Origin of the sequence: Sphingobium limneticum, assembly GCF_008710155.1 — a bacterium.
In the GTDB taxonomy this organism is placed as follows: Bacteria; Pseudomonadota; Alphaproteobacteria; order Sphingomonadales; family Sphingomonadaceae; genus Sphingobium; species Sphingobium limneticum.
In genome coordinates this window covers 1-57,671 of record NZ_VYPZ01000006.1, presented here as the reverse complement: position 1 = coordinate 57,671, position 57,671 = coordinate 1, and the positions used below count along the sequence as shown (strand labels likewise).

The following is a 57,671-nucleotide window of genomic DNA, read 5'->3' as shown; positions in this document are numbered from 1 at the left end:
GGCATTGGGGTCGCGCAGCGCATCGCCGGTCGCCTGCATCATCAGCGCCTCGTCCGCGGTCATGCGGGCGCAGCAGCAGGGGGCGACCAATATCTTGCGGCTGGACGCGCGGGCGAGTTCCAGCATCATCGCGCGCATCAGCACCAGCGGCCGGCGATAGCTGCGGCCGAAGGCGCCCAGCATCGCATTGGCGGCATGGGCATCATTGACGCCCGCCGTCGCCATTCGGCGCATCACGAACAGGAACAGGCGATTGCCATAGCCGCCCGGAATGGGCCGGGGCAGGTCGAGGGGGGAGGTCTCTCCATAAGCCATAGAATCGCGCCTTCTGCGTTGGTCCGAGAAGGCTATCGTACGCTATTGCGAGTTAGTCGCAACTTTAATCAGTCGGGCAACTGATCGTTCAGTCGCAAAATTTCGCCCGCCAGATAGAGCGAGCCGCCGATCAGCAGCTTGGGTGCGGTGTCGCCCGCGAAAGCACATTCGTCGGCGATGGCGCCGATCGCCTGGCTTACATTGGCGTGCGCGGTGCAGGTGATGCCCCATTGGTCGGCGATGGCGGCGAAGCGTTCGGGCGGATGATGGTCATGGCCGGGCACCGGCAGCGCATGGATATGGGCGATCTTGCCCGCGAAGGGAGCGAGGAAAGCGTCCACTTCCTTGTTCGCCAGCATGCCGATGACGAGATGCAGCTTCTGCCCCTCCAGCCGCTCGTCGGTGAAGAAGGTGCCGATCGCTTCGCCTGCGCCGGCATTATGGCCGCCATCGAGCCAGGCGCTCGTTTCTGTTGGCAAGGATTGCAGCAGCGGGCCATGATCGAGCCGTTGCAAACGCGCCGGCCATTGTGCCCAGAGCGGCGCGGCCTTGAGCGCGGCTTCGGACAGGGGCACCGCGTTTTGATGCCGCAACATGGCGAAGGCCAGCGCGGCATTCTGCACCTGATGCGCGCCGGCGAGGCGGGGCAGCGGCGTTTCCAACCGGCCCAGATCGTCGCGATAATGCATTCGGTCGCGATAGACGGCGGCATCCCACCCATCGCCCTGTCCGATCCAGCGGGTGGATGCGTTGGCGACCGCGTCCATGATGACGGGGAAGAGCGATTCGGCGTAGCGCTGCGTCACCAGCGGCGCGCCGGCCTTGGCGATGCCGGCTTTTTCCGCCGCGATCTTTTCCAGCGTGTCGCCCAGAAAGGCCTGATGATCGATGCCGAGTTGCGCAATGCCGCACACGACGGGATCGGCGATGACGTTGGTCGCGTCGAGCCGCCCGCCCAGGCCGACTTCGATGATGCAGGCATCCGCTTCATGCTCAGAGAAGGCGAGGAAGGCGGCGGCGGTCGTGACCTCGAAGAAACTGGCGTTCACGCCTTCGGCGATATCGAGGACCCGTTCCAGATAACGGGCAAGCTGTTCGTCTGAAATCAACTGCCCCGCGATGCGGATACGCTCATTGAAGCGCACCAGATGGGGGGAGGTGAAGACATGGACGCTTTTCCCGTCCGCCTCGATCGCTGCGCGCAGGAAGGCGCAGGTCGATCCCTTGCCATTGGTGCCGGCGACATGAAAAACGGGGGGCAGCGACCGATGCGGATTGCCCAGCCGCTCCAGCAACTGGGTGATGCGTTCCAGACCCAGCACATCCGCGCCGGGGGATAGCGACCAGAGCCGGTCCAGTTGCGCCTGCACTTGTGCATCGTCCGAAACGGCGTGGTCGGCCATCTGCCTCAATCCCCCTGCGATATTTTTATATCGTCATTGCGAGCGAAGCGAAGCAATCCAATTGGCGCACCGTTGGATTGCTTCGCTTCGCTCGCAATGATTAACTAGTCCTTCAGGCTGCCGCGCGCGGGCTGAGATAGCCGATCACGCGGGCCAGCGCATCACGCAATTCGCTGCGATGCACGACCATGTCGATCATGCCATGGTCCAGCAGATATTCGGCGCGCTGGAATCCTTCGGGCAGCTTTTCGCGGATCGTGCTTTCGATCACGCGCTGGCCGGCGAAGCCGATCAGGGCATTGGGTTCCGAAATCTGGATGTCGCCCAGCATGGCATAGCTGGCGGTGACGCCGCCTGTGGTCGGATCGGTCAGCACGACGATATAGGGCAGGCCGGCCGCGTGCAGCTTCTGGATCGCCACGGTCGCGCGCGGCATCTGCATCAGGGACAATATGCCTTCCTGCATGCGCGCGCCACCGGCGGCGGTGAAGATGACATAAGGGCATTTATGGGCGATCGCGTCGTTGACGCCCTGGATGAAGGCCGCGCCCACGCCCATGCCCATGGAGCCGCCCATGAAGGCGAAATTCTGCACGCCCATGACCAGCGGTACGTCGTCGATCGCGCCGCGCGCGTTGATCAGCGCGTCCTGATCCCCGGTCGCGGCGCGGGCGGCCTTGATCCGATCGGGATAGCGCTTGGAATCGCGAAACTTGAGCGGATCTTCCGGCACATGCGGCGTCGGCAGCAGGATGAAACCGGCATCGAGGATCTGCTCGAACCGTTCCGACGGACCGATGCGGCCATGATGGTCGCAGCGCGGACAGACGGAGAGATTCTCTTCCCACTCCTTGATGAAGATCATCTCCTTGCAGGAGGGGCATTTGTGCCACAGCGTTTCGGCGGTGGTTTCCTTCTTGGTGAAGGGCAAAGCGTTACGAACGCGGTTGATCCAGCTCATGCGGCGGTCTCCCGAATAGAAAGGGCGTCGCGCAATTTGGCGACGAAATCCTGGACGAAGGGTGCGGCGGCGTCGCCATGCGACCCGATGATATCGACGATGGCGGAGCCGACGACCACGCCATCGGCAATACGACCGATGGCGGCGGCCTGTTCCGGCCCGCGCACGCCAAAGCCGACGGCGACCGGCAGGTCGGTGGCGGCCTTCAACTTGGCGACGGCGATTTCGATCGACGCCTGGGCCGCCGACTGCTTGCCGGTGACGCCTGCGACGGACACATAATAAAGGAAGCCGCTGGCACCGTTCAGCACGGCCGGCAGGCGCGCCGCGTCGCTGGTCGGCGTGGCGAGACGAACGAGGTGGACGCCGGCCGCGCGAAGGGCAGGGCCGATTTCGGCATCTTCCTCCGGCGGAATGTCGACGCAGATGACGCCATCGACGCCGGCCGCCTTGCACTGGTCGGCGAACCAGTCGGCGCCGCGGATCAACATCGGATTGGCATAGCCCATCAGGACGATCGGCGTGTCGGCGTGGCGGGCGCGGAAATCGGCGGCGAGGGCGAAGATATCCTTCGTCTTCGTGCCGGAACCCAGGCTGCGCAGGTTCGCCAGTTCGATCGCCGGGCCGTCGGCCATCGGATCGGTGAAGGGCATGCCCAGTTCGATGATATCCGCGCCGCCCGCGACCAATGCGTCGAGAATGGCGGGCGTCGATGCGACGTCAGGGTCGCCGGCAGTCACGAAGGTGATGAGCGCAGCACGGCCCTGCGCCTTGCAGGCGGCGAAGCGGGCGGAGAGACGGTCGGTCATGCTCACATCTCCACTCCCAGGGCGTCGGCGACGGTGAAGATATCCTTGTCCCCCCGGCCCGACAGATTGACCACGATGATCTGATCCGCGTCCAGCGTGGGGGCGACCTGCTCGGCGGCGGCGACGGCATGGGCGGATTCGAGCGCGGGGATGATGCCTTCCAGACGGGAGAGAGTCTGGAAGCTTTCCAGCGCCTCGTCATCCTTGATCGGCATATATTTCACCCGGCCGATTTCGTGCAGCCAGCTATGTTCCGGGCCGATGCCGGGATAGTCGAGGCCGGCCGAAATGCTGTGCGCTTCGGTGATCTGGCCGTCCTCGTCCTGAAGCAGGTACGTGCGGTTGCCGTGCAGGATGCCCGACTTGCCACCGGCGAGCGAGGCGGCATGCTTCTTGTCCAGCCCTTCGCCGGCCGCTTCCACGCCGATCATCGCAACGTCCGGATCGTCCAGGAAGGGATGGAACAGGCCGATGGCGTTGGAGCCGCCGCCGACCGGAGCGATCAGCAGGTCGGGCAGGCGGCCTTCGGCCTCCATGATCTGCGCGCGGGTTTCCTTGCCGATGATCGACTGGAAATCGCGGACCAGTTCAGGATAGGGGTGCGGCCCCGCAGCGGTGCCGATGATGTAGAAGGTGTCATGCACGTTCGACACCCAGTAACGCAGCGCGTCGTTCATCGAATCTTTGAGCGTCGAAGACCCCGAATGAACCGGGATGACCTCTGCGCCCAGCAGCTTCATGCGAAAGACGTTGGGCTTCTGCCGCTCGACATCCTTCGCGCCCATGAAGATCTTGCATTCCATGCCGAACAGGGCGGCGACGGTCGCGGTCGCAACGCCATGCTGGCCCGCGCCGGTTTCGGCGATGACCTTCTTCTTGCCCATGCGGCGGGCGAGCAGCGCCTGGCCGATGCAATTGTTGATCTTGTGCGCGCCGGTGTGGTTCAGCTCTTCGCGTTTGAGGTAGATTTTGGCGCCCTTGCCAGCAGGCGCTTTGGCGCGCAGCGCTTCGGTCAGCCGTTCCGCGTAATAAAGCGGGTTGGGGCGGCCTACATAGGAGCGCAGCAGTTCGGCAAATTCGGCGTCGAACGCCGGATCGGCCTTCGCCTCCTTATAGACCTTCTCCAGCTCCAGGATCAGCGGCATCAACGTTTCGGCGACATAGCGGCCACCAAAAGCGCCGAAATGGCCGTTGGCATCGGGCTGGCTGCGCAGGCTGTTGGGCAGGGTTACGGTATCGGTCATGACTATCTTTCCAAGGACAATATGGGGCGTTCGCTTTCGGTTTGGGAAGCGATCAGCGCCATCGTCCTTCGATGCGCATGGCAGGGATGTTCAGCATCAACATGGCTGAACCGCTTTGCAGAAGGCCATGATCTTGTCCACACTCTTGATGCCCGGCGCGCTTTCCACGCCCGACGAAACATCGACCAGAGGCGCGCCGCTGATACGAATGGCCTCGGCCACATTGTCGATGCCAAGGCCGCCGGACAGGCCCCATGGGGCGGCGATCGGCGCACCCTGCAACAAGGTCCAGTCGAAGCGCAGGCCCATGCCGCCGGGCAGTGCCGCGCCATCAGGGGTCTTGGCGTCGAACAGCAGCAGGTCGGCGGCACCGCCATAGGCATTGGCCGCGTCGATATCGGCGCGGGTCTTGACCGAAATCGCCTTCCACACCGGCAGGCCGAAGCGCGAACGGATCGCGGCTGCGCGTTCGGGCGTTTCCTTGCCATGCAACTGGAAGGCGCTGAGCGCGCCGGTGGCGACCAGTTCGGCCAGTATCTCGTCGGTCGGATCGACCACGACGGCGATGCGCTGGACATGCACGGGGATGGCGGCGGACAGTGCGCGGATCTGATCCGGCGCGACATGGCGCGGGCTTTTGGCGAAATGGACGAAGCCGACATGGCTCGCCCCGGCCTGTATGGCGGCGCCGACGGTTTCGGGCGTCGACAGACCACAAATCTTGATCGCGAGTCGGGACATGGGGAGCCTTTAAACCGTCAGGGCAGGGAAGTCACATGCCGCTCAAAGGCGGCTGGCCCGGCTGGGTAAGGTCCATGTCGTGCAGGGCGAGCCACTGGTCGGCATGGGTGATGCAGGCCTCCCCCAGGAAGCGGTCGAGCGTGGCGACGATGTCCGCGTCGCTCATCGTCGCGGGATCGAGCGGGGGGTGCCAGTGGAGCGCGAAATGCGGGCCATTGGTACGGACGAGATAGAAGGGCAGGAATTTGGCGCCGACTTTCCGGGCGAGCCGCAGGGCGATGGACAGATTGCCCGACGGTTCGATCGGGCGGCCGAAGGTCGGGAACCAGACCTGCCGGTCGCGCCGCTCGTCCGCCAATATATAGAGGGTGGCGCGATCCTTCTGCGTCAGATGCTTGAGTACGCCGCGCGCCGCGCCTTCGCCGCCGATCGCTTCGCCCATGTAGCTGGACCGGGCTTTCTTGAGCTGAGCCGCGATCTTGGGGTCGTCGGGGGCTTCATAGACGCCAAGGCCGGGCCGGTCAGTCGACCATTTGATATGGGCGGCGAGCAGATCCCAATTGCCCAAGTGCGCGGTGAAGGCGACCATCGGGCCGGGACCATCCAGAACGGCCTGATAGGCGGCCTTGTCCACCACCGTCACATGGGCGTCGTTCACCAGCCGGTCGATATTGGCCAGTTCCGCCATGGTGCGGCCGATATTGACCCAGCGGCGGGTCAATATTGCCTCTCGCTCCGCTTCCGGCAGGTCGGGGCGCAGAATGGTGAGGTTGGCGCGGGCGCGGGCGTCGCGCAGCTTCATGTTTCGGCGCGCGATGGTGGCGGAGAGCCATCCGCCGAGCCAGCTTGCGGTCGGTGCAGGCAGGCGGCGCATCAGGAAGAAGAGAAAGGGGTTGGAGAGCATCGTCCAAGCGTCATACAGCAGCAGATGCAGCGGTAAAGGGGCACAGGCGACAGTGATGTTTTGGGTTTGGATCGGCCTTCAGGCGCTGACCGTGCTGGGCGTCGTCAATTATTGGCGCAACCTGCCGACCGACCGCAGGCAGGAGGCCCCCGCCGGCGCGGTCGTAATCCTGAGCGTCCGCGACGATTGGGATGGCGGGCCGGACCTGATCGCCCGATTGAAGGCGCAGGAGGCCCCGTTTCGCCTGCTGATCGCGACATCGGGACAATGTCCGGCGGCGGATGCTCTGGCGGCGCGGGAAGGCGATTGGGTGCAGGTCGTTGCGGCGGGCACAGCCAGCGATGAGGGGCAAAAGATCCACAAGCTGCGTGCGGCTTTGCGGGCGTTGCGGCCGGGCGACACATGGCTGGTTTTCATCGACGCCGACATAGTGCCGCCGAAGCGGCTGGTCGGTCGGCTGCTCTTTCCGCTGGTGCGGGGCAAGGCGGATATCGCCACGGGTTATCGCATGCTGCTGCCGGCGGGGGGCGGCATTACGGGGTTGGTCGGCGCGGTGGAGATGCAACTGGCGACCCTGCCGCGATCGGCCAATGCGACCATGCCCTGGGGCGGCGCTATGGCGTTGTCGCGGGCAGTGGCCGAGCGGTTGGACCTGGACGGGGCGTTGGCGGGGCGGTTGTCCGACGACATGGCGATCGGCCTGGCCGGATGGCGGGCCAAGCTGCGGTTGCGGCCGGTGCGCGACCTACTCGTGGCCAGTCCGCTGGATGGGGATATGGCGTCGCTCTGGACCTTTGGCGTGCGGCAATATCGGCATATCGTCACCAACAGTCGGGGCATGTGGATGGTCGCGATGCTGGGCGTGGCGCTCCAGTCGAGCGGCTGGCTCTGGGCGATCGGCTGGGGCGGGTGGAGCGCCGTCGCGATCGGTTATGGCGCGGCCTGGAGCCGGGCGCTGGTGCGGCATCGGATCGCGCGATCGGTGCTGGAACCGGCGCAGGTGCGATGCGTCATGCGGTCGCTGCGTTGGGATATGGTCGCGCCGTTCGTGGTGAGTTGGGCGCATTTGGCGGGGCAGGTGCAGGCCGCTACGTCCAACCGCATCCGCTGGGGCGGCTGGGATTATCGGGTCAAGCGGGGCAAAGTGGTGGATATGGTGCGCAGCGCTTAACTTCGCACATTTCCCGCTCATGTTGAAATTTCGGTGCGGGGATAGGCGACTTTATGTCGCCGGCGCCTGCTTTTGTGTGCGTCCTTATCGGTAAGGTACGGCGCGTTCCCCGGCGAAGGCCGGGGTCCAGTTGCACGCTCTGAACTGGACCCCGGCCTTCGCCGGGGAACGTGGATAATCCGGGGAACGTGGATAATATATCATCAGCTGGCTCGGTAGGACAGCAGAGCCGAGAGGGCAGGTTTTAGAACCCGGCCGGGAATAGATGTGCGCCATCATCGCCGATGCGCAGCACGACCTTGCCGGCGACTGCGCTGATCGGCAGGTCGCCATAGAGGTGGGGGAAGAGCGCGCCGCCGCGCGACACTTCCCATTTTATCGCCTCGCCGAAGGGGGCGAGGTCGATCATCAGCATGACCAGCCGATCCTGACCCGCGAAATGCTTGGCGACCGTTTCGGCCGCCTGAGCGCGGGTAGACATATGGATATAACCGTCGGCGAGGTCGATCGGTGCGCCCTTGAACACACCATCGGCCTTGAACTGGTTATATTGATCGGCCGTCAGCACCTTGTAGGCGAAGAGGTCGCTCACGCTTCCCCCATGCCCGAACCTGCTTCCGAACCTGCTTCAGGGGCTTCGACTTCTTCTGCTTCCTCGATCTTCGCGGCGCTGACGACATGCTCATTGTCGGCGACGTTGAACAGGCGGACGCCGGCCGAATTGCGGCTGATGACGCGCAGGCTGTCGAGGCCCATGCGGATCAGTTTCGCCTGATCGGTGACGAGCATCAGCTGGTTCGCCTGCGTGGCGGAGAAGCTGGCGACGACACGGCCGTTGCGGGCGATATTGTCGATATTGGTGATGCCCTGACCACCACGGCCGGTGCGGCGATAGTCATAGGCCGACGACAATTTGCCATAGCCATTGGTGCAGACGGTCAGGATGAACTGTTCCGCCGCCGCAAATTGTGCGGCGCGCTCGGCTGGCAGGGTCGATTCGGCGTCATTATCCTTCCACGGCGCGGCGCGCAGATAGGCGTCGCGTTCGTCCGGTGTCGCGTCGAAGCCCTTGAGGATCGACAGCGAGATCACCTCGTCATCGGCCTTGAGCGTCATGCCGCGCACGCCGGTCGAGGTGCGGCTCTGGAATTCACGCACGTCGGTGGCGGCAAAGCGGATTGCCTTGCCCTGACGGGTGGCGAGCAGGACGTCGTCCTCTTCGGTCAGCAGGGCGACGCCGATCAGGCGATCGTCGCTACCTTCGTCGAAGCGCATCGCCAGTTTCCCGTTGCTGGGAATATTGGCGAAGGCGTCCATGCTGTTGCGGCGCACGGTGCCGTTCGCGGTCGCGAACATGACGTGCAATTCCTTCCAGCTGTCCTCATCTTCGGGCAGCGGCAGGACGGTGCGGATGGTTTCGCCCGGACCTAGTGGCAGCAGGTTGACCATGGGACGGCCACGGGTGGCCGGGCCACCTTCGGGCAGGCGCCACACCTTCATGCGGTAGACCTTGCCGGCGGTCGAGAAGAACAGCACCGGTGTATGGGTCGACGTCACGAACATTTCGGTGACGGCGTCTTCATCCTTGGTCGCCATGCCCGAACGACCCTTGCCGCCGCGCGCCTGGGCGCGAAAGCTTTCGAGCGGGGTGCGCTTGATATAGCCCTGCACGGTGACGGTGACGACCATCTCCTCGCGCTCGATCAGGTCTTCGTCCTCGATGCCGTCGGCGGCAGCGGTGATTTCCGACAGGCGCGGGGTCGCAAATTCGCGTTCGACCGCTTCCAGTTCCTCGCGCATCACCGCGTAGAGCTTCACCCGGTCGCCCAGGATAGCGAGATATTCGGCGATGGCTTCGGCCAGTTCGGCCAGTTCCTTGCCGATTTCATCGCGGCCCAGCGCCGTCAGGCGATGCAGGCGCAGGTCGAGGATGGCGCGGACCTGAATGTCCGACAGCTTGTAGACGTCGCCATGGACGTCCGTCTCGATCGCTTCGACCAGGCGCAGATAGGGCGCGATCTCACCGATCGGCCATTCGCGCGCCAGCAGCTTTTCGCGGGCTTCGGCCGGGCTGGTCGAGCCACGGATGATCTTGACCATTTCGTCGAGGTTGCTGACCGCGACGACAAGGCCGAGCAAGATATGCGCCCGGTCGCGCGCCTTGTTCAGTTCGAACTTGGTGCGGCGGGTGATGACCTCTTCGCGGAACTTGACGAAGGCCTCGATAATCTCGCGCAGGCCCAGCAATTCCGGGCGGCCGCCGCGGATCGCGAGCATGTTGGCCGGGAAGCTCGACTGCGCCGGGGTGTTGCGCCACAGCTGGTTCAGCACGACGTCCGGCGTGGCGTCGCGCTTCAGGTCCATGACGATGCGCACGCCTTCGCGGCTCGATTCGTCGCGAATGTCGCTGATGCCCTCGATCCGCTTGTCCTTGGCGGCTTCGGCGATCTTTTCGACGAGGCCGTTCTTGCCGACCTGATAGGGGATCGCGGTCAGGACGATCGACTGGCGATCGCCGCGTCCTTCCTCCACCACATGGCGTGAGCGCATCATGATGGAACCGCGGCCGGTGTGATAGGCGCTGCGCGCGCCCGACTGGCCCAGGATCAGCGGGGCAGTCGGGAAATCGGGGCCGGGGACGATCTGGATCAGTTCGTCGGTCGTGATGTCGGGATTGTCGATATAGGCCAGGCAGGCGCGCAGCACTTCGCCGAGGTTATGCGGCGGGATATTGGTCGCCATGCCGACCGCGATGCCGCCCGCGCCATTGACCAGCAGGTTGGGGAAGCGCGCGGGCAAAACCTGCGGCTCGCTTTCGGAGGCATCATAGTTGGGCGTGAAATCGACGGTGTCCTTGTCGAGATCGTCCAGCAGTGCGGTCGCGACCTTCGCCAGGCGCGCTTCGGTATAGCGCATGGCGGCTGGCGGATCGGGGTCCATCGATCCGAAATTGCCCTGACCGTCGATCAGCGGCACGCGCATCGACCAATCCTGGGTCATGCGGGCCAACGCATCGTAGATCGAGCTGTCGCCATGGGGGTGATATTTACCCATGACTTCACCGACCAGACGGGCGGACTTGCGATAGGGGCGGTTGTAGACGAAGCCCGATTCCTGGGCGGAGAAGAGAATGCGGCGATGGACCGGCTTCAACCCGTCGCGCACGTCCGGCAGGGCGCGGGCGACGATGACGGACATGGCGTAATCGAGATAGCTGGCCTTCATCTCGTCGACGATGGAGATGGGGCTGATGTCCGAAGGGTCGGCGAGGACAGTCTCGTCGGTCAATGCGATTCTCTTTTTCAGGAAGGATTCTGTTGCCCGATCCCTAGCCGAGCGAAACAAATCTGTCACCCCTCGCGCAGGATCGCGCGCCCGCATGTGCATGCAGGGCGCCATGATGTGCCGATATGATCGCAAGTGGAACGAAAAGGGCGCATAACTGTTGCAAAACTGGACGATATAGGCTTGTTCAATGCCCATTCACGCGCCGCCCCCTAATCGGCGCTTAACCCGCGAAAAGTCGCCTGTTGTCCCCCATCAGGCGCGCAGAGGAGATGAGGATCATGCGTTTTGTTACCCCGGTGGCGCTCGCGCTGGCTTTGGCGCTGACGAGCGGTGCCGTTTCGGCGCCTGCCTTTGCCGCGAAGAAGGAAGAGAAGAAGGCCGGGCCGAAGCTCAACGTTTCGCCCGACGTCATCAAGGCGCTGCAGACCGCGCAGAAGGCTGCCGAAGCGCAGGATTTCGCCGGCGCCAAGGCGGCGCTGGCCGAAGCGGACAGCAAGGCAACGTCGAATGACGACAAATATCAGATCGGCGCGATCAAGCTGAATACGTCGATCACGTCAAAGGATTCGGCGCTGCAAGGCGAAGCGCTGACCCAGATGCTGGACAGCGGCCTGACCCCGCCCGAACAGGCCGGTCAGTTCAACGCGATCGCGGCCGACCAGGCGATGGCCGCGAAAAATTACGACCTGGCCATTCAGCGCGGCGAAGCGGCGCTGGCCGCCGGTTACAAGGCCGAAGCGGTGCAGCCGACGCTGGCCCAGGCCTATTTCGGCAAGGCCGGCACCGGTAACGGTTCGGTCGAGCCGGCGCGTGGCTTCAACCAGAAGGGCCTTGCCGCGCTGAAGGCTGCTGCCGTGGCGTCCAAGGCTGCTGGTCAGCCGGTGCCGGCACAATGGTATCAGATCGGCGTCAGCCGTGCCGAAGCGGCCAAGCTGCCGGACGTCACCGAATGGGCGACCCTGGCCTATCAGGCGGAACCCAGCGGCCAGAATCTGCGCACGCTCGTGCGCCTGTTCCAGCGCGCCAACCCCAATATCTCCAACCGCGAAAATCTGGACGTGCTGCGCGTGCTTGGCGCGTCGGACGGTCTGGTGATCGCGGCCGACTATACCGAATATGCCGAAATGGCGTCGAAGACCGGTATCTACGGCGAAGTGAAGTCGGTGATCGACAAGGGCCGGTCGAAGGGCGTGCTGAACGCCAGCTCCGCCAGCGACATCTACCAGGCCGCCGCGTCGAAGATCGCAGGCGACAAGAGCTCGCTGGGTTCGGCGGAAGCCGATTCGCAGAAGGGCGCCAACGGCAAGATCGCCGCGGCAACCGCCGACGCCTATCTGGGCTATGGTGACTATGCCAAGGCGGTGAAGCTGTTCGAACTGGCCAAGCAGAAGGGCGGCGTCGATGCCGACGAGGTCAATACCCGCCTTGGCATCGCCAAGACGCTGAGCGGCGACAATGCCGGCGCCAAGGCTTCGTTCGAAGCGGTGCAGGCCGGGTCGCGCAAGCAGGTCGCCAATTTGTGGCTGGCCTATCTGAGCACCAAGGGCGCCTGATATTTCTTAGCGGAGGCGCCATGGCCCTTTGGAGCCATGGCGCCTCCGCTTTCCTGTTTCGACACTGATATATTATTTGGGGGAGGCCGGGTCGGCCATGCGTAACGATATCCTTATTTCCCGCCTGCCGATGGCGGCGCTGATGGCTGCGACCCTGATGGTCGCGACCCCCGCCATGGCGAAGAAGCAGCCGGTGGTGAGCGGTCCGCCGATTACCATGTCCGACGCTTTCCGTACCAATGTGCAGGCGGCCGAGGCCGCGCTCAAGGCGCGGGACGTGGCGACCGCCGGCACGCGGATTTCCGCACTCAGCCCGACCAATGATTTCGAATCCTATGTTGCGGCCGGTTTGCGTTTCCAGCTGGCGGCACAGCGTAACGACGTGCAGGCGAAGCGCATCGCGCTGACCGACATGTTCAAGACGACGTCGGTGCCACACACCGACGCCCCCCGGTTGCGCTATGTCGCGGGCTATCTGTCCTACATGGTCGGCAATTATGACGATGCGACCGCGCAGCTCGATTATGCCAAGACGCTGGGTTATGACGGCGTCGATGCGACCATGTTGCGCGCCGACATCGCCCTGCGCCGTAACAAGCCCAAGGAAGCGCGCCCCTTCGTGCAGGCGGCGATCGCCCAGCAGAAGGCGAGCGGGCAGGCCGTGCCGCTGGCGTGGATCGATCGCGCCATCTCCATGGCCTATCAGGCGGGCGACTGGACCGAGGTTGGGCAGCTTTATCGCGATCGATTGAACCAGCAGGACGGCAATCAGCAATGGCGCTCCGCACTGGTCAATTATCAGGCGGCGGCCGAACTGGAGCCGCAATTGCAGCTGGACCTCTACCGCTTGCAGGCGGCCAATGGCGCGATGGCGAGTGAGCGCGATTACCAGAATTATGCGCAGGCAGCCGAGAAGTCAGGCTATTATGCCGAGGCCAAGGCGATCATCGAGGCCGGGCGCAGCGCCGGCAAGCTGACGCCGACGCAGAGCGTGACCAGCCAGTTGCTCAAGAGCGTGACGCCCAAGGCGGTGAAGGAAATAGGCGCCCTGCCTGCGCAAGCGAAGAAGGCGGCGACATCCAGCAATGGCAAGGACGCGCTGGCAGTAGCGGACAGCTATTTCTCGCTTAGCCAGTTCCCGCAGGCGGTCGAACAATATCGGCTGGCGCTGAGCAAGGGCGGCGTCGATGCCGGCCGCACCAATGCCCGTCTGGGCGTGGCGCTGGCGCGGTCGGGCGACCTGGCCAATGCGCAAACGACATTGGCGCAGGTGACCGGCAACTGGACCGCGATTGCGGGCTTCTGGACGCTGTGGGCCGAGCATCAGAACCGCAAGGCGGGCTGACGGGCGGACTGGTCAGGTTCGTTTGGATTTCGGCGGCGTTGCCTTGATCCGTTCGCTTCGAGCTTCTCGTTTCTCGGCTAGGCTTGAAACGAACGGAGAATGGTGGTCGGTCCGACCGTCTGTTCAGACGGGCAGGGGAACGCCGGGCAGGTTCTTGGACGTGCGGATGGTCAGCGACGTCTTGACGCTGACCACATTGGGCGCAGGCGTCAGTTTCGACGTTAGAAATTGCTGGAAGCTTTGCAGGTCCGGCGCGACCACCTTCAGGATGAAGTCGATTTCGCCGTTCAGCATGTGACATTCGCGCACTTCGGGCAGCGATGCGACATGGTCCTGAAAGGCTTTCAGATCGGCTTCCGCCTGGCTTTTCAGGCTGACCATGGCGAAGACGGTGATCGTGTAGCCCAGCATCGCCGGGTCGACGACGGCATGATAGGATTTGATCGCACCGGCTTCCTCCAGCGCGCGGACGCGGCGCAGGCAGGGCGGTGCAGTCAGGCCGACCTTGCGGGCCAATTCCACATTGGTCATCCTGCCATCCTGTTGCAGTTCGCCCAGGATCTGCATGTCGATGTCGTCGATATTGGGGCCGGCCATTATTTCGCTTATTTCCTGTCCTGTTTATGCACCCCATCATAATAATGTTTCAGAGCAATGCAATTGTCCCACTATGCGACGATCGCTTTCGTTCGCGGGATGGGGGCCTTTTCCTTTTTCGCCTAAGCGCCTATCGGTGGTGGGCGTAGCGTCGGCGCAAGGCGCGCTGCCAGCTTGTAACCCGTTTGATTTTGGGGAATTTCGTGCGTTTCAACGATCTCTTGCAGACAGTTCTGGCAGCGGACGACCGCGGCGGGCTGGGCGCGGTGACGTTGTGGCGCCAATGCGTCGATCTGTTGGCGCAGCGCGACCGGGCCGACCGGGTGCTGATGGACGCGGCGGAACGGGACGCTTTGCTGGACCGGCTGACCGCCTTGCGGCCGCAACTGACTGAAACGCAACGAATCGCCACGGTCGTGGAATTGGGCGGCCGGTTGCGTTCGCCCAGCCTGATGGCCTTCTTCGCCAATGACCGGCCGTCGATCGCGGCTGCTGCCGCTGCGCGTGCGCAATTGCCAGATACGGCCTGGGTCGACCTGCTGTCGCATCTGACGCCGACGGCGCGGGGCGTGCTGCGGGGGCGGCGCGATATCGGGGCGGCTACGCGGCAGGGGTTGGAAGCATTTGGCGCGCATGATCTGGTGCTGTCCACCGAGCGGCGCGACATGGTCGGCGATCCGGACATGATCCTGAGCGCCGAGATGGAGGCGGGTCTGCAGCCAGTGCCTGGGCCAGCGCCATTTGATCCACCGGTACCTGCGGCCGCTTCCAACGTCACGCCGCTGCGTGCCCAGTTGGGGGAAGAGGGGCAGATCCGCAATCTGGTCGATCGGATCGCCCGATTCACCAGCAATCGCAAGACGCCCGAAGCCGCCAATTCCGACATAAGCGCCACCTCGTCGCCGCGCCATTTCGCGTTCGAGACGGACGCCGAAGGGGTGATCCTGTGGATCGACCAAGGGCCGCGTGCGGCGCTGATCGGGCTGGATCTGGGCGATGTCGCGCTGGAGGGGGATAGCGGCCCCGACGCGCATGTCGCCGGCGCCTTCGCACGGCGCAGCGCTTTTCAGAATGGCCGATTCACTATCGTCGGCGGCGCTATGTCGGGCGAATGGCGCCTATCGGCCACGCCCTTCTTCGATAACCGTTCCGGCCGCTTCCAGGGCTATCGGGGGCAGGCGCGCCGTCCCTTCCTGCATGAGGTGGCGAGCGAGCCACGGCCCGCCGCCATGGCGATCGCCGGCCTGTCGGCGGATTCGCTGCGGCAGTTGGTGCATGAACTGCGCACGCCGCTAAACGCGATCCTGGGCTTTGCCGAGATTATCGAGCAGGAATTGTTCGGCGCGGCCGGCGTCGCCTATCGCGACATGGCCGGCAAGATTGCAGTCGATGCCCGGCATCTGCTGGCGGCATTCGACGATCTGGATCTGGCCGCCCGCGTGTCGCGCGGCGACGGGGCGACCATGCCGCAACTGATCGATCCCGCATTGCTGGTCACGCAGGTCGCGACCCGTTTCCGCGATCAGGGCGCGCCGGAAATCGACATCGCCATCGCGCCCGGCCTGCCGCAGGTGCGGATCGATCCGGTGCAGGGTGAGCGTATGGTGCAGCATCTGCTGCGAACCGTCCTGTCCGTGACGCCGCAGGCCGAGACGGTCACTGGCGCCTGCTGGTTCCAGCCCGATGGCGGGGCAGGGCGGGTGGCCTTCGCCATTGACCGGCCGACCACGCTGGTCGGGATGGAGGAAACGCAACTGCTCGATCCGGGCTATGACGGCACGGGAGACTGGGTTGACGGGCCGCTGCTGGGGCTTGGCTTTTCGCTGCGCCTCATTCGCGGGCTGGCGGCGACCAGCGGCGGGGGACTTGCGATCGAACCGGGGCGCCTGCTGCTCACCATTCCTGCCGTTGCGGCGGCGAGCGGGATGGCCGACCACGGTTGATCGGGAAACCCTATCGCAACCATTGGACGATAGGGATGTGGCATGACTGTTCCCCATCATGATGGCAATCTGCTCCAGCCACCGCTGGCGCAGGATATGATCGCCCTCGATCCGGCTTTCGGCACACGCTTCATGCTGTTCGTCGATACCGAGGAGGAGTTTGACTGGGATGCGCCGTTCAGCCGGGCGGGGCACGGCGTGACCGCGCTGGCCGGCATGGCGCGCGGCCAGGCCTATTTCGCCGCCGCCGGGGTCAGGCCTATCTATGTCACCGATTATCCGGTGATCGACGATGATGCCGCCGCCGCGATGATGGCGCAATGGGCCAGCGACGGCGCGGCCGATATCGGCGCGCACCTCCACCCCTGGGTCAACCCCCCGCATGTGGAGGCGGTCAATGCCGCCAACAGCTATGTCGGTTTTCTGCCCGAGGCGGTGGAGCGTGCCAAGCTGGAGGCGCTGTGCGTGCGTATCGAACAGCGGTTCGGTCGTCGCCCGATCGCCTATCGCGCGGGTCGCTACGGCGTCGGTCCCAACAGCGCGCGCCTGCTGGAGGAAGCGGGGTTTCGGCTGGACAGTTCGGTCCGCAGCCGCTTCGACTATAGCCATCAGCATGGCCCGAATTTTCATGGCCTGCCGCAATTGCCCTATTGGGCGGGGCCGGGCCGATCGCTGATCGAATTGCCGCTTTCGACCGCCTTTGCCGGCCTGCTGCGTGGCGGCGGTGAGCGGCTTTATCGCGCGGCGCAGGCGATGGGGCCGCTGGCGGGGGCATTGTCGCGCGCGCGAATGCTGAGCCGCATCCCGCTGACGCCCGAAGGCGTGCCGCTTCATGAGGCGATCGCCGCGATCGATGCCTTGATCGAGGAGGGCGTGCCGGTCCTCAACTTCAGTTTCCATTCGCCGACGCTGGAGCCGGGGCACACCCCTTATGTCCGTAACGAAGGCGACCGGACGGCCTTTTATGCTTGGTGGGATGGGGTGTTGGCACATCTGGCGCGTCGGGGCGTGGCCGCCGCGACGCTGGATCAATTCATTGCCGCGGTTCCCATGCACGCACGGGCTTGCCAAGCGGCTTAATGCTGCCTATCGGCAGCGCAAGTGGGGCCTGTAGCTCAATTGGTTAGAGCTGTCCGCTCATAACGGATAGGTTGCGGGTTCAAGTCCTGCCGGGCCCACCAAATATACTTTTCAAGACAGCTCAAATAAAGTAAAATATCCTTGTTAGACAGGGGTTTATTGGGTGTCTTTCAGATCAGAACGGGTCATTTCAGACCAGTATAGTTCAGTGATTCTGTGGGCATATTTGCGGGCATGGCGGGCCGATTTGAGGGCATAATCTCATGTCGCTTACCATCATCGAAATTAAAAATGCCAAGCCTCAAGCAACCGACTATCGGCTTGCTGATTCTCAAGGCCTGTTTCTCCACGTCACTCCAGCCGGAGGAAAAGTCTGGCGATACAGATATAGAGTAGGGCCAAGGGAGAAGACGCTCACCCTTGGCAAATATCCTGAGCTGGGCCTCGTTGCCGCGCGGGAGGCGCACCGTGAGGCGCGCAAGCTCGTCCTGGAAGGCAAAGATCCAGCGCTGGAGAAGCAGAAAGCCAAAGTCTCGCGCATCGAGGCTGCCACAATGACATTCAAGAAAGTGGCGGAGGAGTGGCTCGCTGACCAGGAGCCGATATGGTCGCTCTCAAATGCAAAGCGCGTTCGCAACAGGTTTGAACGTGATCTGTATCCGCAGTTCGGCAATCTCCCGATCGGCCAGATCGAAAGCACGGCCATTTTGCGGACGCTGCGGAAGATCGAGGGGAGGGGATCGATCGAGACCGCCAAGCGTGTTCGCGGCTACATCAAGAGCGTTTTCAAAAGAGCAAAGGGAGAGCGACTTGTCGATCAAGCAATCATGCTCGAAATCGACGAGATAAGGGATTCGCTCAAGCCTGCGCGTCGGGGATCGAAACAGCCCGCCCTTATCGAAGTCGGTGAACTGCTCGAATTTCAGAATGTCGTAGATCGTTCCACCTCAAGTCTGGTCGTCAAGCTGGCCTCCCGGCTTCTGGCCCTGACCCTCGTAAGGATAGGCGTGCTGCGTACCGCGCTCTGGAGCGAGTTCGAAGGCATAGACTGGGATAAGCCCGACTCTATCCCGAACGCACCTATCTGGCGTATCCCCTCGAGTCGTATGAAGCTGGATGTCGAGGATAAAGGCAATGCTGCCTTTGGCCATGACGTGCCGCTGCCGCATCAGGCGGTCGAGGTTCTCCGAGCACTCTATCCGCTTACGGGCCGGTTCGAACTGCTGTTTCCGAGCACCAAATCATGGCGCGAGCCTATATCCGATGCGGCCTTGAGTAGCGTTTACAAGCGTATGGGCGGCGGCCGCTACAAGAACGTGATGGTGCCTCATGGTTGGAGATCGTCATTCTCGACCATCATGAACGAACGGGCAGCCGAGCTCGAACGGGACGGTGACCGGATGGTGATCGACATGGTTCTCGCACATGTGCCGCCCGGCGTTTCGGCCTCGGAATGGTCCTACAATCGATCCCGATACCGCAAACCCCGGGGGGCACTCATTCAGATATGGGCGGATTTGACGACGCGCGGCCTTCTCCCGGCTGATGAGTTGGTCACCCGCTATCTGAGCGGTAGCCTCGCGGATCGGCAATGAACTCGTCGATGTCGCTCTCGTACCAGCCTACTGCCCGTAGACCAATTTGAAGCCGGCGCGGAAAGCATCCAGCCATTTCGAGTCGATAGATTGCGGACACGGACATCCCGGTCTTTGCCGATACCTCCGGTTTTCTAAGGAGGCGATCGGTTCTGCGATCCTTCCTGGCTCTGGCTTGGGTATCAGCCAAACCAGAGAGAGGGGGCTGATTTTCGAACGAATCTGATTTCATGGCCAACCTTCATTCAGAAGGTCTGCCCGCCGATCGGAACTATGCCGCAACAGCGTCCGATCGGCAATGGCACCCGCGACATCCTCGACTTCTGATATGTCCATGTCCGGACCATTGAACATCGAAAGCTATGACGGCTCATACGTGCCCGATCTCATGCTATCGACAGTGGCGAACCGGTAGGTCACTCCCGGTTATCGAACAAACACAAGAGCCATCCCCAGTCTAAAAAATAACTGTCCGCTAAGCATCAATGTATCGAGACGGTCGATAAGGCGTGAGCACGGTGGCATCCCGGCCTTGGACGATTTCCTGCGCGGCATAGCGCCCCAGGATCGGCGCCAGCGTGATACCGCTATGGGTGACGATGACATAGGCGCCCTTCACGCCGGGTACCGGGCCTGCAATCGGCCGATTATCGAGCGGATAGGGACGGAATCCTAGCAATATCCTTACAGGCTGAGCGCCAGCAATGGCGGGCATATATTCAGCAGTCCTGGCGATCAGCATCTCGCCATGATGCTGCGCCAGCATGGCGTCCGGGAAGGGCATCTGGTGCTGCAATATCTCTGCATGCTGTGGCAGACGGGGCGGGCCGCTGGTGAAGCTGGTAAGGTAGCGTCCGTCGGCATATTGCTTGAACTCCAGAATGCTGGACGCTTCATAGACCAGCTTGGTCGTGACCGGTCGCGGCGCCGTATGTACGACTAGGCCGGGCTTATGGGCCAACTCCAGCTTGCGATCCATGAGCGCCATGATGCGGGGCGTATCGGTGCCGGTCACGCTGACCAGATGATCCAGGTCGAAGTCGCCCCTGGTCGTGGTAACGCCCTTGATCGCGCCGCCCTCGATCCGGATCGCCGTCACTTCGCAGGGGTAGAGGATGCGTGCGCCATATCGTTTGGCGGCGGCCAGATAGCGCTGGGTCGCGAAGACGGGATCGACATGGCCGTCACGCGCGGTCTGAAAGGCGAAGGCCACGTCCTTGCCGGGCCATATTCCGGGGCTGGCCCTGCTGATGTCCGCTTCGCTCAATATGCGGGGCTTGTCGCTCGTGGTTTCCAGTAGCGCAGCCTTCTCGCGCAGCGCATCATTCTTGTTGGCATAGGCCCAACTGATCGATCCGCCCCAGATGGCCTTCATGCCATAGGCCCGGTCATCCTGCGCCCAGGCATTCATGCTTTCGAGCCGCAGCTTCATATAATGGTCGTCATTCACGACCGGATTGATCCAGGCGACCGACTTTTCAGTGGCACCGGCAGCCGGCCGGGATTTTTCGAACAGGATGACATCGGCCCCGGCCCTGGCGAGGTGGGTCGCAACCGATGCACCGATGATGCCGCCGCCGATCACGCCGATACGCTGTCGCCGTGTCGGGCGGGCATGAGCAGGGATGATGGGCAGGGTAGCAAGGGCTGCAAATCCGCCGAGAACCGATCGGCGCTGAAACGTCATGCTGCTGTCTCTCCGTTGGATGATTGGCTGTAAGGATCAGGTGACGAAAATTGAACGACAAGGCTTGCGTCACGGCTAGGGCTGCGCCAGTAGCACGAGATGAGATAACGTTACAAGTTGTGGGGTGCGATCTTGTCTTTTACGTCCAAGCTGATCCCGGCGCTGCTCGCGTCCGGGATGATGGCCATGCCTGCCTTTGCTCAGGAAGCCGTCTCCATTCCGTCCGCCCAGGCTGAAGGCGGGCAGGATATCATCATTACCGGCAGCCGCTTTGGCGGGCGTACCGCAACGCAGTCGGCCACGCCCGTCGATGCGGTCAGCCGCGAACAGTTGCAGCAGAGTGGCCGTGTCGACCTGATCCAGCAGCTCAAGGTCACCGTACCAAGTTTCAACACACCCCGTCCTCTTGGCTCGGGCGTGGGCGACTATCTGACGCCGCCGTCGCTGCGGGGATTGGGACCGGGTGAGGTGCTGCTGCTGATCAACGGCAAGCGCCGGCACACATCGGCGGATCTCAATGCGAGTAACGGCGTCGGTCGTGGGGATATCTCCGTCGATTTCAACGCCATCCCGTCCTTCGCCCTGTCACGGGCGGAGGTGCTGCGCGATGGTGCGTCGGCGCAATATGGGTCGGACGCCATTTCCGGCGTGATCAATCTGATGCTCGACCAGTCGGTTGGTACGCGTGCGCAGGTGACGGGCGGCATGACGACGCAAGGCGATGGCGAATTTTGGGAAGCGAGCGTTTCATCGGGCATTGCCGTCGGCGAAACCGGCGTCTTTCGGCTGACCGCATCCGTTCAGCAGCGGGAGGGGACCAATCGTGCGCTACCCGACACCAGGCAACAATATTTTGGGACCAATGCGGCGGGGAACCCCATCGCGATCTCCGGCAATTACGGGTCCGGCACTGGCCTGACCCCATCCAACGGCACGCTGGACCCGCGGGAGGCAACATTTGATCGTGACGTGTTCCGCTTCGGCGATCAGCCCAATATCAACAAGCAGATCTTCTATAACTTCGTCGCGCCTGCGTCCGAGGGTGTCGAGGTCTATTCCTTCGGCGGATATAGCCGCCTTGATGGCGACATCGAATATTTCTTCCGTCGGCCAGGGCAGGACGAAACGCTGCGCGCTTATTATCCCGATGGCTATCGCCCGCGGCTGGATTCGCGGATCGAGAATTTCTCGCTGGCTATGGGGATCAGGGGCGATGATCTCGCCGGCTTTGGCTGGGATCTTTCGACCGTCTATGGCGTCAATTCGCAAGACCTGACCTATGAGAATAGCGTCAACGTGTCGATGGGAACCAGTTCGCCCACGCGCTTCTACCGTCTGGGTGCCGATTTCTATCAGTGCACCAGCAACCTGGACCTGACGCGCGAGATTCCGCTAGGTGACGATGCCCCGCTCAAGCTGGCCATGGGACTGGAGTTTCGGGAGGAGACCTATCGGCTCTTTTCCGGCGACGCGGCGGGCTATCTGGATGGCGGTGTGCCGATCCTCGACGGGCCCAATGCAGGAAAGCCCGCCATCGTCGGCGCCCAGCCCGGTCCCAGCAATGGTGCCGACGACCGGGCCTCGCTCAACCGGCAAAGCTATGCCGTCTATATCGATGCGGAAAAGCGGCTGTTTGATCGCCTGTTGCTGCAGGGGGCGGTTCGGCACGAACATTATTCGGATTTCGGCAACACGACCAATTACAAGATTGCCGGGCGGCTGGACCTGATTGCCGGGCTGGCAGCGCGGGCGTCCTTCAACACGGCGTTTCGTGCCCCGGCCCTGGCGCAATCGGGCTACAACGCCTCCAACACGCTGATCCTCAACGGCCAGCAGGCAATCGTTCGGGTGGCGGCGGTCGACAGTGCTGCCGCGCGCCTCGCCGGAGCAAGCGATCTGAAGCCGGAAAAATCGCGTAACCTCTCGGCGGGGCTGGTCTATGACGGCGGATCGTTGACGGCCACGCTGGACGCTTATCGCATCAAACTGCGCGACCGCATCGCCATATCCTCCACCTTCCAGGACAGCCGTCTGACCAGCTATCTGGCGGCCAACGGACAGGGTAATTTCAGCGCGATCTCCTACCTCACCAACGCGGTCGACACCACGACCAAGGGGATCGATCTGATCGTCAGCTATCGGCATCGTTTCGCCGACGGCAGCAATTTGCGCGCCATATTGGCAGGCAATTACAACAAGACCGAATTTGATCGCATCGCCGGCACGCCAGCCCCGCTGGCAGCCCTCGGAATCACGACACCGCTGTTCGACCTGACCCAGCAATTGCGCTTTTCCGACAGTCTGCCGCGCAGCAAGGTCAGTCTGGACATCACTTACGCGCGCGGGCCGCTGTCGCTGTCGGTCACCAATACACGCTATGGCGAAGTATCCACGGTGGCGCTGACCAACAAGACGCCGGCGCAGATCGCCGCACTGGTGCCGGGCTATGATGTCACGCTGGTTCCCGTGTCGGCGACCAGTGCCAATTCCGATATCATCCAGAAATTCGGTGCGAAGATCGTGACCGATGTCGAACTTGCATGGCAGGCAAACCCGACCCTGCGTCTGAGCGTCGGCGCGCAGAATCTGTTCGATGTCTATCCGGACAGGAATATCGCATCGACCGTTGCCAGCGTGGCGGCTGGAACCAATGGCGCGGACAGCGCCGGCAGCCAGCCCTATAATGCGATATCCCCCTTTGGCTTTAACGGCCGAACAGTCTTCGTCCGGGCGGGGCTGGAATTCTAGGCAGGAGAGCGGCGCGGGGGCGGGCATTCAGCGCCGCGCGCCGACATCGCATTCCCATCATCTGGTTCGGGCGACAAGGGCCTTGCCTTTGCCCTGCGGCCCTGCTGAATGGGACAATATATCATTGTTGCTGCAGACATGATTATGCGCAAGCATGTCCTGCATGCACCCTGTTCATTCAGGTCGGACGGCTGTCGTGTCCGGCTTCCAATTTCGGGAATATCGTCATGATCGCACATCGTTCGGCCGCCGCTACTGCTCTGGCCGGGAAGCTACGACCGTTGCTGCTGGCGGGGGCGGCCATGCTGATGACTGCGGCGCAGGCGCCCGATCGGGTGACGCCGATGACGCCGGACGTGATCGATCATTATGAGCAGACATTGCCATCCGCCGACTTTGTCCGCCGCGAAGTGATGATCCCGATGCGCGACGGGACCAAGCTCTACACCATCATCATGATGAAGAAGGGGGTGAAGAACGGCCCGATCCTGCTGTCGCGCAGTCCCTATGACGCCCATGGATCGGCGCACCGTGTCGCCAGCCAGCGCATCGTCGACAATCTGGATGTGATGGACACCGAATTTGCCGAGGACGGCTATGTCATCGTCCATCAGGATATTCGCGGCATGCACCGGTCGGAAGGCCAGTATATCATGAACCGGCCGATCGTCGGGCCGCTGAACGACACCGGCATCGACGAATCCACCGACGCCTGGGACACGATCGATTGGCTGGTGAAGAATGTGCCGGAATCCAATGGCAAGGTCGGCATCATCGGCTCATCCTATCTGGGCTTCACCACGCTGATGGCGGAAATCAACCCGCATCCGGCGCTCAAGGCCGCCGTCCCCGAAAGCCCGATGGTCGATGGCTGGATGGGCGACGACTGGTTCCACAATGGCGCCTTCCGCATGAGTTCGCTCGATTATGCGGTGGGGCAGGCGTTCAACAAGGGTGATGGCGGCGGCGAGTTCGCGCTGGGCGAGGGCGACCATTATAGCCGTTATCTCGAAGCCGGGTCGGCTGGCGACTTTGCCCGGAAGCTGGGCATCGAGAAGGTGCCAGGCGTCCGCAAATTCCTGGAGAACCCGGCCTATACCGATTTCTGGTCGTTGCAGGCGGTCGACAAATGGCTGGCCGAACGGCCGCTGACGGTGCCGACCATGCTGGAACTGGGGCAGTGGGACCAGGAAGACAGCTATGGCGCCCCGGCGGTCTATCGCGTGCTGGAACCCAAGGACAAGAATAACGACATGGTCAGCCTGGTGATCGGGCCATGGCGCCATTCGGGTGCGAACCATGGCGGCTGGAGCCTGGGCGCGCTGGACTTTGCCGGCGACACGGCGAAGGAGTGGCGGGTCAAATGGATGAAGCCCTTCTTCGACCATTATCTCAAGGGGGCGCCCGCCCCCCGGACCCCGCCGGTGCTGACCTATGCCACCGGCATCAATGAATGGCAGACCTCGCCGCGCTGGCCGATGGGGACGCAGACGCCGCTCTATCTGGCGGCCGACGGCAAGGCCGGTTTTGCCAAGCCCGCGCAGGCCGGTCATGACGATTATGTCAGCGATCCCGCCCATCCGGTCCCCTTCCTGCCGCGCCCGATCGACATGGGCGATGCGACCCAGTGGAAGCCCTGGCTGGTCCATGACCAGCGTTTCGTGTCGGATCGTCCCGATGTGGCCGTGTGGCAGACCGGGCCGCTCGACAAGCCGGTCCACATCATGGGGGCGCCACAGGTGGACCTGTTCGCCGCGACCAGCGGCACCGACAGCGATTGGGTAGTGAAGCTGATCGACGTCTATCCCAATGACGTGCCCGAACCCGCCGATCAGGGCGGCAAGCCGTCCATGGCGGGCTATGAACTGCCGATCGGGATCGAGATTTTCCGCGGCCGCTATCGCGAGGATTTCGCCAAGCCTGTCGCGATCAAGCCGGGCAAGGTCGAACGCTATAGCTGGGCGCTGCCGAACGTGAACCATGTCTTCCTGCCCGGACACCGGATCATGGTGCAGGTGCAGTCGAGCCTGTTCCCGCTCTATGACCGCAACCCGCAAAGCTTCGTCGACAACATCATGTTCGCCAAGCCCGGCGACTACAAGAAGGCGACGCAGAGCATCTGGCATGGCGGCGCATCGGCCAGTTCGGTGATGCTGCCGATCGTTCCCTGATCGACGGGCACAGTCGGGCACAGCATTAGATCAGACAAGAAAAAGGGGTAGCAATGAACGGAATGAAGCGTGGACAGGCGATCCTGTCGGCCATGGGCGCACTGGCGCTGATGGGGGCGGGGGCGCCCGAAGGCTATCAGCCGCTGGAGACATTCGCGCCATTCGACATGGGACAGGCTGTCAATGATTATCGCGGGCCGGCCGGGCTGCCGGGACCGCGCCATTGGCAGAACCGGGCCGACTATGCGATCCACGCCACGCTCGACACGGCAAGCAAGACGATCAGGGCCAGCGTCCAGATCAGCTATCGCAACAACAGCCCGGACAGTCTGGATGCGCTGTGGCTGCAACTGGACCAGAATCTCTATCGCCCGGACTCCCGTGGCCAGCGCTCCTTTGGCGCGGGTGGTCGGCGCGGGCGATCGGGGGCGACCGATGGCATGCCGCTGGAGACGGTGACGGTATCGATCAATGGCGCCAAGCCGATCGCGGTGACGCCGCTGATCAGCGATACGCGGGCCAGGCTGCCGCTCGCCACGCCGCTCGCCGCCGGGCAGAGCGCGGTCATCACCATCCAATATCATTATACCGTGCCGGGCCTGTTCGGCGGTCGCACCGCATGGGGACCGGCGCGCGATGGCGAAATCTATGACGTCGCCCAATGGTATCCGCGCATGGCGGTCTATGATGACATCAGGGGATGGGACACCGCACCCTATCTCGCCCAGGAATTCTACCTGGAATATGGCGATTTCGACTATTGGCTGACGGTTCCGGCCAATATGCTGGTCGCCGGGTCTGGCGAACTGGTCAATCCGTCGGAAGTGCTGACCGCCACGCAGATGGCGCGGCTGAACGAGGCGCGGACAAGCGACGCGACGGTGATGATCCGCGCGCCCGGCGAGATTACCGATCCCGCGACCCGGCCCAAGCGCGATGGCATGCTGACTTGGCATTTCCGCATGAAGGATACGCGCGATGTGGCCTGGAGCGCATCGCCGGTGTTCGCCTGGGATGCGGCGCGCATCAATTTGCCCGGTGGCCAGACGTCGCTCGCTATGTCCTTCTACCCGGCTGAAAGCCAGGGGAATGACCGTTGGGGCCGGTCGACCGAATATATGAAGGACGCGGTCGAGCGCTTCTCCAAGCGCTGGTATCCCTATCCTTGGCCCGCCGCGATCAACATTGCCGGTCCCGCCACCGGCATGGAATATCCCGGCATCGTGTTCGACGGCATCGACGACAAGGGCAAGGAGCTGTTCTGGATCAGCGCGCACGAGATCGGGCACAGCTGGTTTCCGATGATCGTCGGCTTCGATGAACGGCGCGACGCCTGGATGGATGAAGGCTTCAACACCTTCATCGACATCTATGAATCGGACGATTTCAACCATGGCGAATATGCGCCCAAGCGGGATTCGGAATTCGCGCCGGGCGGTGGCAATCCGGTGGACGAAATCCTGCCGATCCTGGCCGATCCTGCCGCGCCGCCGATCCTGAGCCGGTCGGACACGGTGATTGAGAAATATCGCCATCCCGTGACCTATTTCAAATCGGCGCTGGGTCTCAAATTGCTGCGCGAGGAGATATTGGGGCCGGATCGCTTCGATCCTGCCTTTCGTCGCTTCATTGCCGAATGGGCCTTCAGGCATCCCAAGCCTGCGGACTTCTTCCGCGCGATGGAAAGCGGCGCGGGCGAGGATCTGAGCTGGTGGTGGCGCGGCTGGTACGCCAACAACTGGCAGCTCGATCTGGCGGTGACGAAGATCGCCTATGTCGAGGATGATCCGGCCAAGGGCGCGATCCTTTCGATCGAGACGCGTGACAAGTTGCTCATGCCAACCAGCCTGCGCGTAACCTATGCTGACGGGCATCATATCGACCTGGCCGTGCCGGTGGAAACATGGATCCGTCAGGGCAGCCAGACGCTGCGTATTCCTGCGGGCAGGATCGTGAAGGCAGAGATTGATCCTGACCACCGCATCCCTGATCGGGATCGCAGCAATAATGCGATTATGCCCTGATCGGACGATGATGGACGGGCGGGCCGACCTATATGTCGCGCCCGCCTTTTTGACGGCGACGGATCAGCCGTAGCATCCCGAGCAGAAAGCGCCGACCGGCGGCTGCAAATCAACCTGCGTAAGCGCCTCTTCGCCTGACATGGCGCATGACGGGCCTGTCATTCAAGCCCCCGGTTGCGCAGCAGCGCGTCGGCTGTCGGCATTCGGCCGCGGAAGGCGGTGTAGCTTTCGGCCGGGTCGCGACTATTGCCCCGCTCCAGCACTTCATGCCGCAATTTTGCCGCCAGCGCCGGATCGAAGATGTTGTCCGCTTCCTTAAACGCAGCGAAGCCATCGGCGTCCAGCACTTCAGCCCAGGTATAGGCATAATAGCCGGCCGAGTAGCCGCCGTCGAAAATATGACTGAAATGGGCGAGGCGATGGCGCATCCCGATCGCTTCGGGCACGCCCAGCGACCCGAGCTGCTCTGCCTCCCAGGCGCGCGCGTCGAAGTTGGCGGGCAGGCTGCCCATCATGTGCAACCGCATGTCGAGGATTGCGGATGAAAGCTGCTGCACGGTCAGATAGCCCTGGTTGAAGCCGCGGGCATTGACCATCGCCTGCACCATGGCTTCGGGGATCGGTTCACCGGCGGCATTGCGGGCATGTTTGCGCAGCACGTCCGGCTCGATGATCCAATGTTCATAGACCTGGCTCGGAAATTCCACGAAGTCGCGCGATACTGCGGTGCCCGATAGGCTGGGATAGCGCACCTTGCTGAGCAGTCCATGCAGGCCATGGCCGAATTCGTGGAACAGCGTCCTGGCTTCATCGATGGAGATCAGCGCGGGCTGACCCGGTGCGGGCATGGGGATATTCTGATTATTTTCGACGATCGGCAGGTCGCCGAACAGGCTGTTCTGTTCACGCAGGCTGTTCATCCACGCGCCGGGGCGCTTGGTTGGCCGGGCAAACCAGTCGGCATAGAATAGCCCGATCTTGCGGCCATCGGCTTCGCGCATTTCCCATACGCGCACGCCCCTGGCATAGACGGGGATGTCGGTCCGCTCATGCGCGGTCACGCCATAGAGGCGCTTTGTCGTGTCGAACAGGGCGTCGACCATCGCGTCGAGCGGCATATATTGCTTGAGGGCCGCCTCATCGAGGGCGAAGCGCTGCTTGCGGACCTGTTCGGCATAATAGCGCCAGTCCCAAGGGGCGAGCTTGGTGATGCCGTCCTTGGCGGCGAGGGCGCTCAGGTCCCGCTGTTCCTCCAGCGCGCGGGCCAGTGCCGGGCGATAGACCTGCATCAGCAGGTTCATCGCGGCGTCGGGCGTACCTGCCATCGAATCTTCCAGCACGAAGGCGGCATGGCTTGGCGCACCCATCAGCTTTGCCCGTTCGATCCGCAGCGTCAGCAACTGCGCGATGATCGCGTTGGTATCGTTGGCATTGCCGTTGTCACCCCGCATGGTGAAGGCGCGCCAGACTTTCTCCCGCGCGGCGCGGTTGGGCGCGGCGGTCAGGAAAGGTTCGGCTGCCGAACGGGTCGCCGGGATCAGGTAGCTGCCGTTCCGGCCCGCCGCACTGGCGGCAGTCGCCGCTGCGCTGCGCTGGTCTTCGGGTAGCCCAGCCACTTCAGCTGCGGTGAGGAATGTGTCACTCGCCTTCTGGTCGGCGAGCAGCTTCTGGCCGAACTGGACGCCCAGATTTGCCATCTCCTCATTGATGGCGGCGACACGCTGACGGGCGGCCGGGCTGAGCGCTGCGCCCGCGCGCACGAAGCGCTTGTGGGTTTCCTCCAGCAGACGGGCCTGTTCCGGCGCCAGCTTCAGCGTGGCGCGGGATTTCCACACGGCGTCGACCCGCGCGAACAATGTTTGATCGAGGAAGATCTCGTTCGACAGGCGTGTCAGCTTCGGCGTGACATTGGCTTCGATCGTCTGGATTTCAGGCGTCGCATCGGCCGACGCGACATTGAAGAAGGCGTTGGCGATGCGGCCGAGCGGCCGGCCGGCCCCTTCCATCGCCTCGATCGTGTTGGCAAAGTCGGGTGGCGCCGGATTGTCGGCGATCCGGCGATAGTCGGCATGTGCGGACGCCAGCGCCGTATCGAAGGCCGGTTCATAATGGTCCGGGCGGATCAGGTCATAAGGCGGCACGCCATCGGGGGTGGTCCAGTCGCGCAGCAGCGGATTTGCGCTCTGGCTACTGGCCGTGTCGGTTGCGGGCGCGGCGAGGGAAGGAGACATCGCGATCATGGATGCCGATATCATAAGAGCAAATATACCGGGTTGCACGTTGGAAATCCTGTCAATGATGATGCGGAGTGGAAGGCCCGACACTGGCGTGACGCAATGCCCGCCAGTTGAGCGCATGGCCGATGGCCAGCAATATGGCGCCCGGTACGGTCAGGCTGGTTTCCATCCATCCGGTCGGCGCGACCAGGGCTCCGAGTGCGAGCAGGATAAGGCCAGGCAGAGCCACGAGCGTCGGTCGTAGCCAATGGTGGCGACGATAACCCGATGCGAGCGCCAGCCCGCTGGTCGGGACCGCGAAGACAAGCGCCCAGACATGGAAGCTTTCCGGGACCGCCAGGAAGGCAGCCAGCGTGGGCAACAGGATGATCAGCAGCGGCAGGACGAGGCAATGGACCAAGCACAGCCCTGACGCGCCAATGGCCAGGCCGTCGAACAATTGTTGCCGTGCGGGGATAATCATCATGCGTCTCCATCGGGCGCTGGACAGGCGCCGCTCAACTGGATATCGAGATGATATACCGTATCATAACAGTCAAGGGTAGAATATGGCTTCCGCTGATAATCGACTTCCCGTCACAGTGCTGTCCGGCTTCCTGGGCGCAGGCAAGACGACCACGCTCAATCATATCCTCGCCAATCGCGAAGGGCGGCGAGTCGCGGTGATCGTCAACGACATGTCGGAGGTGAATATCGACGCCGACCTCGTGCGGGGCGGCGATGCGGCACTGGCGCGTAGCGAGGAGACGCTGGTCGAGATGACCAATGGCTGCATCTGCTGCACCCTGCGCGACGATCTGCTCAAGGAAGTGCGCGCGTTGGCGGAGGCGGGCCGGTTCGACAGTCTGGTGATCGAGAGCACCGGCATTTCCGAGCCTCTGCCGGTCGCGACGACCTTCTCGTTCCGGGATGAGGCGGGCGAGAGCTTGGGCGATGTCGCGCGGCTCGATACGATGGTGACGCTGGTCGATGCGCTCAACCTGCTCCGCGATTATTCGAGCCAGGATTTTCTGGCCGATCGCGGTGAAAGCCTGGGCGAGGATGATAATCGCAGTCTGGTCGGCCTGCTGGTCGAGCAGATCGAATTTGCCGATGTCGTCGTCATCAACAAGGCGAGCGCGGTGTCGCCGGAGCAGCTGGCGATCGTGAAGAAACTGGTCGCCTCGCTCAACGCCGACGCCCGCATCATCACCTGCGACCAGGGCAAGGTGCCGCTCGACGCGATGCTCGACACCGGCTTGTTCGACGAGGAAAAGGCGGCGCAGCATCCGCTCTGGGCCAAGGAGCTTTACGGCTATGCGAGCCATCAGCCGGAGACCGAAGAATACGGCATTGAAAGCTTCGTCTATCGGGCACGCCAGCCCTTTGATCCAGCAAAGCTTCATGCCTTCCTGACCGACGGCGGCCTGGACGGAGTGGTGCGCGCCAAGGGGCATTTCTGGCTGGCGACGCGGCCCGACTGGGTTGGCGAACTGGCGGTCGCGGGCGCGCAGACCATGACGGCGCGGATGGGGCGCTGGTGGGCGTCGATCCCGAAAAATCACTGGCCCGATGATGACCGGTTCGAAAATTTCGTCGCCGGGCATTGGGATGAGCATTGGGGTGACCGGCGGCAGGAACTGGTGTTCATCGGCATCGGCATGGATGAGGCCCGCATCCGTCGCCGGCTCGACGCGGCACTGCTGCCTGTCAGTCGCTTCACCCCGGACATGTGGATCGGATTGCGCGATCCCTTCCCCAGTTGGGAGCCGCAGATGGAGGCGGCGGAATGAGCGTGCTGGTCGCCTGCGACAGAGGCGCAGTGATCGACAGCGATCCCAATGTGCTTGCCCGCATCTGGGAGTCAGAGGTCCATCTGTCGCTGTGGCAGCGGCCAATGCCGGACGATCTGGTGGCGCTGCCATCGCTGGAATGGGGTGCGATCGATGACATAGACGAGGTGGTCGCCGCCGATGGCCTGGCCGATGCGTTGCCAGTTCTGATCGAGGACGCCGGCTATGGCAGGCTGAACCAGGCGCTGTCGCAGGAGATTAGCATGCTCGCCGCGCGCTTTGCCGCAATCATGGATTGTGCGCGCATGCGGTTGCGGTTGGAGGTGATCGAAACGGATGCCTGTCGCCGTTTTCATGCCGACAATGTCGCAGCGCGACTGCTGATGCCGTTGGTGGGGCCGGGCACCCAATGGATTCATGCCGGTACCGAAGGCCCGATCGCGCAACTGTGTCCGGGGGAGGTCGGCCTGTTCAAGGGGCGACTATGGGCGGAGGAGCCGCGCATCCTGCATCGTTCGCCGCCGGTCGCTGCCAGCGGCGAGACCCGTCTGCTCTTCGCGCTCAATCCTGCGTTGGAAAGCGCTCCTGCATGAAGTCTCCCTTCCGCATTGCGGATCAGGATCGGGCGGCTCTGTCGATTGCGTTGATCCTCGCCTGCCTATGGCCGATGTCGCCTGCGCTGGCGCAGCAGGCGGTGGATGGGGAAGCCGGGGGCGAGGCAATCGTGGTGACGGCGCGGGCCGAGGGGCGGATCGGGCGCGATCTCTCCGCCAGCGTCGGCGCCATTTCCGGCGAGGATATTCGCGCCCGGCCGCTATTGCGCACGAGCGAACTGGCCGAAGCGGTGCCGGGTCTGATCGCCGTACAGCATTCGGGCGGAGGCAAGGCGGCGCAATATTATATTCGCGGCTATAATCTCGACCATGGCACGGATTTCAGTATCTCGCTCGACGGCGTGCCGATGAACCTCCCCACTCACGCGCATGGGCAGGGTTATCTCGATCTCAACGGCCTGATCCCGGAAACGATCGACCGGATTGATTATCGTAAGGGTCCCTATGCTGCGCAGGACGGCGATTTCTCGCTGATCGCGGCAGCCTCCATGCGGACGCTGGACCGGGTGGACCGGCCGTTCGTGACGGTCGAAGCGGGCAGCTATGATTATCGCCGGATCGCGGCGGTGGGATCGGTTGCGCTGGGGCCGGGCGACCTGCTGGTCGCGGGCGATTTTTCCGCCAATAACGGGCCGTGGCAATTGCCGGAAAGGCTGCGCCATTATGCCGGCTTCGTCAAATATAGCACCGACACGGATTGGGGCATGCTGCGCGCCAGCCTGTCGCTTTATGACGCCAGCTGGCAACCGACCGAACAGATCCCCGTTCGCGCCATCGGCGTTGAGGTGGCGGACCGGTTCGGCACCCTCGATCCCTATCTGCGTGGCGAAACCCGGCGCGAGATTGCGACACTGGGTCTTGAGAATGAGGATTTTTCGGTCAGCCTCTATGCCCAGCATTATCATTTCGACCTGCTTTCCAACTTCACCTTCTTCCTTGACGATCCTGTTCATGGCGATGAACTGGAGCAGGCGGAGGATCGCTGGACCTTCGGCCTGCGGCTGCAAAGACGGGTCGCGCTGGGCGATCGTTGGCAACTGACGCTTGGTACGGATGCGCGTAGCGACCGGATCGACGATCTGGCGCTCTACCATAGTGAGGCCGGGCAGCGGATCGGCACGACCAGCCTCGCCAATGTGCGCGAGAGCGCGATTGCCGGCTATGCCGAACTGCGCTGGCGACCGGTCGATCGGCTGACCCTGTCGGGCGGCGGCCGGGTCGATCATTATCATTTTCGCATCGACGGGCGGGATGGGGTGACGCCAGACAGGCGGAAGGGGGCTTCGATCGCCACGCCCAAGTTCAGCGCGGCCTGGACCGTCATTCCCCATGTCGAACTCTATGCCAATTATGGGCAGGGCTTTCATTCCAATGATGCGCGCGGCGTATTGGCAACATCGGACGCGGTACCTGCCCTGTCACGCGGTACGGCCTATGAAGTCGGGGGACGGATCGAGCGCGGACCGGGCATCCTGACGCTGACCCATTGGTGGACCCGTTCGGCTGGTGAACTGGTCTATTCCGGGGATGATGGCACGGTCGAGCCTTCCGGGCCAAGCCGTCGTCGCGGCTGGGAGGCGACGCTGTTCCTGCGTCCGCTTTCCTGGCTGTCGCTCGATGCCATCTACGCGACCAACCATGCCCGTTTCGTTGATGCGCCAGGCGCGGATCGCATTCCCAACGCGCTGGAATCGGCCGGATCGCTGGGGCTGACCGCGACCGGCCAGAATGGATGGGAAGGGGCGATGCGCCTGCGCTATGTCGGTCCGCGCCCTCTGGTCGAGGACAATAGCGCGCGCGGGCCGGCGACGACTGTCGTCAGTCTACGGCTGGCGAAACATTTCGCCCGTTTCGAGGTCGCGGCCGATCTGCTCAACCTGTTTGATACGCATCGGGCGGACGCCGACTATTATTATGCGTCGCGCTTGCCCGGTGAGCCAGACCGTTCAATTCGACCCTGACGATCTTTCCGAATATGCTGGCATGCTCTTCGACTTCGCTATGGATCATCCTGATCTCATGCGGCTCGTCCTGTGGAATGGCCTAGAGCAGACCAGAAAATGGCCTTTGGAAGAGGCTCTGAGTCTCCCGAGTCAAGTGCGACGCATACGAGCAGCGCAGAATGCGGGCCATGTTGGAACCGATTATCCGGCAGACTTTCTCCTAACCCTCATCATAACTTTGGCATCTGCGTGGACTGCCGCCAATCCGTTTGGGACATCCATAACACCCGACGCGGAAAGCAGGCGTCCCCGATTGAGGAAGGCAATTATGCGAGCGGTAGGGGCGCTAAGTTGTCCGCCTGGAGGCAGGGTTGCAAGTATTAATCGGAAGACAGAGGGGTCGAAAAAAAATGTTTGAAATTACTGGCGCTTGACGTCGTAATGGAGGGACTTGAAGAGGCCTGTGAAGATCGAAAATTCACCAGTTTGATTGTGGCAAATCCATTAAATAGCCGGAACTGCGTTGAGGTATGTGTTTGCAATTCCGATGAAATTGCTACGTAAATATAAGAAAATTTGCAACTGAGATTCTCTTTTAGTGGCTGTTCAATGTCATGGATATCTTCTACATCACGTCAATTACAATCGGGTTATCTTACAAACTAAATTTGCTGGCGTCTGAATGCGGTGCGATCGTTGAATATTTCAAGGTGCTGTACCCACTTTTTTCGATCCGCGCTTGTCCGTCGTTTTAGAGCAAAACACGAAGCGTGATGGGAGGAGATAAAGGGGGGTGGGTTAGCTGTAGGTAAGAAATTAGTTTTCAATTTTTTCGTATCGGATAAAAATGTGCATTCAATCGAAGGTGAATTGAAATGCCTATTTATGAACCAGAAATAAAATGCGATGATAATCTTTGCCGATTGAGAGTTGGTGACTGGCTGTGGCGCTCTTTATATGCTCGGCTTTGGTGGAGTGCGGTTCCCATATATTGGGCAGCGATGGCCGCATCCTCCCGGGTGGAATTGTTTTCGGCGTTCTTTAGTTCCGCCTTCGCAGGGTTTGTGAATGTATTTTTCTTCCCACCTCTTGTAGCGCTAATCTTGTCGTATGGCTTTTTGAAAGCATGGCTGTCGACAGCGGAATTCGACCCGGATATTGCCTCAGCTGAGCATGCTGAAGAATTTTTTGCCCGGCGTCGCAAGCGCTATGGGCCTTCTGGTATGCTGCGTGAATTCGATCCGTTAGACCCGGCGTCAGGCTCTAACTGGATTGGCAGTCCGTTGAACCCGTCAAATCCATTTTATATCATTCGCCACCGCCACCCTTCTTGAATGACGGGTCGCCGTCAAAGGCGCCTTTCTTCAGGTCGGTCGAAAACCTGCCGCTGTTGAGCAACGAGCTTTGTTCGAGCGAGGTGACAGGGGCAGTCAGATCGACAGTCCCCCGCCCACTGTCTGCGTCGCCCAGATAGCTGTTACGCAGTCCATTTGGTCCGAGGATTTCCATCGCAAGCCTACCGGAGAATGCCTCAGCGGGATTTGTTGTCCGCGCTGCCCAGCGCTCCGCATTCGCAAGAGCTTGGCGGACGTCGAAGTTTACGATGTTGAGCTGAGCACTCACGATTTCACTGGTTGATCCTGCCTCTTGGCTTGACACACCCAATGATCCACCAGTGTGACCGAACGCGGCTCCGTGCTGCTTAGATTTGTCGGTCCGACCTGATCCCGCGCCCGTTCCACCTGATACTTCTCCGCTCACCGATATCTGAAACGAATTTTGATCCTGCGCAGTGCGGGCGATTGCGCGTTCCCACCCTGTTTGCGACATGACCGCCTGAATGTCCCGCTGCAGCGTATCTGCCACCTGGGGTCTGAGGCGCCAGTTGCCCTTGCGGTCCATTTCGAACCCACCCCGCAGCCAGTTTGCCATCGCAGTCTTGCCGTCAGCGCCGCCGCCCATGAAGTGCTCGATCGTGTCCGGTCCAGCCTGCTTACCGGCCTCGAACCGCGTGCTGGTGTCGTTGCGCGCCGATTTCTCGAATCCGGCGCTGCTGGAGACGAGTAGATCGTTATGGGCAAGGCTGAAGCGGGCATGGCCGCCATTGGCTATAGCGCCGAGTTGGCTTTCGTTTAGGAGGCCAGCCTTCCACATCTGGGCCGCCGTGGTGGGTGTCAGGTTGAGGCTGAAGTCGCCATTCTGGTCCATCGCGATCTGCCGCGTGGTCATGTCGATGCCATTTGTCTTGAGGAGCGATTGCATGCGCGACAGGCGCTCCTTCTCGACGATGCTGGTCATCCTGGCATTGCGCGCGCGGTCTGCCACTCCTTCGCCGCCGCCCTCCGCCATATCGAGCTGGTTTCCCACGCCATCGCTCAGAGTTCGTATGAAGCTATCCAGCCGGGCGGCCTCGCGCGTCGACATCCCGGCTGCCGCCGCACCTTGCGCAAAGCCAAAATTCTCGGACTGCCTTTGCTGCTCGCCGATCTGCGCCGCGCTGCGGGTCCCGTGATGACCTACCTCACGCTGCGCATCGAGCTTGCCTGACCTTTCGGCAAAATCGTAGCCAGCGGCCTCTCGCGTGCGGCCGTAGACGCTCGTACTCTCCCGGGCTGCCTCTGCGGTTGCCCCGTCGGCGATCCCGACCTCGCTTGCCGCCCGATAGGTCTCTAGGGCATGCATGACCTGCGCCTCACTACGGCCAGTAGCGCGGGAGAGTTGAGAGATGGCGGTAGAGCGCGCTTCGCCGGAGAGGGCGTTGATGAAGGAGATGCGGCGGTTCATCTCATCGACTGGCAGGCCAAGCATTCGGGCAGCGAACCGCTGTCCCTCATTTCCGCCAGTCCGCCGGGCCTGTTCGGTGGCGACATTGCCGCGCTCGACCACTGCAATCTGATCGCCCGCATAGTCTCGGCGGCCTTCCATCGCGCCCACCTGCGTCTGCGCGGCGGTAAGTTCGTTCCGGAGCATCTCATCTTGAGAGAAGCTGTTGGCTATAAGCTTGGCAAAGGTCGGATCGGCCTGGGCTTCGGCAATCAGCCCGCTCGACTTGAGCGCAGCATCTTGCGGAGAATAGCCCGCGCGCTCGAAATGCCGGGTCGCTCCCTGCATCATCATGTCATAGGCGCGGGTGTCGCCAAAAGCGCGCCATTGAACAAAGTTCTGGGTGAAGGCGGCGAATGCCTTCTCGCCGCCCTGGCCCGCGCCAAAATAGCCCGTGCCAAGTTTTCGGAGGGCGTCCTTCTCGGCAAAGCTGTGGATGGCGCCGGTCGCGGCGGCCGCCTGCACAGCGCTCTCGACCGATGGGTCGGAAAGATCACGGCCAGCAAGCGCTGGCGCGAGACCGCCCAATTCGCGGGCGGCATCGATCCCGCCGAGACCCAGCGCGGCCTGACCGGGCATGCCGGAATGCGCGCCCTCGACCGCGCTGGCAGCGCCGAAGCTGCGCGTGGCGCCAAAGCTGGACCGCTCGCCAAAATCGCCGAACGAGCCTGCGGCGGCGCGGCGCGCGCTGGTGCCGGTGGCGGACGCCTGGGCTTCAAGTGCCGATGCATAGCCTTCCGATGTCGATACGGTCGCTGCTGCCGATGATGCCTGCGCCGTGACGCCAAGCGATCCACCGGTGAAGGAGGAAAAGACATTGCCCGAGAAGCGGAAGACCGTGAACACGAAAGCGCCTGCAAGGCCCGCACCTGCCGTGCGGAAGCTGCCGAAGATGGCGAGCGCTTTCATGGCGGACGAGGGCGCCAGCATCCAGGCGTTGGCGGCCAGATGATTAGCCCGCATCTCGGCGAGCGTCGCTGTCGCCCGGCCAAGAGTGAGCTGATAGATGCCGGCATCGATCACGCCCCATAGCGCCACGAACACGAAGAGGCCGAGCGCAAAGCTTGCAGCCCGCAGGTTGATCGGCGTCAGGATGAAGAGAAGCGCCACCGGCACCATGAAAAGCATGATCCCGAAAACGACGGCGCGGATCGTCGGGAACCATTCGTTGGCCGTCGACATGGTCGCCAACCCGCTCGATACCACGGCCCGGTTCGCCATCACACGCGAGGCGGTTGCGGGACTATCTTCGAAGAGGACATCGCCTACGCTGTTGCCAAGCAGGATGTTGGTAAGGAACGCCTGGGCGGTGAGCGGCGTACCCATCATCATGTCGCCCATCTGGCCAAGATTGCCCCGACAGCGGGCGAGCTGGTCGGGCTTCGCGATGTCATAGCCGGTCCGGGCGCAGACCTGCGCTGAATAGCTTTCGAAGATATTGGGATCAGACAGTCGATCGGCAATATGGGGCCAGGCCTCCTCGCAGCTGACCGTCGTCCCGCCCTTGTCCGAAGCTGTAAAGACCGTGCTGAAGGTCGACGGGCCTGCCATCGCTGCAAAGGCGGTCGGTAGGTCGCTACTGGCCCGGAAGAGTTGGTCATCGTCGACGCCATAGGCCGGAGACACGCGCGCGACCGGATAGCATTGGCGGACATAATCCTTGACCGTTGCATCGAGAAAGCTGTCGGTCATCGGGCCGCGCGGCGAGACTGCGTTCAAAAACAGGTCGAAGGCGTGGCCGCCCGCGCCAAATTCGAGCTTCGCATGGGGATCGAGCGTATTGTCGTCGATCGTCTCGGCAAGTGCCCGTTCCATCATGTTGGTGACGCCTGCCACCAGCACGATGAGATTGGGAACGTCTCCCACTGGCTGATAGGCGTTGCGGACACGGTCATAGATATGGACCGTGCCGGTGGTGGCAATGAGGCCGACGAAGAGACCGATTCCGACCAGCATCTGGATGCCGAAGGCGACAAGCCCCATGCCCGTGCCGCGTACCATGGCGAGGACAGCGCCCAGCGCCATGCCGACGACCGCCACGATCAGCACCAGTGTCTCATAGCGCGGATCGGCGAAGATCATGGAAACGAGGCGGAAGGCATCGACGGTTTCGGCAAAGCCGTCATAGCTATGAAAGCTGGCTTCCAGCGCGAGCGCCGGCTCAGCGATGGCAAGGCTGGTGAGGATCGCAACGAGGCGAACGACAAGGCGCATGGGAAGGGCTCCCTCTTAGCGATTGCGGTTGGTGGCGGTGCCGGCGGCGTCGCGGGCATCGCGGTCGCGCTGGCGAATGAGGCCTGCATAGTTGGTCGAAAGGTTCGCCGATCCCAGCGCCGCGATATAGGATTGGCGCATCTGCGCGCGCTGCCGCAGCACTTCTTCGCGCAGATCGCCAAGTTGCTCGATCCCTTTGGTGAGGATCCGCGTCTGGCAGATATTGGCGTTGCTGCTGTCTGCCGCGCCTGCCGCATTGGTGCCGCGCTCGGCGTTGGTCAGCGCAAAGTCGATGCTGCGGGTGAGGTCATTCAGCATCTGATAGGCAAGGGTCAGCGCCACCAGTTCGTCTGTATCGGCGATGACGCTATCCACCACATCCTGCCGGACGCCCCATTCGAGCATCCGGTAGACGGGGAGGGTCCGGACATTGGCCACGAACTGCCGCTCCTCGGCGGTCAGCGCCGCGCGCGTGCGGATTTTCTCGGCAATGGCCGTCATCCGCTCGCGGGTAAGGGTGAGCGCGCCTTTGCTGCCGTCGCGGGTGCAGTCGGCGCTGGTTGCGGGGATATTGAGCGCGCGTCGCATGACCCGGCCGCTCAGGAAGTCGTCGGAGGATTCGCTATCCTGCCCGGCACAGGCCGGAATGGCGGAGAAGAGCGGCACCTTGTCGGTCGCGTCCCAGCGCATATAGACGTCGCCCACCCGCGCCCGCATGACGCCTGCCCAGTCGGCGGCACCCACCCGGCCGGCGGCGTGAGAGAGAAGCGATCCCGTCCGGAATATCTCGGTCACCTCGGCCGGGCAGTTGGCGAGCGCATCGCGCAAATCCTCGGTCGGATTATTGCCGTTCGACTGGATCTTCTCCCGGCTCTGCTGATAGCTTTTGGCGTAGCCTTCCTTGACCGACTTGTAGCCTGTCATTTCCTCGATGATGCCGGACATATTGTCGTCGCCCTTGGCGATCTGGACCATGCGGTTGGCAAGTCGACAGTCATTGACCTGAATGCTATTCAGATAATTGGTGGCTGCCTCCATCTTCGAAATGATATTCCCCATCTTCTCGTCGAGCGTTTCGAGCAGATATTGGAAGGCGACGGCGGGTGCTGCCTGCAGGATGCTTTCGAGCTTCTCGACGAGATAGTCGGGATCAAGGAAGGACATGCCGCCAAGGAACATGTCGATGCCACCGCAGCCTGCCTTCACCTTGGGCAGCGTCAGGCTCATCAGATAGTCATTATGAACGTCGATCCGTCCCGACATGCCACCAGCGGTTACATAGCCGCGCGTCTGGTCCTCAAAACTGCCGGGGCTTGTGTAGGTGACATTGTCGAACCAGTGCTCAGCCCAGCTCTGCGCCTGCGCGGGAGCGGGCGTCATGCCGCAGCTGGTGGCGCAGAGCGTGAGAAAGGCGACAAGCCGGCGGAAGATCGCTTTTGCCTTCAGGCGCGTCAGGCAGACGGAAAGGGCGTGGCGCATGGCGGCCTCCGATGGGGTGAGGGGGTGGGATCGGCTGCGCCCGCCATTGCTTAGCCTTTCCGTCGAGAGGTGGATGGGAGGGACGCGGACAGGCCGACGATCCCTGTGAATTTGGACATGGCGCGTACCCCTACGCCCACGCGCACGCCCGTCTGCATCTTGGCCGCGAGATAGAGGTTGCGGCTGATATTGGCTGAATGATCGGTGCCGATCGCCACCGGTATGATGCGATTGGGATCGGCCAATGGCCGGACCCAGGCCACCGGATGCCCGACCCAGGGGATACCGAGGCGTCCCGAACGGATCATGGCCTCCTGCTCTGAAATGGTCCGGACGGCCCAGCTATATCGGGCCTTGATGGCGCCAAGCTTGGACCAGAGATCACCGCAGGGCAGGCAGCCCGGCGCTGTGCTCATCTCGATCACATAGGCCGAACCCTGGCCTCGCAAAGTCGCGTCAAAATCCGGCGGATAGGCGCTGGTGCGCGGAACGCGATCGAGCCAGGCTTTCATCGCCTGCTCGGTGCTGACCGGATGGACGGCAGCGCGTGCGGCGTCGGCGCGGGTCGGAGGTCCGGCTGCGATCACTGGACCGGCGCCGACAGCCGTCGCAGTGACCAATATGATGAAGATCGACTTCACGGTTGCCGGCTCGGGTTCACAGCCGGGTCGCTGGCTGCGACAGGTCCATTAGCCAGAGCGTCGAAAAAGCCATTTTCCTCGCCGGCACCGGTCAGGAACTGTTCGGGCCGAATGTCGCCCGAAAGCAGCTTCACCGCCTGATAGGCGGTCTGGATGAGATTGGGATAGGCCTCCACGCCATTGGCGATCACCATGCGCTGCGCCGAACCCCGGCGGATCACCATGGTCGTGGGCGTCACATCGACGCCAAAGCGGCTGGAGAGCTCAGGCTTGCGATCGAGATCCTGGCTGCTCACTTGCCAGCCCATTTCCTCTTGGAAGCGCTGGAGGATCGGCCACTGGAGACGGCAATAGCCGCAGCTCGCACGCGAGAACATGATGAGCGCAAACTCGCTGCCTTTGGATCGGAGATAAGCGCGGCGCGTGGCGTCCTTCTGCGCACCCATGGCGTCGCGCGCGTCGCCCACCACCGGATAGGCGGAGCGGGCACTGAGCTCCGGATGGGTCAGCATGGCGAGCTGCGTGACGCCGGCAAAGGCGCGGGCCTTGCGCCGCGCAAAGTCCTGGAGCCGCCAGAAATCGGCGACCGCATCGACGGTCAGGACCGTGGCGGCATAATCGCGCTGCTCGCTGATGAGTTTCGCGATACGGGGCGGGCTCCATTTGGCGAGCTCGATCATGGGCGGGATAACTGGCGCAGGCGGCAGCTGATCCTCGTCCGCTTTGCTGGCGTCTGCTGGTTTGGGCGCATACCACCAATAGCCGAGCTTGGGGCCACCGTCGGGTTCCGCGGCCGGCGATGACGTGGACGCCGCAAAAGCAATCGCGGATAAGGCGAGGCCCCACCTCACAGCACCCGCTCCATGCGGGTGAGGCGTTCGATCCGCACCGGGCCGAAGTAGCGGCTGTCAAAACCCTCTGGATGGTCCGATCCGACATAGATGAAGCCCGCCGGAAGGACATGATCGCCCCAGCGCAGATGGTCGAGGCGCTGGCCGCCCCGGCCCATGGGACGGCTGATACCCAGCAGGGTGTTGCCGCAATAATAGCTGCTGTTTGTGACCCTGCCATCGAACACTGAATGGCGCTCAACCTCGCGCAGGCGTTCGCCGGCCATGCACATGGCCCTTTTGGTGACGCTGATGGGGTGGGGACCGACAATGGGATGGGTGAGCTCGAACATGACAAGGTCGCCCTTGTGGATGGTTCCCGGCGCGGCGCGCACTGCGAAGGCATCGATCGACGGGCTCATGACGATCGTGACGGCCGGGATCGCCTGCCAGGTGATCGTCGCCAGCGGCAGGGTGATGCCAAGGGCGAGCCAGAAGCGGGCGGGCCGCGCCTTCTGGTCGCCCACCGCGCCGCCCAGCGCCAGGGCGGCCTCGCGTGGGAGAAGTTTAGCCCAGAGGAAAAGCCGATTAGCGGCCAGCCAGACGAGCCGAAGCATCGCGCACCTCCTCTTTGCCGCCCAATCGGCCATATTCATCGAGCAGGCCTGAAAGCGCAGCGTCTCCCAGGACGAGATGGGCGGCACGCGGCGCATTCTCGTCCTCCCGCTCACAATAGGGCTGGGTCGGATCGCCCGGAACCATGGCCAGGGCCGGCACGCGAACGATGCCGTGCTGGCGAAACAGGATCGGATCGATCACCACCTGGACATTGCGCATCGTACAGGCCGGGCCTTCGCAGCCAGGATCGAGCCGCAACATCCGCGCCGTAAGCTCTGCCATTGGACCCATCCTTGTGAGACCGCCGGGTACGCCGCGAAAGGCGATGACCCCACCGACCCGCTCAAGCTGCCCGGCATAGGTGCGCAAGGTCTCGAGCGGCATCGATGAGGACGCGAACAGCACGGGCACCCAGGCTTTGGCTGGCGCATTGGCGGAGGCGGGCCGGGGTGTTGAAGCGCCATCTGGTGGCGCCAGACCCAGCGCCTGATGGAGCCTGGCGCTCATGGCCTCCTGCTCTGCGGCGAGCGCTTTTGCTGCCCGTGCCTGTGCCGCGCGTGCCTGCTCAGCCAATTTCGGATCGGCCTTGCGCTTGACCATAGCGTCGAAGGCGCGCCGTTTTAGAGCAGGATCGGGGGGAGGAATCTCGGCTGGCCCCTGTGGCGTCGCTGGAGCGCCAGCTGTTCTGGCTTTGACCAGACGTTCCATGGCCGAGCTTTGCCCGGTTGCTCGCTCGGCCCCCCACGCCTCTCCATGCGTTGATGAGAGGAGCGCCAGCGCCAGGATGAACGGCGCAATCGGGGCGTCAGGGATTGACGGTGCGCAGATAGGCATCGACCTTCTCCTCCATGTCTATTTGAATGTCGGACTGGGCGCGCGCCTCGATCTCCGCATAATATTCTGAGAGATCCATCCGGCTGAAATCGAGCGCCTGAAATTCTTCTGCGGTAAAGCCGCGGCAGTAAGGCTGCTTGGGCGTGCCCCAGCCCATGGCGTTGAAGGCGCTGAGCTGCGGGCGGCCCTGCTCCTGGATGATGCGGCCGAGTTTGGTGTTGAAGCAGCAATGGCCGCGCGCCTTCTGGATGCAGACGCCAAGGATGGATGAGGAGCAGTAGCTGCCGACCTCATGGCACATGCCCGATCCACGCAGCATGCCGGTTTCCATATCCTGTTGGTCGCAGCCGGCGAGCAGCACCTCCATCATGAAGTTGATGGCAAGGCTGATCGCGATCGAGGTGGGATCAAGACCGATGATGATGGCGTTGGCGCCCGCGCTTGCTGCCTGGCCCGCCGTGGCACCGGCCTTGAAGGCGAGATAGGCGGCCTTGGCGCCCGTGAACACGCCCTTGGCGATCGCGATCTTGGTGGTGATCGAGCTGATCGAGCCGCCCATGCCGTCCTTTACGATCCTGTCCCTGTCCTTGCAGCAATTCTGGAAGGTGACGCTCGCGCCGGGCGGTCGGCAGCGGAGCGCCCGGCCACCAAATATCTCGATGGCGCCAAGACAGTTGCCGTCTGCGTCGACCGGGCCGTCATTGTCCGGGCCGGCATCATCGACCAGCACTTCATCCTCGACCGGATTGAGCGCTGTGTCGATGCAGGCGACGGGCGAGCAGGTCGGCGTGCCGCCGGCCGCAGGCACAAGGCATTGATGTTGGCTCCCAAGCGGGCAACTATAGGCGCCGGCGGCGTCGGCCACGCAAAGCGTCTGCTGGATCGGGCATTGGGTGGCTCCATCCGCCATGGCGGTGCAGCTGGCCATTTCGCCTTCATCAGCCGCATCGCCATTGCCGTTAAGGTCTGCAGCGCAGAGTTGGGTCGCCCATGCTGACGCTGGGATGGTGATCGCTATGAGCGCTGCGCTCAGCAATATGAGGAAGCTGCCCTGTCTCATGGCGTCCCCGCAGTGCAGGCAAGGTCAGAGCCGGCGAGGCGGACGGTCTGCATCATGACGGCGGCTTCGGGAAAATCGTCAAGGCAGCCGCAGGCGGTGACCAGTTCCTCCCCTTCGCCCAGCGGACAGACATTGTCGGCGGTGCAGCTATGATAGAAGCTGTTCCAGCCAGCTGGATCATTTTGGGCAGCGCCAACCGCGCCTGAAACGGCGACGTCGCTATTCACCTTGGGTGCGCGCGTCTTGCAGACAGGCTCGCAGGCAGGCACCGAACCGCGATCGGGCAGCGAAAACTCCCGCGTCGAGGTTGAGATCGTCCCGTCGCTCGACGCGGTTCGATCGGCGAGCAGCGTTTCGGTGGAATGGTCGATGATATAAGCGCTGCGTGTGAGATCGGGCTCAGCGAGCGCCGCGCTGTCAGTGACACACGCATAACGGCGCCTGCGTTCGAAAAAATCCCGCGTGAACTGGTAGCTGCATTGTCCAGCCCCGAAGCGCCGTGTTTGCGCCAGGGGCTTTAGCCCTGTGTTGACGCCATTGCGGAAGGTCTCGACGCCGTCGACCTCTTCCAGGATGAGCCTGCAGTCCTGATCCTGTGCATAGGGCGAGCAAAGATCGACGAGCCGTTCATCGACACTGCAGCTATCGTCGATTTCCGCCTCGATTTCGGCAAGCGCGCCGCCTTCATCGGCCACCGCGACCCGCATGCGGATTTCATGGGCGCCAGGGGTCATGAACGGTAGAAGATCGGTGCCGGGCGTGCGCGTGAAGATGCGTCCCTGCTCGCAATTGCCGGGCGGCAATCCTGCTCCGGTCCAGCTTTGAGGACCCGAAGCGACCAGCGTGCCGTCCACGGTGATTTGCGCCCAGTCGTCGGCATAATAGCGGACAAGGCGGACGCCGCGCAGGCGATCGCGATCACCGACGGTGAGCGTCATCTGGAATTCAAAGATTGAGCAGCGGCCGCCCGTCAGGCTCTTTTCGCCGGGTGACCCCATCTGGAACCGCGCAACGGTTGGACTCACAGCGAGGGTTGATCGACCGCCCGATCGCGCAATGACGGCATCGAAGTTCGGATCGCTAATATTGATCTCGCGCGCGATGGTGCAGGCCCGGGTTTCCTGCGCCTTGCCGCTTGCCGACGGTGAACCGGCCAGTGTCTGGAAGACGCTGCTTCCCTGCGCGGTGGCCGATGCATCCCCCGCTATGGCGGTTGGATTAGCGAGATAGGTTGTTGCCGACACTGAGGGGCTGCTGGTGCACGCCGTCGTCTGCGCGCCGATATAACGGATGACCGGGCCTTCGATACTTGTCTGCGCCACCCCAATCCGGGGATCGGCCGTGGTAAGCGCGCCGATAACGCCGCCGCCCAGATCCTTGAGGACGGAGTTGAGATTACCCAGCACGAGATTGCTGCCGCAGCTCGCATTGATGCAGTAGCAGGCGGAGAGGTCGGTCAGCGGCACCTGGGCGAGCTTGAGGTCTCCAGCGGACGAGACATCCCATTTGAAGGGGGTGCAGTTGTTCCAGCTTCCAGGATCGCAGGAGAGGACACCGTTCGCGCAGATGCCCGATACTGGAATGGGCAGGGTGAGATTTTGATCGAAGCTGCCGTCGAGATTGCTGTCGCGCGCTACACTCAACTGGATGATGTCACCAGTCGAACCGGGCTGCACAAGCACCTCCAGCATCGTCGCGCTTTTCTGGCAGGCAAGGTTGGTGGTGAATTGCCGATTGCTGTCGACGGTGCTGATGGCCTCGCCAGCCAGGCCCGGATTGACGTAACTATTCGTGATCGTGTCGCTGTCACCAGACTTTGCCCGTGATGCCGCCGCTGCGGCGCGTGCACGCGCTTCCATATCCTGCGCGCGAGAGAGTTGCGGCGCGAGAGCCAGGCTGCCGACAGCCAGGATGAGGGTCTTGCCCCTCACAGGGTGCCTCCCGGAGAAATGGGTACTGCGGCGACCAGGCGAAAGCTGTCACCGCTTGCCCTGATGAGAAAGCAGGCGCGGCCATATATGGTTGTCAGCACGGCCGATATCGGATCGGGCGCTAGAGAGGGGGGACACCCGATCCGAGCAGGGGTTTCACCGACCGTGCTAACCTTTCCCTCACATGGCGCCGATCTGGCGGTCACCGGGCATGCGAGGGAAATGGGGAGTGGAGCGACGCTGTGGGGGGACGGCGCCGCTCCGCCCTCGCACCGATCAAATGTGCCAGAATGGCTGTGGCGGGCAGACCATCTGTAATGCCTGTCGATCGGTGCGGGGGATGAGGGAAGTGACATGCTCACGGGGTGGATACTCCCGCGCAGCAGATCACTTTTTCAAAGGACATGAACTGGGCGTTGTCCTTGCCGGGCGCATGTTTGCCGCTCGACCAGAGCGCGCCCGGACGCCCGATATTGACGCATTTGCCGCCCTTTACCGGCTCCATGATCTGGAGCTTGTAGCGGCTCTTGGTCCAGATCGGCTGAGCCTTGAAGGAGCAGCCATCAGCCGAACTGATGGTAAGCGCGCCAAGGCGTCCCATCATGAAGGTGCCGCGTGCGGCAAGGCCCGCCCAGGCCTCGACGCTGTCGCCAAAATGGATGTCACCTGCGACAGGGTAGGTGGCGCCCCAGCTTCCCATGCACCAGAAGAGGGGATCGAGCACCTTGCCCGCTGCCGCCGCGGCGCTGTCGGCCATGCAGGCGAGGCCAGCGGCGGGATTGCCGAATAGAATGCCCTCGGGCTGGATGATCGCGCCCAAGGTTCCGGACTGCCAGGTCGGCAGTATTTCGGTGATCATCGCGACGTCGAACCCGTCGTCCTCGATGCAGGGGAGGTCAGTGAACATGTCGAGCATCTTCCAGACCGGCGAGATGTAATAATGCATCTGCGCGAACATTTTCTGGCTGTTGGTGCCATCGGCGATGGAGGACTGGCTGCCCTGAAGCTTCCCACCGGTCGGCAGGAGATCTGCGCCGAGCGCCATCATGCAGCCGGGTTCGGTGACCACGTCGATCATGCGGTTGGGCGACCAGAAGCTCACTTTGACGCCAAACCAGAAGGTGGCGCCCTTGCGGCAGGCGCATAACGGCTTGGACGCGGACTGGGCGTCCAGCTCCTTGTCCAGCTTGTCGAAGCTTCCGACCCGGACGCCGCCGATCGTGATCGGGAAGATGCAGTTCCAGCGCACTTTGGTGAGCGGATTGAAGATGGTGCCGGTTTCGCATTTGGATGCCTGCGCCGGTGTGCTGCCGGAACCGATGGTGAGGGCGATGGTCAGGGCGGCGGCGCGCAGGAGGGGCTTGCGGTTCATGGCCGGGCACTCCGGTCAGCGGGACGCTTGGGCGCATATTCGTGCAAAACCAGCTTCTTTCCCTCTTGCGCGACGATGACCGGCGCGACGGTAAGACCGAGCCTTTCCTTGATGCGCTCCTCCAGAATGAAGAGCGGGCGGCCTGTGCGCTCGGAGAGATCCAGGGCATCGCCAGCGGTCAGAAGGATGAAATCGGTGAAGCGCGCGGCCTTGAGCGCCCAGGCAAGATCGCGTGGGTGGACGATGACGAGGCGCTGGGGCAGCGAGACATAGTCGAGGGGATTGAAGGTGAAGCCCTTGGGATAGAGGATGCGGCCGTCAGGCAGTCGGATATCCTCATCGACCGTGTAGAAGGGAATGAGGCTCCGTGTCCGATCGGCCGGTGTGACCCCAAGCGAAGCGGCCTTGAGCGCTGACCAGTTGGCGCGCAGGCCGAACTTCGCTGCCATATCGGGTGCATTGGCGACCCGCGCCTCGATCTCGCTCATCGCGTCGGGTTCGGTGATCGGCCAGGTCCGGCCAATGGTCGAGGTTGCGCCCTGCGCCTGCTGGCAGGCGAGACAAGCCAAGAGGGCGCCAAGCAGCGCGTGGCGGGCACGATCGGGGAAAAGGGTTTCAGCGACCATGGCGCTTCGCCCACCATGGCTTGCCCTGATCCTGCCTTTCCCCGCGCACGCCGACGATCAGCGCGCTAAAGCCGAGCAGGCCCGACATGCCCTGGAAGATACGCATGGATATCGGCAATGGGTCCGATGCCTGGCACACCAGGACGGTCTGGACGAGCAGCAGCAGGTGCGTGCCGACCAACAGGCGGATCGGACCATGCGCCGGAGTAGAAGAGAGGATGCCGGTCATTTGCCGCGCCTCCACCGGGTGAAGTGGTCGAGACCGCGATCGAAGGCGCCGGTGAGGCCGATCAGCAGTAGGCCGCTCGCAAAGCAGCCGGCTGACACCATGACTGCGGCGCGCAGGACCATGACCGCAGGCTGATGCAGAGCGAGCCCCGCACAAAGGACGAGCGCGCCCATCATCAGCGTTTCGATCGTTACGAGCCGGAAGCGCCAGAACAGGGCCTGATGCTGGGCTAGGCTGACGGCTCGCGCCTCGATGAGTGCTTCGATCGTTGGATCAAGATCAAGGTCAAGCTGGGAAGCCGTCGGCTTGGCTGGCGGGGGCGTGGCGGGAGGATGTCGCATCATGAGATCTCCTGCGAGGAAATGGATCTGGGCGAGCCCAGCAGCTGCGCGGGGTCGATGCCGGCCAGATCGCAGACGGCTTCGAGCGGCGAGAGGCCGGCGCGCAGGCGCGCTTCGAAGGCGGCCACTTCCTGGGGGGCCGAGGTGTTGATCCAGTAGGAAAAGGGATCCACGACCAGGCGGGCGATGCCGAGGCCGAGCGGGGAGTCGATGAAAACCTCGGAATAATGCGGCTTGTTGTTCCGGACCGATTTCAGGAGATCGAGAACGAAGCCCGAATAATCGAGGATCTTGTTCTCGACAGCCCGTTCATAGGTCGATCCCTGGAGCAGGAAGCGGGTGGCGGCATTTTCGAGGATCACCTGTCCCGTGCCGCCGAAGAGCAGCAGGTCGTTCATCGACTGAAGGACGACCCCGAAGCTCCCCTGATATTTGCGCGCGCGGCGATACCCCTGGCCGAACACCTCGGCGAGGCGGGATAAATCCTGGCCATCGGTCCGGGTCATGAACTGGGCGGCTTCATCGCACAGAACGAAGCGTGGCCGGTCGCGCGCGGAGAGATAGAGCTCCTGGCTCACCGCATTCACCACCACCATGACGATGACGTTGAAGAGGTCCGGCATGGCTTTTAGCCGTTCGAGCTCCAGCACGACAAACTCATCGGAAGAGATGTCGAAGGTCGAGGGGCCGTTGAAGAAATGGCCATAGGCACCCGAACTGCCGAAATCGCGCAGGTTGAAGGCGAGTTCGCGCGCGACCGGGACCAGATGATCGACCTTGTCGAGGTCCTGGGTAGCGTCTGCGGGATAGGCGCCAAGCCAGTCCCGGACGGCATCGATCCCTGCTTCTGCGCGTCCGCTGTCGATCGTCCACTGGACGGCGGATTTGAGGAGGTTCCATTCCGAGGTGGTGACGCCCTTGCGGGTCGCGGCATTGGCCATTTCCGCGACAATCGCGACCGCCATGGAGATGGCGGACTGGCGATCGTCGCCGTCGAGCGCAAAGCCCATGTCGAAGGGATTGAGGACCAGCGCCTCCTCGCCAATGTCGATGTAGCGCCCGGAGCAGAGGGTGCAGAGCTTCCTGTAGCTGCCGCCGATATCGATGATGCGGATGAGCGCGCCCTGCGCATAATATTGGAGGCAAAGATTATTGAGGAGGAAACTCTTGCCAGCGCCGCTCTCGGCCGAGACGATGAAATTATAATTGTTGATGCGCGGGTCGAAGAGGTCGAGCGTGATGAGCTGGCCCTTGCGGCCGACATAGAGGAGGGCAGGACGGCCGCCGCCGCGAAAGTCGGTCTGGACGGGCGCCAGCAGCGCCGCCGCCTTGGCGGGCATGGGAAGGTCGCGCTCCAGCATCCGCAATGTCCGGCGCTCGGGATAGAAGCCGAAGGGCAGGCTCATGGGCAGCAGGATGGGATTGAGATAGCTCTCCTCCTGCATCATCCAGGGCAAGGGTTCGCTTTCCCAAAGCCGCTTGGCGCGGGCGGCCATTTCGCGGGCCTGCGCGCTGTCGCGACCGAACACCCAGACGGTGGGGATCACTGAGACGAAGCGGCTGTTGCCGGCTTCGTCCAGCACCCAGCCTATTTCTTCTATCTGTTTCCCCACCTCGACGGCGAAACTGCCGGCGGCCTTTTGCGCGGAGAGGATTTGCGCCCGCTTATGGATCTCGAAGGCCGAGTGATCGAACAGGATGTTCAATGTGTAGAGAAAGGGACCACCGATCTGGTCGCTATCCTCGGCCGCGCCGCGCATCCCGCCGAGCAGCCGGTTGCAACGCTCGGCCGTTACGCGGCGCGCGGGCGATTTGGGCGTCAGGCAGCGGGCGACCTGGTTTCCGAAGTAGAGTTCCGGGCCATCGAACAGCAGGTCCGGCCCTGCATCGATAATCTGCTTGCGGACGGGGCGCGCCGGATTGTCTGCGGTCCCGCGGGCGAAGACGCCGGGCGCCGGATCGAAAGCGCCGTTGAAGATCCGGCGATAGAAGCTCACCAGCGCTTCGGGGGCCATACGCACAATGCCGAGCTTGGAGAGTTGCTCCTCGATCTGCCGGCGCAGGTCCGCACCGAGAGGCTTGCGGGACTTGATCGCGAGCAGTACGCGGAAATTGCGAATGGGGATCCCGTGAAGGGCGGAAAGCCCTTCGGTGCCGTCGCGCAGATATTGCGCCGTACGCCGGGCCGACGCCTGGACGAGCGGATCGGGCCGGGATTTAAGATCGAGATAGGCGTCGAGCGCTTGGTCGATCAGCGGATCGGCAAAGCAGTGGAGCTGCACCACCGTGCCAGTGCCGAACTGGATGTTGAGAAGACCGAGCAATGCCTGATGGACATGGGCGAAGAGGTAAGCCGACGGCACCAGTTCCCAGGCCTGTCCCCAGCCATCATCGATCGTGAGGAAGGCTTCCTCCTCCTCGACCCAGCTCACCATGGGCAAGAAGTCCGAATAGGCGTCGCGCGAGACGCTTTGCCGCAGACGCTCATAGGTCATGCCGCCGCCATGGCGCGTTCCAAGCCCCCTCATTGATCCTGCTCCTGTGCCTGATCCAGTGGCGGCGCCGGGATATCGCTATCGGTGAGCGTGGGCTTCGCTTTGGTCTGCTCGAGGATGGGAGCCCGCGCGGCTGGCTCAGCCGGATTGACGAGATAATCGCCGACCACCCACTGCGGCTTGTCGAAGATCGAATAGACGTAGCGCGGCATGTAAAGCCGGTCGGGGCGGTCGCGATCGGCATAAGGGAGGATCAGCGTGCGGACCGTCCGTCCGAGCCGGAGCATCGGTGTGACCGGCGCCTCGACCAGGCCCTGAAGTTCGCGATAGATGCTGCTGCGGTAGCCGACATAGCCATCTGCAGTGGAAGTGCGGCCGGTTCTCCGCTTGTCGGTGTTCCCGGAACTTCCGGATACCTTGCTGCTGTTCGTGACCTTGGGATCGGATTTTGATGCCCGGCCAGCCACGGCGTCGGCATAGGCCTTCTCGGGATGGATGCACTGGCCGTGATCGCTGTTCTTGCAGCTGAACTTCTCAGGATAGGGCGACATGGCCGAGCCAAGCGTGGTGCAGCCGGACAAGGCGCCGAGCAGGAGAAAAAGGGTAGGGCAGGCGAGGCGTGCGGTCGCGCAAGAGTGCTGGCTTGGCATGGAATACTCTCCCTGAAGGTGGCAAGTGGGCATCAGAATTTGGCGGACATCAGAATTTGGTTGTAGTGGTGGGTTTGATTTCCAGAGCCAGGCCCTCCTGGATCACGACCACCACGTCCTTGGCAGCGCCGACCTCGACGATCGGCCCAGCCTGACGCGCCAGATCGAGGTAGAAATCGGTGAGCTTGTCGGAGGATTTGGAGAGGCCGCCTGCGACACCGGTCTTGAGCGCATCGCCCGCGTCCAGGGACCGGACGGTGCCGAGCGCCGAGGTCGAGGTGTTGCCGAAGGTGGTCTCGACGCTCTGGCTGACCCCGGCGATCGTGCCGGCGATAAAGCTGCGGGCGAGCGCAGCGCCGGCGCGGGTAACGACTTTGCCCGACAGCCCCTTCTTGCCATCAGTATCGACAAAGAAACCCTTGATCGGCTGGTCAATGACCGAGCGCTCGTCAAAATCGACGCAGGAGAGCGAGATGAGCTGGACCTCGACGCGCTCCTTGGCAAGGCTCCCCGTGGCGTTGCCGATGACAAAACAACCAGCGAGGTTGGCCTTCACATCATTGGGCAGCACGGCGGGCGCCTGAACGCGGGCGATCAGCGGTTCCGGGTTGCTCGTCGCGTCCCGGCTGGCGAGCGCGTCGATCCCGGTCAGCAGCCGCGCCTTCATGAAACCAGGCGGCAAATAGATTGTCCTGGTCTTTTTTTTAGCGCCATTTGGAGCAGCCGATCCTTCCGCGACGACTGCGCTCGTCGCGGCGCCGATCGCGCCCACTTGGCGTTCGACCGGCGGCGCGGGCGGAACAGCCGGCGCGCTCGGCATGGGCGGTGCTGGCAGGCTGCCGTCGGCACGTTCGAGTTCGCTTGGTGTCGGGCTGGGCGGAAAGGCCGGGATATCGCCCGGCATGGCATTGGGGAGGTCGCCGACTGCTGCTTCGCTCGATGCTGGACCGGCGCTTCCGATCCGGCCCTCCTCAATCGCCGTGACTCGGTCGCCGAGCAGGTTCTGCCCATCGAGGATCTTCTTGAGGTCGCCGCGCACCTTCGTTTCAAGGCTGTCGCCGCGAAGGCCCGCCCCCATGTCGAGCTTGGATGCCGCCGGCGCCTGAGGCGAAGTGTCCTCCGCGCTGTGCGAGGCGGAATAAAGACCATAGCCGAACAGGGCGACCAGCACGCCGATCGCGGCCTGGCGTGCGCGTAATTGCTGCTGTGGGCTGAGCGTCGCCCAACGTGCCTTCAGATCGAGAAGGGCCGGGCCGCGCAGCTGGAGGACGCTGTTGTTCCTTTCGGTCGTTGCCGAGGATGGCCGGGTCGGCCGTGAACGGCCCCTGGCGCCGCTACTTTGCGCGGGCGAACTGGTTTCGTCTGGACCTTGGGGGATATTCCTTCGCTCATCGCTCATAGCCCGTCTCCCCGGCGCAGAATGATGAGCCGGGCGGTCTCCCCGGTACGAAGCGAGAGCCGATCAAGCGTTGCGCTGAAGATCCGGGCGCCGAGCGCCGCATCGAGGAAGAGGCGCTCGTCGACTTCCATGTCGCTTGTGGCTTCGACCCGATATTCCGATGCGTTGAGGCCTGCGCCCTCAATGGTGACGCGGCGGCGTTCGGTGATGCGCAGCGCGGGTGCGGCGGGGAGGGTGATTTGCCGGCTGGCGGTTGCCACCTCGGTGAAGCTCGCCGGCACCCGATCCTGCAAAAGGGACAGGGTGATCGAGACCGCACGATCTTCCTCGGCGAGCGGGGCGAGCAGATCCTCATTGGCACGGGCGCGCTGCCGGGCGCCGGGCACCAGCGTGATCGTCTGCGCGGGGATTTCGGATGGCTCGGCGTAGAGCGGGTAGATCGCGCCGTTGCAGGTGACGAAGAACTCGGACGGCGTCGTCACATAGCTGCGGGTGATCTGGCCGCCATCGTCGCTTTCGCGGACGAGGAATTTGACCCAGGCGTCGCCGCCGCCCTTCTCGACCGCAAGACCCTTCTCGGCGGAGAATTTGACATCCTCGATCTCGCCGCCCTGACAGACGAGATGATTGACGTCCCGGTTCGAGAGCCGGATCGTGCTGGTCTGATCGGGCAATGCCTGGATCGATTGCGCGTGTCCCGGCGAGGCCATGGCGATGAGAGGCAGAAGGGTTAGGGCAGCGCGAGACGCGCGCGCTCGGTTACCGAAGCTCGGCATCGAATTTCTCCTCGGTGAGGGACAGGATCCAGAAGCGCCCGGCATCGATCATGTATCGGATGCGCAGATTGCCCCGGAATTTGCGGATGACGCCGCCGATGACGCGTATCTTCTCGACGGGCACGAGGATCTGGCGATCGGTCCAGGTGACAGGCTGATCGGGCCGGATATAGGTGGCGATCGATAGCGTGGAATTGTTGGCGAGCTCATCGAGCACGCCATTCAGGCTATCCCGCAGACCATTATAGGCGGTCGGGTGGACGATGCTGAGCAGCTCCTGGAACTGCCGGTCTGCAGAGAGCGCAGAATATGTACCAGACAGCGCGACGATGTTTCGCGTCATGGCGCGCAGATAGGCCGAAGAAGGCTTGCCACCGGTCACATAGAGATCACCGCTGGCGCCGAAGGGAATGACGATCGTGCGCTGGTTCTGGGACGTCGAGTAGAGCGCCATCCCCAGCACGGCGGTGATACCGAACAGGCCGACAATCGAGAATTTGAGCAGCCTGTTCTCCTCGAACAGGTTGGATGATCCCTGGAGATAGCGGTGAATGCCAAAGCTTCCTGGTTTGCCAAGCAGCGGGTCGGCGGCCTCCTGGGGCGATTTCTGACGAAACATGGAGATCTCACTCGCAAAAGCGGGTCTGGGTCGGCCCGGGATAATGGGGGAGGCGCAGCAGACCCCAGCGCCAGGCCAGATGGGGCACGAAGCCGCGGGGCTTCGTCCGCTTCCAGGGAATGAAAAGGAGAAGGACGCCGAGGAGCGACCAGCCCACCAGCCCGCCGACGATGACGGCGACGAAGATGGTGGAGACCACGAGGATGAACTCCTGCGCGTCGAACCAGAGGATCTGGACCGGCTTGTGCAGAAATTGTGGAAGTCTCTCGTCCACGCCCTTCTCCCTTGCTTCACCCACATCTGAACAGATGTGAGGTTTTACGAAGAGCGCGGTTCGCTCTCCGTCCGGCGCGGGGCGATTGGGCCCCCGCGCTGGTCCGTTGAGCCTGTCTTCAGACGATCATGCCGAAGGTCTGGAGAATGGAGTCCGCCCGGATGAGGCAGACGGCGGCCACGATCGTGGGAATGCCGATCATGATGTTCGAGAAGAGCCGCGAGACGCCGAACAGGAAGGCGGCGACACCGCCCACAAAGCCCAGCGGCCCCTTCACGCCCTGGTTCACCACGATATCGTAAATGTCGTAGCCAAGATCGCCCGCAGCCGGCGCCTGGAAGGCGTGGGCGGCCGATGCGAGGGCGAGGGCAGCGACGAACGTTCCCACGGCATCGGCCGTCCGAGACGGGCGGCGCAGGAGCGGCATGTTTGCAAGTTTGATCATTTGCTTAAGTCTCCGGACACAAGAGGAGCCGCCCCAAGACATGCCTGCCGGCACCGACTGGGTGTTCGCTGTCGGCCGACGACAGGCTGGGTGGCTCCTCGGGATCGGGCGCCATCGTCGGCATCTTGAGGCCTTGGGCCGCCATGCAGCCTGAGGCCCGCCAGAATAGGGATTAGGTCGGTAGCTTGGCTGTCGGCCGCTGTTTGGCGAGCCAGGCTTCGATCTCGGCTTGGGCAAAGCCCGATATGACCTGCCCGTCGAGGATGAGCGTCGGGGTGCCCGAAATGCCCATCGACTTGACCGCTTGGCCATGAGCCTGAACCTGGGCAGCGCCATCCGCGCACCGGTTGAGGGGCTTTGGCGGCTCGCCGGCATAGGTCGCGCGGAACGCGGCTTCGCGGTCCTTCGCGCAGAGAATGTGCTCAGCTTTTGAAGCCGCCTCTGGATGAATGCCGGACACGAAGTAGATTTGGCGGCGCACTGGTTTGCCTTCGGCTGCCTTTGTCGCCCAGAAGCGATCGAGCGCGCGGCAGTAGGGGCAGTCGGGGTCGGTGAACTCGATTACCAGTGGGGCGCCGGGCGGACCGATCAGGAGCGCTTTTTTGGGATCTATATCCTTGAGCTTGGCTCGGGCCGCAGCATCCTGGGACAGGGCTGTCAGGTTAACGCCATTCTTGTCGTAGATGGTCGCGAACAGGAGATGATCGCTTTCCGGCGCGTAATAGAGGATGCGGCCGCCGGCGCGGGCCTGGAAGAGTGGGCCATGGACGGGTGAGGGCGCAAAATCCTCGAACTGGAGGTTCGTGAAACTTTGACGCAGCTGGGCCTCTGCGGATCTGGCGACTTGAGACAGGTCGGGTTCGACTGGCCCCTGGCTCAGTGCAGGTGCTGCCGTGCCGAGTATCAAACATGCTGCCGTCAGGCTCGTTCTGTTGAAATGCCGGGTCATTGATTGCTTCCTGCGTTCGGACGGGGGCTCCCTGTGAGGAGGCGCTGATCGATCTTCACCGTGCTTCCGAGATCGACGGTTTCTTCGGCGGGCTTTGCAGTGCGTGGTTGCCCAATGAAGAAATCGGCGCCGATCTGGGCAATCGCCAGTTTCTTTGGAGCCGACGGCGGCTGAATGGGGCCTACCTTCCGGGCTGCAGGTGCAGAGCCCGGAGCGGGGGCGAGTGTGAGCAATCCGGCCATGATGGCCAGTCGTGATGCTGACATCGGACAAATCTCTCTGTTGTCAGGCGCATGAGCGGCCTGGCTTCGCGGTCCGTTCTGGGCCGGGGCGGCTCGCTCTCTTTCGAGCGGCGTCTCGACCTCCGATCGGGTGCTCCAAGCGATGCATCCAATGCGGCACACGCCGCAATGGGGAGGGCACTGAGATGCCGAAAGCGGCACTGAAGTGCCGAAATCGGCATTTCAGTGCCGCTTTTATGCGCATGGACAGCTTCAAACGCGAATTCGGTCGTCAGGAGAGATGCGGATTTTGCGAATCAGGGAGGCTATCGATGGCGACACCCAAGTCGCGGACCTACCGGCTGCATCTATCGGAGGAGGGAACTGACGCGTTTCTCGAATGCCATTCCCGGCTGGCGCGCATCGCGAGGCGTTTCATCCCCTATGGGGCGACTCTGACCGTCGCCATGCTGCTGATCGAGGCGCTGGACGGTCCGGAGCTTTGCGATGAGCTTTCCGCCCCGGCCGTGATCAGGCTGACAGGGCGGATCGAGCATTTTGTGGGCGCGTCACCGTTAGCGTCCGCGCTCGTGGTGTAATTTCCGGTGTAGATTGAGGCGATCGCATGGGTGGGGCATGCCCCACCCATGCGAATTCGATCTCGGTGGCCACCGGGCTCATCGGTAAGGTGGAGTTACCA

General features: G+C 63.0%; 49 protein-coding genes and 1 tRNA gene (1 of these 50 running past the window's edge). 16 read left to right on the top strand and 34 right to left on the bottom strand.

What is annotated here, in order from left to right:
* The 7 genes from F4U94_RS09515 to F4U94_RS09485 all read right to left on the bottom strand — a co-directional run.
* Positions 1 to 315, bottom strand: partial view of a DUF6628 family protein gene (locus F4U94_RS09515; protein ID WP_120249764.1) — the 5' portion only. The gene continues 126 nt to the left of window position 1, outside the view; the window shows 315 of its 441 coding nt (coding positions 1-315); it begins with the start codon at positions 313 to 315; the stop codon falls past the left edge of the window.
* Between the two features lie 68 nt (positions 316 to 383).
* Positions 384 to 1,718, bottom strand: coding sequence for a bifunctional folylpolyglutamate synthase/dihydrofolate synthase (locus tag F4U94_RS09510; protein WP_120249765.1), 1,335 nt, complete (start codon positions 1,716 to 1,718; stop codon positions 384 to 386).
* 112 nt (positions 1,719 to 1,830) lie between these two features.
* A complete protein-coding gene (gene accD / locus F4U94_RS09505) occupies positions 1,831 to 2,679 on the bottom strand; it encodes an acetyl-CoA carboxylase, carboxyltransferase subunit beta (RefSeq protein WP_120249766.1) in 849 nt (282 codons plus the stop codon).
* Positions 2,676 to 3,488, bottom strand: coding sequence for a tryptophan synthase subunit alpha (trpA, locus tag F4U94_RS09500; protein WP_120249767.1), 813 nt, complete (start codon positions 3,486 to 3,488; stop codon positions 2,676 to 2,678). Before trpA ends, accD begins: the two co-directional genes overlap by 4 nt.
* Positions 3,489 to 3,490: 2 nt before the next feature.
* Positions 3,491 to 4,732, bottom strand: a complete 1,242-nt coding sequence (trpB, locus tag F4U94_RS09495; protein ID WP_120249768.1) for a tryptophan synthase subunit beta — start codon at positions 4,730 to 4,732, stop codon at positions 3,491 to 3,493.
* Positions 4,733 to 4,828: 96 nt separating this feature from the next.
* Positions 4,829 to 5,473 carry a phosphoribosylanthranilate isomerase gene (locus F4U94_RS09490; RefSeq protein ID WP_120249769.1) on the bottom strand — a complete coding sequence of 215 codons (645 nt, stop codon included), beginning with the start codon at positions 5,471 to 5,473 and terminating at the stop codon, positions 4,829 to 4,831.
* Positions 5,474 to 5,504: 31 nt separating this feature from the next.
* Positions 5,505 to 6,377 carry a lysophospholipid acyltransferase family protein gene (locus tag F4U94_RS09485; RefSeq protein WP_120249770.1) on the bottom strand — a complete coding sequence of 291 codons (873 nt, stop codon included), beginning with the start codon at positions 6,375 to 6,377 and terminating at the stop codon, positions 5,505 to 5,507.
* Positions 6,378 to 6,432: 55 nt separating this feature from the next.
* Between F4U94_RS09485 and F4U94_RS09480 the strand changes: the two genes are divergently transcribed.
* Positions 6,433 to 7,548 (top strand): glycosyltransferase, encoded by a 1,116-nt coding sequence (locus F4U94_RS09480; RefSeq protein WP_120249771.1) that lies wholly within the window; start codon positions 6,433 to 6,435, stop codon positions 7,546 to 7,548.
* A gap of 244 nt (positions 7,549 to 7,792) precedes the next feature.
* Here the strand turns inward: F4U94_RS09480 and F4U94_RS09475 are convergent, their stop codons facing one another.
* Entirely contained in the window at positions 7,793 to 8,140 is a 348-nt protein-coding gene (locus tag F4U94_RS09475) for a DUF952 domain-containing protein (RefSeq protein WP_120249772.1), read from the bottom strand.
* A complete protein-coding gene (gyrA, locus tag F4U94_RS09470; RefSeq protein WP_120252002.1) occupies positions 8,137 to 10,836 on the bottom strand; it encodes a DNA gyrase subunit A in 2,700 nt (899 codons plus the stop codon). The genes F4U94_RS09475 and gyrA overlap by 4 nt, the downstream gene beginning before the upstream one ends.
* Positions 10,837 to 11,114: 278 nt before the next feature.
* Between gyrA and F4U94_RS09465 the strand changes: the two genes are divergently transcribed.
* Both F4U94_RS09465 and F4U94_RS09460 read left to right on the top strand, forming a co-directional pair.
* Positions 11,115 to 12,389: a hypothetical protein gene (locus F4U94_RS09465; RefSeq protein WP_120252003.1), complete on the top strand. Its 1,275-nt coding sequence runs from the start codon at positions 11,115 to 11,117 to the stop codon at positions 12,387 to 12,389.
* Between the two features lie 97 nt (positions 12,390 to 12,486).
* On the top strand, positions 12,487 to 13,734 hold the full coding sequence (locus F4U94_RS09460; protein ID WP_120249773.1) for a tetratricopeptide repeat protein: 1,248 nt from the start codon (positions 12,487 to 12,489) through the stop codon (positions 13,732 to 13,734).
* A gap of 123 nt (positions 13,735 to 13,857) precedes the next feature.
* On the opposite strand, the gene F4U94_RS09455 is transcribed toward F4U94_RS09460, so the two are convergent.
* The gene (locus F4U94_RS09455; protein WP_056681816.1) at positions 13,858 to 14,331 is read right to left on the bottom strand and encodes an Lrp/AsnC family transcriptional regulator; all 474 of its coding nucleotides are present in this window, start codon (positions 14,329 to 14,331) and stop codon (positions 13,858 to 13,860) included.
* Between the two features lie 203 nt (positions 14,332 to 14,534).
* Between F4U94_RS09455 and F4U94_RS09450 the strand changes: the two genes are divergently transcribed.
* The 4 genes from F4U94_RS09450 (at position 14,535) to F4U94_RS09435 (ending at position 18,949) form a co-directional block, all read left to right on the top strand.
* Positions 14,535 to 16,274, top strand: coding sequence for a sensor histidine kinase (locus F4U94_RS09450; protein ID WP_120252004.1), 1,740 nt, complete (start codon positions 14,535 to 14,537; stop codon positions 16,272 to 16,274).
* 42 nt (positions 16,275 to 16,316) lie between these two features.
* Positions 16,317 to 17,354, top strand: a complete 1,038-nt coding sequence (locus tag F4U94_RS09445) for a polysaccharide deacetylase family protein (RefSeq protein WP_120249774.1) — start codon at positions 16,317 to 16,319, stop codon at positions 17,352 to 17,354.
* A gap of 24 nt (positions 17,355 to 17,378) precedes the next feature.
* A tRNA-Ile gene (locus tag F4U94_RS09440) sits at positions 17,379 to 17,455 on the top strand.
* Positions 17,456 to 17,617: 162 nt separating this feature from the next.
* Positions 17,618 to 18,949: a tyrosine-type recombinase/integrase gene (locus F4U94_RS09435; protein WP_120249775.1), complete on the top strand. Its 1,332-nt coding sequence runs from the start codon at positions 17,618 to 17,620 to the stop codon at positions 18,947 to 18,949.
* On the opposite strand, the gene F4U94_RS25350 is transcribed toward F4U94_RS09435, so the two are convergent.
* Complete coding sequence (locus F4U94_RS25350) at positions 18,909 to 19,181, bottom strand: helix-turn-helix transcriptional regulator (RefSeq protein ID WP_150411895.1); 273 nt, start codon at positions 19,179 to 19,181, stop codon at positions 18,909 to 18,911. The genes F4U94_RS09435 and F4U94_RS25350 overlap by 41 nt on opposite strands.
* A 243-nt stretch (positions 19,182 to 19,424) precedes the next feature.
* Positions 19,425 to 20,636, bottom strand: coding sequence for an NAD(P)/FAD-dependent oxidoreductase (locus F4U94_RS09425; protein WP_120249777.1), 1,212 nt, complete (start codon positions 20,634 to 20,636; stop codon positions 19,425 to 19,427).
* Positions 20,637 to 20,768: 132 nt separating this feature from the next.
* Here F4U94_RS09425 and F4U94_RS09420 point away from each other — a divergent pair, with 132 nt between their 5' ends.
* The 3 genes from F4U94_RS09420 to F4U94_RS09410 all read left to right on the top strand — a co-directional run bounded on the left by F4U94_RS09420 (position 20,769) and on the right by F4U94_RS09410 (position 27,579).
* Positions 20,769 to 23,384: a TonB-dependent receptor plug domain-containing protein gene (locus F4U94_RS09420; protein WP_232015874.1), complete on the top strand. Its 2,616-nt coding sequence runs from the start codon at positions 20,769 to 20,771 to the stop codon at positions 23,382 to 23,384.
* 227 nt (positions 23,385 to 23,611) lie between these two features.
* Positions 23,612 to 25,555, top strand: coding sequence for a CocE/NonD family hydrolase (locus tag F4U94_RS09415; RefSeq protein ID WP_150411894.1), 1,944 nt, complete (start codon positions 23,612 to 23,614; stop codon positions 25,553 to 25,555).
* A gap of 53 nt (positions 25,556 to 25,608) precedes the next feature.
* A complete protein-coding gene (locus F4U94_RS09410) occupies positions 25,609 to 27,579 on the top strand; it encodes a M1 family metallopeptidase (RefSeq protein WP_232015876.1) in 1,971 nt (656 codons plus the stop codon).
* A gap of 158 nt (positions 27,580 to 27,737) precedes the next feature.
* On the opposite strand, the gene F4U94_RS09405 is transcribed toward F4U94_RS09410, so the two are convergent.
* Both F4U94_RS09405 and F4U94_RS09400 read right to left on the bottom strand, forming a co-directional pair.
* Complete coding sequence (locus F4U94_RS09405) at positions 27,738 to 29,819, bottom strand: M3 family metallopeptidase (RefSeq protein WP_120252007.1); 2,082 nt, start codon at positions 29,817 to 29,819, stop codon at positions 27,738 to 27,740.
* Positions 29,820 to 29,871: 52 nt separating this feature from the next.
* Positions 29,872 to 30,282, bottom strand: coding sequence for a MerC domain-containing protein (locus F4U94_RS09400; RefSeq protein WP_120249779.1), 411 nt, complete (start codon positions 30,280 to 30,282; stop codon positions 29,872 to 29,874).
* Positions 30,283 to 30,364: 82 nt separating this feature from the next.
* Between F4U94_RS09400 and F4U94_RS09395 the strand changes: the two genes are divergently transcribed.
* From F4U94_RS09395 to F4U94_RS09380, 5 genes are all read left to right on the top strand, one after another.
* Positions 30,365 to 31,588, top strand: a complete 1,224-nt coding sequence (locus F4U94_RS09395) for a GTP-binding protein (RefSeq protein WP_120249780.1) — start codon at positions 30,365 to 30,367, stop codon at positions 31,586 to 31,588.
* On the top strand, positions 31,585 to 32,181 hold the full coding sequence (locus F4U94_RS09390; RefSeq protein ID WP_120249781.1) for a DUF1826 domain-containing protein: 597 nt from the start codon (positions 31,585 to 31,587) through the stop codon (positions 32,179 to 32,181). The genes F4U94_RS09395 and F4U94_RS09390 overlap by 4 nt, the downstream gene beginning before the upstream one ends.
* Positions 32,178 to 34,163 carry a TonB-dependent receptor gene (locus F4U94_RS09385; RefSeq protein WP_170271922.1) on the top strand — a complete coding sequence of 662 codons (1,986 nt, stop codon included), beginning with the start codon at positions 32,178 to 32,180 and terminating at the stop codon, positions 34,161 to 34,163. Before F4U94_RS09390 ends, F4U94_RS09385 begins: the two co-directional genes overlap by 4 nt.
* Positions 34,117 to 34,563 carry a hypothetical protein gene (locus F4U94_RS25540; protein ID WP_427771963.1) on the top strand — a complete coding sequence of 149 codons (447 nt, stop codon included), beginning with the start codon at positions 34,117 to 34,119 and terminating at the stop codon, positions 34,561 to 34,563. Before F4U94_RS09385 ends, F4U94_RS25540 begins: the two co-directional genes overlap by 47 nt.
* Before the next feature lie 457 nt (positions 34,564 to 35,020).
* Entirely contained in the window at positions 35,021 to 35,479 is a 459-nt protein-coding gene (locus tag F4U94_RS09380; RefSeq protein WP_120249783.1) for a hypothetical protein, read from the top strand.
* Here F4U94_RS09380 and F4U94_RS09375 read toward each other — a convergent pair.
* The 20 genes from F4U94_RS09375 to F4U94_RS09280 all read right to left on the bottom strand — a co-directional run bounded on the left by F4U94_RS09375 (position 35,454) and on the right by F4U94_RS09280 (position 56,750).
* A complete protein-coding gene (locus F4U94_RS09375) occupies positions 35,454 to 39,182 on the bottom strand; it encodes a conjugal transfer protein TraG N-terminal domain-containing protein (protein WP_120249784.1) in 3,729 nt (1,242 codons plus the stop codon). The genes F4U94_RS09380 and F4U94_RS09375 overlap by 26 nt on opposite strands.
* A gap of 15 nt (positions 39,183 to 39,197) precedes the next feature.
* Positions 39,198 to 40,562 (bottom strand): conjugal transfer protein TraH, encoded by a 1,365-nt coding sequence (locus F4U94_RS09370; RefSeq protein ID WP_232016011.1) that lies wholly within the window; start codon positions 40,560 to 40,562, stop codon positions 39,198 to 39,200.
* A 149-nt stretch (positions 40,563 to 40,711) separates the two neighbouring features.
* A complete protein-coding gene (locus F4U94_RS09365; RefSeq protein ID WP_197716423.1) occupies positions 40,712 to 41,302 on the bottom strand; it encodes a hypothetical protein in 591 nt (196 codons plus the stop codon).
* Positions 41,299 to 42,126 (bottom strand): conjugal transfer protein TraF, encoded by an 828-nt coding sequence (locus F4U94_RS09360; RefSeq protein WP_232016014.1) that lies wholly within the window; start codon positions 42,124 to 42,126, stop codon positions 41,299 to 41,301. The genes F4U94_RS09365 and F4U94_RS09360 overlap by 4 nt, the downstream gene beginning before the upstream one ends.
* A gap of 23 nt (positions 42,127 to 42,149) precedes the next feature.
* Positions 42,150 to 42,749, bottom strand: coding sequence for a S26 family signal peptidase (locus F4U94_RS09355; RefSeq protein WP_120249787.1), 600 nt, complete (start codon positions 42,747 to 42,749; stop codon positions 42,150 to 42,152).
* Positions 42,721 to 43,350: a type-F conjugative transfer system pilin assembly protein TrbC gene (locus F4U94_RS09350; RefSeq protein WP_120249788.1), complete on the bottom strand. Its 630-nt coding sequence runs from the start codon at positions 43,348 to 43,350 to the stop codon at positions 42,721 to 42,723. Before F4U94_RS09350 ends, F4U94_RS09355 begins: the two co-directional genes overlap by 29 nt.
* 205 nt (positions 43,351 to 43,555) lie before the next feature.
* Entirely contained in the window at positions 43,556 to 44,644 is a 1,089-nt protein-coding gene (gene traN / locus F4U94_RS09345) for a conjugal transfer protein TraN (RefSeq protein ID WP_120249789.1), read from the bottom strand.
* The gene (locus tag F4U94_RS09340; RefSeq protein ID WP_150411893.1) at positions 44,641 to 46,575 is read right to left on the bottom strand and encodes a hypothetical protein; all 1,935 of its coding nucleotides are present in this window, start codon (positions 46,573 to 46,575) and stop codon (positions 44,641 to 44,643) included. The genes traN and F4U94_RS09340 overlap by 4 nt, the downstream gene beginning before the upstream one ends.
* Before the next feature lie 358 nt (positions 46,576 to 46,933).
* Positions 46,934 to 47,947, bottom strand: coding sequence for a TraU family protein (locus F4U94_RS09335; RefSeq protein ID WP_120249791.1), 1,014 nt, complete (start codon positions 47,945 to 47,947; stop codon positions 46,934 to 46,936).
* Positions 47,944 to 48,573: a conjugal transfer protein TraW gene (locus F4U94_RS09330; RefSeq protein WP_197716425.1), complete on the bottom strand. Its 630-nt coding sequence runs from the start codon at positions 48,571 to 48,573 to the stop codon at positions 47,944 to 47,946. The genes F4U94_RS09335 and F4U94_RS09330 overlap by 4 nt, the downstream gene beginning before the upstream one ends.
* Positions 48,563 to 48,802: a hypothetical protein gene (locus tag F4U94_RS09325; protein ID WP_120249792.1), complete on the bottom strand. Its 240-nt coding sequence runs from the start codon at positions 48,800 to 48,802 to the stop codon at positions 48,563 to 48,565. The genes F4U94_RS09330 and F4U94_RS09325 overlap by 11 nt, the downstream gene beginning before the upstream one ends.
* Positions 48,799 to 49,146, bottom strand: coding sequence for a hypothetical protein (locus F4U94_RS09320; protein WP_232015878.1), 348 nt, complete (start codon positions 49,144 to 49,146; stop codon positions 48,799 to 48,801). Before F4U94_RS09320 ends, F4U94_RS09325 begins: the two co-directional genes overlap by 4 nt.
* A complete protein-coding gene (locus F4U94_RS09315; RefSeq protein ID WP_120249793.1) occupies positions 49,143 to 51,671 on the bottom strand; it encodes a TraC family protein in 2,529 nt (842 codons plus the stop codon). Before F4U94_RS09315 ends, F4U94_RS09320 begins: the two co-directional genes overlap by 4 nt.
* Positions 51,668 to 52,288, bottom strand: coding sequence for a TraV family lipoprotein (locus F4U94_RS09310; RefSeq protein ID WP_120249794.1), 621 nt, complete (start codon positions 52,286 to 52,288; stop codon positions 51,668 to 51,670). Before F4U94_RS09310 ends, F4U94_RS09315 begins: the two co-directional genes overlap by 4 nt.
* A gap of 49 nt (positions 52,289 to 52,337) precedes the next feature.
* The gene (locus F4U94_RS09305) at positions 52,338 to 53,687 is read right to left on the bottom strand and encodes a TraB/VirB10 family protein (RefSeq protein WP_170271919.1); all 1,350 of its coding nucleotides are present in this window, start codon (positions 53,685 to 53,687) and stop codon (positions 52,338 to 52,340) included.
* Positions 53,684 to 54,397, bottom strand: coding sequence for a type-F conjugative transfer system secretin TraK (locus F4U94_RS09300; protein ID WP_249042038.1), 714 nt, complete (start codon positions 54,395 to 54,397; stop codon positions 53,684 to 53,686). The genes F4U94_RS09305 and F4U94_RS09300 overlap by 4 nt, the downstream gene beginning before the upstream one ends.
* Before the next feature lie 49 nt (positions 54,398 to 54,446).
* Positions 54,447 to 55,082 (bottom strand): TraE/TraK family type IV conjugative transfer system protein, encoded by a 636-nt coding sequence (locus F4U94_RS09295; RefSeq protein WP_120249796.1) that lies wholly within the window; start codon positions 55,080 to 55,082, stop codon positions 54,447 to 54,449.
* Positions 55,083 to 55,089: 7 nt separating this feature from the next.
* Positions 55,090 to 55,356, bottom strand: a complete 267-nt coding sequence (locus tag F4U94_RS09290) for a type IV conjugative transfer system protein TraL (protein WP_026109091.1) — start codon at positions 55,354 to 55,356, stop codon at positions 55,090 to 55,092.
* A gap of 118 nt (positions 55,357 to 55,474) precedes the next feature.
* Positions 55,475 to 55,801, bottom strand: coding sequence for a hypothetical protein (locus F4U94_RS09285; protein ID WP_120249797.1), 327 nt, complete (start codon positions 55,799 to 55,801; stop codon positions 55,475 to 55,477).
* A gap of 172 nt (positions 55,802 to 55,973) precedes the next feature.
* Positions 55,974 to 56,750, bottom strand: a complete 777-nt coding sequence (locus tag F4U94_RS09280; RefSeq protein WP_120249798.1) for a DsbC family protein — start codon at positions 56,748 to 56,750, stop codon at positions 55,974 to 55,976.
* Positions 56,751 to 57,303: 553 nt separating this feature from the next.
* Between F4U94_RS09280 and F4U94_RS09275 the strand changes: the two genes are divergently transcribed.
* Entirely contained in the window at positions 57,304 to 57,570 is a 267-nt protein-coding gene (locus tag F4U94_RS09275; RefSeq protein ID WP_145986196.1) for a hypothetical protein, read from the top strand.
* Positions 57,571 to 57,671 lie beyond the last annotated feature (101 nt).

Excerpts from the sequence above, each read along its gene's own strand:
- F4U94_RS09370 (WP_232016011.1), bottom strand. The coding sequence starts at position 40,562 with ATGACGCCCGCTCCCGCGCAGGCGCAGAGCTGGGCTGAGCACTGGTTC.
- F4U94_RS09295 (WP_120249796.1), bottom strand. The coding sequence starts at position 55,082 with ATGTTTCGTCAGAAATCGCCCCAGGAGGCCGCCGACCCGCTGCTTGGC.
- F4U94_RS09330 (WP_197716425.1), bottom strand. The coding sequence starts at position 48,573 with ATGGTCGCTGAAACCCTTTTCCCCGATCGTGCCCGCCACGCGCTGCTT.
- F4U94_RS09465 (WP_120252003.1), top strand. The coding sequence starts at position 11,115 with ATGCGTTTTGTTACCCCGGTGGCGCTCGCGCTGGCTTTGGCGCTGACG.
- F4U94_RS09300 (WP_249042038.1), bottom strand. The coding sequence starts at position 54,397 with ATGGCCTCGCCGGGACACGCGCAATCGATCCAGGCATTGCCCGATCAG.
- F4U94_RS09405 (WP_120252007.1), bottom strand. The coding sequence starts at position 29,819 with ATGATCGCGATGTCTCCTTCCCTCGCCGCGCCCGCAACCGACACGGCC.
- F4U94_RS09395 (WP_120249780.1), top strand. The coding sequence starts at position 30,365 with ATGGCTTCCGCTGATAATCGACTTCCCGTCACAGTGCTGTCCGGCTTC.
- F4U94_RS09385 (WP_170271922.1), top strand. The coding sequence starts at position 32,178 with ATGAAGTCTCCCTTCCGCATTGCGGATCAGGATCGGGCGGCTCTGTCG.
- F4U94_RS09455 (WP_056681816.1), bottom strand. The coding sequence starts at position 14,331 with ATGGCCGGCCCCAATATCGACGACATCGACATGCAGATCCTGGGCGAA.
- F4U94_RS09425 (WP_120249777.1), bottom strand. The coding sequence starts at position 20,636 with ATGACGTTTCAGCGCCGATCGGTTCTCGGCGGATTTGCAGCCCTTGCT.
- F4U94_RS09510 (WP_120249765.1), bottom strand. The coding sequence starts at position 1,718 with ATGGCCGACCACGCCGTTTCGGACGATGCACAAGTGCAGGCGCAACTG.
- F4U94_RS09485 (WP_120249770.1), bottom strand. The coding sequence starts at position 6,377 with ATGCTCTCCAACCCCTTTCTCTTCTTCCTGATGCGCCGCCTGCCTGCA.
- accD (WP_120249766.1), bottom strand. The coding sequence starts at position 2,679 with ATGAGCTGGATCAACCGCGTTCGTAACGCTTTGCCCTTCACCAAGAAG.
- F4U94_RS09400 (WP_120249779.1), bottom strand. The coding sequence starts at position 30,282 with ATGATGATTATCCCCGCACGGCAACAATTGTTCGACGGCCTGGCCATT.
- F4U94_RS09310 (WP_120249794.1), bottom strand. The coding sequence starts at position 52,288 with ATGCCAAGCCAGCACTCTTGCGCGACCGCACGCCTCGCCTGCCCTACC.
- F4U94_RS25350 (WP_150411895.1), bottom strand. The coding sequence starts at position 19,181 with ATGAAATCAGATTCGTTCGAAAATCAGCCCCCTCTCTCTGGTTTGGCT.
- F4U94_RS09460 (WP_120249773.1), top strand. The coding sequence starts at position 12,487 with ATGCGTAACGATATCCTTATTTCCCGCCTGCCGATGGCGGCGCTGATG.
- F4U94_RS09325 (WP_120249792.1), bottom strand. The coding sequence starts at position 48,802 with ATGACCGGCATCCTCTCTTCTACTCCGGCGCATGGTCCGATCCGCCTG.
- F4U94_RS09280 (WP_120249798.1), bottom strand. The coding sequence starts at position 56,750 with ATGACCCGGCATTTCAACAGAACGAGCCTGACGGCAGCATGTTTGATA.
- F4U94_RS09355 (WP_120249787.1), bottom strand. The coding sequence starts at position 42,749 with ATGCTTCGGCTCGTCTGGCTGGCCGCTAATCGGCTTTTCCTCTGGGCT.
- F4U94_RS09315 (WP_120249793.1), bottom strand. The coding sequence starts at position 51,671 with ATGAGGGGGCTTGGAACGCGCCATGGCGGCGGCATGACCTATGAGCGT.
- traN (WP_120249789.1), bottom strand. The coding sequence starts at position 44,644 with ATGAGACAGGGCAGCTTCCTCATATTGCTGAGCGCAGCGCTCATAGCG.
- F4U94_RS09445 (WP_120249774.1), top strand. The coding sequence starts at position 16,317 with ATGACTGTTCCCCATCATGATGGCAATCTGCTCCAGCCACCGCTGGCG.
- F4U94_RS09285 (WP_120249797.1), bottom strand. The coding sequence starts at position 55,801 with ATGATCAAACTTGCAAACATGCCGCTCCTGCGCCGCCCGTCTCGGACG.
- F4U94_RS09480 (WP_120249771.1), top strand. The coding sequence starts at position 6,433 with ATGTTTTGGGTTTGGATCGGCCTTCAGGCGCTGACCGTGCTGGGCGTC.
- F4U94_RS09335 (WP_120249791.1), bottom strand. The coding sequence starts at position 47,947 with ATGAACCGCAAGCCCCTCCTGCGCGCCGCCGCCCTGACCATCGCCCTC.
- F4U94_RS09320 (WP_232015878.1), bottom strand. The coding sequence starts at position 49,146 with ATGATGCGACATCCTCCCGCCACGCCCCCGCCAGCCAAGCCGACGGCT.
- F4U94_RS09490 (WP_120249769.1), bottom strand. The coding sequence starts at position 5,473 with ATGTCCCGACTCGCGATCAAGATTTGTGGTCTGTCGACGCCCGAAACC.
- F4U94_RS09305 (WP_170271919.1), bottom strand. The coding sequence starts at position 53,687 with ATGAGCGATGAGCGAAGGAATATCCCCCAAGGTCCAGACGAAACCAGT.
- F4U94_RS09410 (WP_232015876.1), top strand. The coding sequence starts at position 25,609 with ATGAACGGAATGAAGCGTGGACAGGCGATCCTGTCGGCCATGGGCGCA.
- F4U94_RS09415 (WP_150411894.1), top strand. The coding sequence starts at position 23,612 with ATGATCGCACATCGTTCGGCCGCCGCTACTGCTCTGGCCGGGAAGCTA.
- F4U94_RS09350 (WP_120249788.1), bottom strand. The coding sequence starts at position 43,350 with ATGGTCAAGCGCAAGGCCGATCCGAAATTGGCTGAGCAGGCACGCGCG.
- F4U94_RS25540 (WP_427771963.1), top strand. The coding sequence starts at position 34,117 with ATGCGTCGCGCTTGCCCGGTGAGCCAGACCGTTCAATTCGACCCTGAC.
- F4U94_RS09380 (WP_120249783.1), top strand. The coding sequence starts at position 35,021 with ATGCCTATTTATGAACCAGAAATAAAATGCGATGATAATCTTTGCCGA.
- F4U94_RS09375 (WP_120249784.1), bottom strand. The coding sequence starts at position 39,182 with ATGCGCCTTGTCGTTCGCCTCGTTGCGATCCTCACCAGCCTTGCCATC.
- F4U94_RS09390 (WP_120249781.1), top strand. The coding sequence starts at position 31,585 with ATGAGCGTGCTGGTCGCCTGCGACAGAGGCGCAGTGATCGACAGCGAT.
- trpA (WP_120249767.1), bottom strand. The coding sequence starts at position 3,488 with ATGACCGACCGTCTCTCCGCCCGCTTCGCCGCCTGCAAGGCGCAGGGC.
- F4U94_RS09275 (WP_145986196.1), top strand. The coding sequence starts at position 57,304 with ATGGCGACACCCAAGTCGCGGACCTACCGGCTGCATCTATCGGAGGAG.
- trpB (WP_120249768.1), bottom strand. The coding sequence starts at position 4,732 with ATGACCGATACCGTAACCCTGCCCAACAGCCTGCGCAGCCAGCCCGAT.
- F4U94_RS09435 (WP_120249775.1), top strand. The coding sequence starts at position 17,618 with ATGTCGCTTACCATCATCGAAATTAAAAATGCCAAGCCTCAAGCAACC.